A 41,971-nucleotide genomic window follows, 5' to 3' on the forward strand; every position below is an offset into this window, starting at 1 on the left:
GGGTTGACCGGGTCCCGGCCGGGCTTGCGCTCGATCCGGCCCCGGGTGTTGATCGCGGCGTACGCCTCCAGCACCGCCAGCCCGGCCAGCGTCACCACCGGCAGCCAGGGCAGCCGGGGGATGCCGCTGTAGTAGAGGGAGCTGATCAGCAGCCAGGCCACCGCCGCCGCGGCCAGGGCGGCCACGACCAGGGTCGAGATCCGGGTGGGGCCCATCCGGGACCGGTCCGGGTCGGACCCGCCCGGTGGTGGGGACTTCGCCTGCGTCATGCCGGCCGACTCCGCTCGGTCATGACGTCGACTCTAACGCCAACTCCGGCCGGGGACGCAGTTCCAGCGCGTCGGCGGCCGCGGGGCCGGTGGTGAGCAGGTCGGTCAACCAGCCGTGACCGGGCAGCCGACCGTACGGCTGGATGTCAATCCACGGCCGCAGCACGAAGGCGCGCAGGTGCGCCCGGGGGTGCGGCAGGGTCAGCTCCTCGTCGTCGCTGAGCACCGGCTCGTCGTCGTCGCCCCAGACCGCGATCACGTCCACGTCGAGGGTGCGCGGCCCGAACCGTCGCCGCGGGTCACGCACCCGGCCGGCCGCGCGCTCCGCGCCGCGAGCCCGCTCCAGCCAGTCGCGCGGGGTCGCGCTCGCGTCCTGGGCGAGCAGCACCGCGTTGAGGTACGCGGGCTGGTCGGCGTCGCCCCACGGTGGAGTCTCGTACACCCCGGAGAGCACGAGTACGGCGTCGCCGAACGAGGTGACCGCCGTGCGCAGGTGGCCCAACCGGTCGCCCAGGTTGCTGCCGAGCGACAGCACCGCCCTGGTCACTGGGCCCGCGTCCGGGTCATGGTGACGGCCACGTCGGTGAAGGTGTGCGGCACCGGGGCCTCCGGCTTGTGCACGGTGATCGTGGCGGTGCCCACCCGCTCGTCGGCCAGGCAGACCGCGAGGAGTCGATCGGCCAGGGTCTCGATGAGGTTCACCGGCTCGCCGGTCACCACCGCGACCAGGCGTTCGGCCAACTCGCCGTAGTGGACGGTGTCGGAGACGTCGTCGCTGGCCGCCGCCGGAGCCAGGTCCATTTCGAGGACGGCGTCGACGACGAAGTCCTGTCCCTGGGCCCGCTCGAAGTCGTACACCCCGTGTCGGCCGTGGGCCCGCAGGCCGGTCAGGTGGATCCGGTCGGTCGTCATCGCCGTACCTCCTGCTCGTGATCGTGTCGTGCCCGCTCCTTGTCGTGCGACGGCACGGCCAGGCGCGGGCTGCCGGTCGCGACCCAGACCGCGAGGGCGTCGGCGGTGGCCCGCACGTCGTGCACGCGGACGCCCCAGGCTCCCGCGGCGACCGCCAGCACGCTGGTGGCCACCGTGGCCGCCTCCCGCTGGGCGGTCGGTCGGGGGGTGCCGTCCGGGGCCGCGAGCAAACCGCCGAGGTACGACTTGCGGCTGGCCCCGAAGAGCAGCGGACAGCCGAGTTCCAGCAGCTCCGGCAGACGGGCGCTGAGTTCCCAGTTGTGCGCGGCGGTCTTGGCGAAACCCAGCCCCGGGTCGACGATGATCCGATCAGCGGCCACCCCGGCGGCCAGCGCCGCGTCGATCCGTTGGGCCAGCTCGGCCCGGACGTCGGCCACCACGTCGGTGTAGTGGGCCAGCTCGCGCATCGCGCGGGAGTGGCCCCGCCAGTGCATCAACACCCAGGGACAGTGCGCGTCGCGAACCACGCGGGCCATGTCCGGATCGGCCAACCCACCGGAGACGTCGTTGACCACCGCCGCCCCGGCGGACAGGGCGGCCTCCGCCACCCGTGCGCGGCTGGTGTCGATGCTGACCACCACCCCGGCGGCGGTCAGCTCGCGGATGACCGGCAACACCCGGGCCACCTCGGTCGCGGCGTCGATCCGCTCGGCACCCGGCCGGGTCGACTCACCGCCGATGTCGACCAGGTGTGCACCGGCGTCGCGCAGACGGACGCCGTGTCCGACGGCCGATTCGAGGTCGGCGTACCGTCCGCCGTCGGAGAAGGAGTCCGGTGTGACGTTGAGGACGCCCATCACCACCGGGCCCGAGGCCCGCACCAGATCGGTCACGACTAGACGGTACCGGTCGCGGCGGCGGCGCCACTCGACCCGGGTCGGCTCCCCCGACCAACCCTGACGTGCGCATTAGAACAGGTGTACGATCGGTCATCCGGGCAGCATCGGGCAGCCTCTTCGCGGCTTGTCGCAATCCGGGGCGGCCCGTACGCTTTGGAATCGGCCAGCATCGAGATGGCGAAGCTTGGAGGGAGGGCCGAAGCGGGGAAAATCCGCCCAAACCTCGCCACGCTACGTGGTGAGTAACGAACGCAGGGTCAAGAACGCTGCGCCCTGTGGAGCAGATTTCCGCCAGGCTCACCTTTTGCACCGCCGCGGCACCGCCGGCCGCGCTATGGGGAGGTTCCAGTGATCGCCTTCGAGCTCATGGAGACGGCGTCGTCCGGCGTCGCCCACGCGCTCTCCACCCTGGCGTCGACTCCGCTCGCCGAGCCGGCACCGAAGGGGATCGACACCAACAGTGTGGTCACCTTCTTCGCCAGCAAGATCGCGCCGATCCTGCTGGCCGTCCTGGGCGTCATCTTCATCGGCCGGGCCAGTCGGGGTGAGATCTCCAAGGTGCTGACCAGCTCCGCGATCGCGATCGTCGGGCTCGCCTTCATCGCCGGCGCGGCAACACTCTTCTTCGTCGGCGATTACCTGATCGACCTGATCTTCGAATAGGCGCGTTCACCAGATGCGGCTGCGCACCGACGACGACATCTACCGGGCCCGCCTGGTCTACCTCGGGCCGCCCGGTTACACCCTTCCGGTCCACCTGCCCTACGCCCAGTACGGGCTCTTCATGCTGCTGGTTCCCCTCTACATGTTCATCCACTGGCTGTTCACGTTGACGGTCGAGCTCTTCCCGGCCTGGGAGATCGCGCTCGCCATCGTGACCACGTCGTTCATCTTCCGGCACGTCGACCCCGACCGGCCGGCGCGGGTGGTCATCCGCACCGCGCTGACCGACTGGCGACGCACTCGGGAGCCGGCGATCGAGCAGCGCGACCCGCGCCTGGTCGGCAGCCGGATCAGGATCCGGGAGGAGCTGGCATGACCGGGCGTACACCGATCGGTCCGTGGCGCGACGCGGGCAGGGCCTGTTTGATAAGGGCGGTCGAGCCGAGGCGGAGTCCGGGCGGCGATCCGGCACGGCGCGGTTTCGTCCGGATACCGGTGTTGCATCCGGACGAAACCGCAACGCCGCCGGTCGTCGTCCGGGCCCGCCGCAGGCCGGCCAGTCCTGATGACACAGGCCCCAGGAGCCTTCCGCCAGGTTCGAGGGCTGTCGCATGAGTCGCTCGTCCACGCCGGGTCCCCCGGCCGGCCACTCGGCCGTTCCGGCCGGTCACCGTGCGCAATCCTTCGACTACGCCGAAGACGAGGACGAGGTGGCGCTCGACCCCGCGCTGGTGACGTCGCCCGGCCACGGTGCGGTGGGGGTGTTCCAGGCACCCCGGCCGGTCCCCCGCCGGACACCACCCGCCGAGCCCAGTGCGGTCTCGGCCGGCGAGAACGCCGACATCGACTCCCCCTTCCTGGACCTGTTCGGCGGGGCACGGCCCAACGCCGCGCGAGCCCTGCCGGCCGGCCCGAGCACCCGGGAGCAGCAGGCGATCCCAGCCCAGCCGCCGACGGCCAGCCCGGCACCGGCCCGCCCGGTTCCCGAGCTCGAACCACCGTGGACGCCCGACGACCAGCCCCGCAGCGGCCGCCGGTCCGTCGAGCCACGACACGGCGGCGGTCACCCGGCCAGTGAGTCCCGGGTGCCGCATCAGGCCGGCGATCGGCTGCCGATGCTCCGGCCATCGGATGAGCCCGACCCCGCCACCACCACGCCACCGGCAACCACCGGACCGGTCAGACCACCGGCAGCCACCGGTCCGGTCAGCGGCCCGGCGAGCACCACGCCGGGCAGCCGTTCCACGGCCGCGCCACTCAGCCGGCCAGCACCCCAGTCCGGCCGACCGGCAGCTCAACCGGCCCCGGCCGAGCAGCCGCCCAGCATCGGTCGCACGGACCGGCCGGCGCTGGAGGGCACGGGACGCCGCGCCACCGAATCGGACCGACCCGGGGGCTCCGGCACCGAGCCGAGCGGGCGGGAGATCGCCCCGCCCCGGCAGCGGGCCGCCAGCCGACCGGACCGACCGACCAAGCCAACCCGGGTCCGCGCCCCGAAGATCAAATTCGGGGATCGGGACCCGTCGGTCGAGCTGGCCATCACCGAGATCGCCGGCCACCTGACCTTCACCCCCAACACCGTCACCGCCTGGTATTGGCTGCCCGAGGTCCGCTGGGCATTCCGGCCGGACGCCGAGCGGGAGGCGCTGCTGTCGGCCATCTCCGAGCAGTACGCCGGCCTGGCGGGCTTCCGGCTGCACCTGCGCCGCACCACCCGGCCGTTCCCCGCCGACGAGTGGGCGCGCACCATCGACGCACACACCCGCGCACCCCTCGCCGACGTGCCCGGCACCACCAGCTGGGCCGATCACCTGGTCGCCGCTCAGCGGCACCTGATGGCTGTCAACCACGCCGAGGGACAGACCTACCTGGGCGTCACCTTCGCCCGGCGGTCCCTCGGCGACTCGCTCACCGAACGCCTGCTACGCACCTTCGGCCGGGGCACCGCCGAGGGCGAACGCCGCAAGCTGGGTCGCACCGTGGAGCAGTTCGACGAGGTGCTCGGCGCGTTCGGCATGCGCGGCCGGCGGGTCACCGCCCAGGAGTTGGAGTGGCTGCTCTACCGCTCGGTGGCGCTGTGCATGGCACCGCCCGGCACGCTCTCCCCGGTCACCGACGGGCGCTGGGAGCGCGGTGACCTGCTCGCCCTCACCGAACAGGTCGAGCGCTACCGCACCCCGTACGGCTCGACGGTGAAACTCGTCAACCGGATGACCGGCGAGGAACGGCACGTCGCCGTGCTCGCCGTGGGCCGGATGGAGCCACTGGAGATCCCCGAGCGGCACGAGCCCTGGCTGCACTTCCACGAGCGGCTGCCCTGGCCGATGGAGATCTCCACCCGCGTCGACATCCTCGGCTCCGGCGACTCCTTCCGCAATCTGGAGCACCGGCTGCGGATGATCCGCTCGCAGCAACTCGACTACGCCGAGCACGGCATCGACGCACCCCCGGAGCTGGAGCGGCTGGCCAAGCGCGCGCTGGTGATCGGCGACGAGATGACCACCGGCCTGCCGGTGGACTCGGCCCGTGCACACGGCTGGCACCGGATCGCCGTCGGCGGCCGGACCAGGGAAGAGTGTCTGGAGCGCGCCCGCCGGCTCATCCAGCTCTACTCCCGGGAGCTGCGCATCTCCCTACAGCACCCGAAAAACCAGGACTGGCTGGCCCGCGAGTTCATCCCCGGCGAGCCGATCGCCAACACCGGCTACGTCCGCCGCATGCCGGTGCCGTTGCTCGCCGCCGCGCTTCCCCAGGCCGCCTCGAACGTGGGCGACCGGCGGGGCGACCTGATCGGCCGGACCGCCGGCACCTGCCGCCGCCCGGTCTTCCTCGACCTGCACTTCCCCATGGAGGTGCGGGAACGCTCTGGGCTCGCGGTCTTCGTCGCCGAACCGGGCGGTGGCAAGTCGACCCTGCTCGGCGCATTGGGCTACCTGGCCGCCCGCAGAGGTGTCCAGGTGACCCTGCTCGACCCGTCCGGGCCGCTGGCCCGACTCTGCGCGATGCCCGAGCTGCGACCGTACTCCCGGGTGTTGAACCTGACCGGCTCGGAGCACGGCACCCTGGCGCCCTACTCACTCATTCCCACACCACTGCGCAGCGAGTTCGCCGCCGGCGCGGCCGGTGACCGGGAGTTCGAGATCGCGGTCTCCAACGCCCGAGCCGAGCGTCGGATGCTGGTCCAGGACATCTGCATGATGCTCGTTCCGCCGCAGGTGGCCCGGGAGGCGTCGACCGCCACCCTGTTCCGGCACGCGGTCCGCCAGGTCCCCGCCGAGGAGACGTCCACCCTGGACGACGTGGTGAGCTGCCTCGGCCGTCTCGACGACGACGCCGGCAAGGAGTTGGCCAACCTCCTGCTGGACACCGCCGAGATGCCCCTGGCGATGCTGTTCTTCGGCCGGCCACCGGAGGGGCTGCTCGGCGCCGACGCCGCACTCACCGTGATCACCATGGCCGGCCTGCGGTTGCCCGACCTGAAGATCGAACGGGAGTACTGGTCGGCCGAGGAGGCGCTGGCGCTGCCGATGCTGCACACCGCGCACCGGCTCGCCGTCCGCCGCTGCTACGGCGGGTCGATGTCGTCGCGCAAACTCGTCGGCCTGGACGAGGCCCACTTCATGGAAGGCTGGCGATCCGGGCGCTCCTTCCTGGTCCGGCTCGCCCGCGACTCCCGCAAATGGAACCTCGCCGCGCTGGTCGCCTCGCAGAACCCCAAAGACATCCTCGGCCTCGACGTGCAAAACCTGGTCTCCACAGTCTTCGTCGGCCGGATCGCCGAGGACGCCGAGATCGCCTCCGAAGCGCTGCGGCTGCTGCGGGTGCCGGTCAACGACGGGTACGAAGCCACCCTCGCCGCACTCTCCGCCGCCGACACCAGCTCGTCCAGCCGGCTCGGCTTCCGCGAGTTCGTGATGCGTGACGTCGACGGGCGAGTGCAGAAGGTCCGCGTCGACGTCTCGTACGTCGAAGGGCTGCTGGACCACCTCGACACGACGCCCGCCGCGATCGCCGCAGCGGCCGGAGTGCTGCCGAGCATTCCCCTGCCAGACCTGGAGGCGTGACATGGCGAGGGCTTGGGCAAGGATCGGGTCGTTCCTGCTCGCCCTCGGCGTACTGGCCGGGGCCACCGTCACCTGGCCGCTGCTCGGCGCGGAGGTCGCAGTCGCCGCACCGCCCGTCGCCCAGGCCCGCGCCGACCTCTGCACGACCGCCGAATGGCAGGCCGACTTCCGCGCCTGCGTGGGCAAGTTGCAGGCGGTCAGCGAGGACGAGGTCAAGTGCCGCAACGCGCCGACCCCGGGTACGCCGGACTCCGGACTCGCCGGCTGGTTCGCCGCCGCGCCACCAACAGAGGCGGGGAACGGAGTAGCTGGTCGGTACAGCCTCTATGGCTACGCGGGCTACAGCTACAACACCTACGACATCGAGGGTGGATGCGCGTCGAGCGTGCTTCATCCGGACTACAAGTTCACCACCACGATCGCGAACGGCGAGTTCATGGCCGCTACGGCCATCATCGGCGCGTCCAACGCACTCAGAGAGCGTGCCTGGGATCCCGGTTCGATGTGGGGTTGGGCCGACCCGCTGGTGGAGCAAGCAACCAAGGCCGTATACGAGAAGGTATTCAGCGTCTTCGGGATCGTCACTCTTTGCGTAGTGGGGCTGTACCTCCTCTGGCGCTCCCGCCAGTCGGACATGAGCAACGCGATGACCACTGCGGGATGGGCTCTGCTGGTTATGGTCGCGGTCACGGCGCTGGCCGCCTGGCCGGTCAAGTCAGCAAATGTCGCCGACGGTGCACTCGTCACCAGTCTCGGGGTGGTGCACGACGCCGTCGGCCCGCAGGCAAAGGAACCGGCACCCGGGCGATGCATCGACCCTAACCGGTGCCAGGATCTCAGGACCCCTGCCGTCCGAGCCAGCGATACCGCGACCGAGACCATGCTCTATCGGAACTGGATACGGGGAGTACTCGGCTCGGCCGACAGCGAAACCGCTCGCAAGTATGGGCCGGCACTCTACGACGCCAAGGCGCTGTCCTGGGACGAGGTCGAAAAGCTGCGCGCCAACCCAGCCACCCGGGAACCCACGATCAAGGCGAAGCAACAGCAGTGGGCGCGGGTGGCCCAGCAGATCCAGACCGAGGACCCGGAGGCCTATGAATACCTCCAGGGAGTACGGGACATGGAACGGGTCGGCGCGGGGTTCATCGCCGTGCTGGCCTCGGTGCTCTTCGCCATGTTCGACCTGACCGCGTCGCTGCTGGTCCTGCTGGGTTTCCTGATCTTCCGGTGGGCCGTCATCGCGGCACCCATCCTGGGCACGGTCGGCCTGCTCCGGCCGGCCAGCGCCGGGCTGCGGCGCTTGGCGAACGCCGTGGTCGCCGCGGTCTTCAACATCGCCATCTTCGGCACCGGGGCCGCGATCTACCTGTTTGCGGTCGATCTGATCATGAGCACGCCCACCCTGCCCGGCTGGCTTCAGGTGGTGCTGGTCTGGCTCTGTGGGGTGGTCGGCTGGCTGTTGCTGCGGCCGTACCGGCGGATCACCCAGCTCGGCGGCAAGGACAGCAGCGAGGCGGTCAGCTCGGCCGGCTCCTGGCACCGTCGTTTCTTCCGGGACATGCGTGTCGCGGCGCGGCTCGACGTGGTCGAGCCCGGCGGCACGGCCGAGCCGGCGGGTGGGCGCCGTCGGTCGCTGGACGCCGAGCAGACCCGGCTGCGCCCGGAGGCACGCAGGGAGGACCACGTGTCGACGCCAACCGCACCGCTGGAGGCCCAGCCTCCGGGCAACGCACGCCCGGACGGTCGGGAACGCGCCGATGACGCCACCAGCGAGGAGACCGGCGCCAGGAGAAGTCAAGTCCCGCCCCAGCCTCGGCGTCGGCAGCCGGCGGCCTGGACCGAACCCGAGGTGCCGGCCGAGAACCCGTCGTTCGTGGTCTACCGGCCAGGCTCCACGGAGCGTGCGCCAGACCGCACCGGACCGCGGGTGCGCTCAGAGGCCCGGTGACGGCGATGCGACGGGCCCTGGAGTTCCTCTTCACCCGGGCGCTACGGTCCCGACTGGGGGTGGCGCTGGTGATCGCAGTGCTCATCTTCGGTGTGATCGGGGCTGCCCGCCTGGTCTCGGGTCCGCCCGATCCGGCGGACGGGCTGAGTAACCGGCCGGAGCGGCCGATCACCACCGTGGACCCGACGGCCGGTGACGACGGGGTGACGTCCACCGAGGCTCCGCCGTCGCCGATCACACCGGCGGGCGCCCGCACACCCGAGCAGACCGCCGACCGGTTCGCCACGGCCTGGATCGGCCGGCCCGGCGTGGCCGTCGATCAGTGGCAGGCTGGCCTGCGGCCGCTGTCGACGCCAGCGCTGACCGAAAAGCTGGCCGGCGCCGACCCGGGCGGGGTTCCGGCCGAGAAGGTCACCGGACCACCGGACGTGCGGGCACGCACCGAGACGTTCGTCGAGGTGTTGCTGCCGCTGGACAGCGGTCGGCTTCGGCTGGAATTGGTCGCCACGAAGGACGGCTGGTTGGTCGACGTGGTGGATTGGGAGCGGCTATGAGCGTCGCCGGGAGCGCGGCTCCCCTTCGTCGGCCATTGCGCATCGGAGTGATCGCCACGATGGTCACCGGGGTGCTGCTCCTGCTCTGCTGCACCGGCGGCACCGCGGCGTTCTTCCTCAGTGGGCTAGGTGGCGACGCGGAGAACGGTGACACCCTTGCCGGTTGGGGGTGTGGCCCGGTCCGCCCGGTGGACATCGCCGGCGAGTTGCCGAGGTTCAGCGAGTACGGCGACGCACAGGTCCGCAATGCCGCGATCATCATCAAGGTGGGCCAGGATCTGGGGGTGCCCTCGCGAGGGTGGGTGATCGCCCTGGCCACCGCGATGCAGGAGTCCGCCCTGCGCAACCTGGCGAACAGCGACGTTCCGGCCTCGCTGGCCCTGCCGCACGAGGGCGTCGGGGCCGACCACGACTCGCTCGGCCTTTTTCAGCAGCGGCCGGGGTGGGGTTCCATCGCGGAGCGGATGACGCCCGCGTACACGGCTCGCAAGTTCTACGAGAAGCTCGTCAAGGTGCGGAGCTGGCAACGCCGGCCGCTGACCGTGGTGGCGCAGCAGGTTCAGGTCAGCGCCTATCCGGACGCGTACGCCAAGCACGAGGAGTTGGCCAGCAAGCTCGTCGACGCCCTGGCCGGCGGAGCAGCCCGCACCGTCGAGATCAACGGCAAGGCGGTGTGCAACGCGGCCGAGCGCGGCGAGATTGCCGCCTCCGGCTGGACCGCACCGATCCCCGGCGATGTCGGTTCCGGATTCCGGACCGCCGACCGCCCCAGCCACAACGGGGTCGACATCGGGGCGGCCAAGGGCATCGAGATCCGAGCCGCAGCAGCCGGGCGGGTGCTGGTGGCCCATTGCGATCCGGACAAGGGTGGACGGCGGACCTGCGACGTGGACGGATACCCCGGCAAGGGTGGCTGCGGGTGGTTCGTCGACCTGCTGCACGCTGGTGGCATCATCACCCGGTACTGCCACATGGTGGTCCGCCCCCGGGTCGCACCGGACCAGATCGTGCCGGCCGGCGAGGTCATCGGGCAGGTCGGTAGCAGCGGAAACTCGTCGGGCCCACACCTGCACTTCGAGGTGCACCTGCGCGGCGACCGGTCCAGCCGCGGCGCGATCGATCCGATCCCGTTCATGCGCGAGCGGGGTGCCCCGCTGCGCGCCGCCGAGTGAGGCCAGCGCGGGCATGACCGGACCGCTGCCGGACCCGTTCGCCGACCAGCCCGACTGGGCGCCCCGGCCACCCCGCCCGCTGGCTGTCGTGCCCGCCACCGAACGGGTGGAGCTACGAGGGCGACGGGTGCTTGTCGGTCTGCCGGGGTTGGGCTGGCGGGGAGACCTCCGCGCGGACGACCGGGTCGTGCAGAGCGCCCGGACCTACGTGCCCGTGATCCCCGAGCACGAGTGGTACCGAGCCGAGGCCGACCAGATCGAGGTGTTCGCGCCGCTGGTGCCGGTGGAACGGGTCTGGGTGGAGACTGTTGGCAGCCGGCCAGAGTCCGAGGCTCCCCGCGAAACGGGCATGCGATTGGTCTCGCTGGACGGCCCCGCACACCGAACCCCGACACCCGTCTTCGAGGCCGACGCCCTCACCGGCCGTCGGGTGGTGCATGTCGAGGGCGGTCTGGAGCATCGCGACCTGCGAGCAGTCACCGAAACCTACTCCGGTGCCGAGGGGGACATCTGCGTGCGGATCACGCCGGAGGTGGAGTGGTACCGCTGGGCCTGGCGCGGCCAGTCACCCACCACGTTGGAGGTTCCAGTCCACCTGCTGTGGATTGAATAACGTCAACCTATTTTGACGCCCCCACAGACCCGCCAGTCTTCCTGTTTCCTCACGTCGAACTGCCAAGTGTCGGTCAAGCTCTGCTGAATACCGTCGACGGTGGCGCTGCGGCGGATTACTGTCGCGACGGAGGCCGTATCACCTTCGTCCTTGACGTCAAGGCTGCCCCAGCTGACCAGAATTGTGACGTCAAGTTCCTGCTCACGGGTAAGCAGGTCGGCTCGTAGCGAGCGAAGCGGCTCCAGGTTGGCGCCGCCCTCGCAGGTGAATAGGTTTGCTCGCGCATCGTTACGGTCGACGAGGAATGCACGCAGATAGTTGTCCACCACCACGTCTGGCGCGCTGCGGTCCGGGGCGGACGCGCGGTGGTACAGAACGAGGCCCGTGACGAGCCCGCCGAGGCAGAGCAGCGCGAGCACCCCGGCGACGACTGTGAGCACCGTGCGCATTCGGCGGCGCGGCGGCTGCGACTCCGGCGGCCCCGGGGCGGGCGGCAGTTGCTCGGGTGGTGTCCGCTGGGCCGGTACGCGGGAGACCTGGGAACCGGCGGGGGGCTGCACTGATTCCACCTCCTGACGTTATCGGCTGGACGGCCCGGAGCCAATGCCTCAGATCCAGCGGATCGTGACGGACCCCTACCCATCGGTGAGATCCACGACATCACCGGCGCAGCGCCGTGGCACCTCCCGGAGGAGCAGCCTTGACTGGGATACCGTCTCTGCTCGGGAGGGGTTGCCAACCTCGGGCAGAGGGGGTGGACGCGGTGGCCGGTCCGAAGTCACGCACGAACCGCGCCGCGGCTCTGCATCGCCGGGCGGCGGCTGTCGCGACCGCTGCCGCCGGGATTCTGGACGAGACGCGGCCGGCCCCTGCCGACCAGCGCCGCCAGTACGAGCTGGCCGATCGCCTTCGGGCGGTCGCCGCGCGGTTGGCCCCGGGTTGGTCGGGCGCTGCGTTGGATTCCCTCACCGTGGACTCGCCGGCGGGTGACGGCCCTCCGCCGTTCGTCCGGGTCGGCACGGCGGCACCGTTGGACGACGCCCGCTTTCCGGCGTTGGTGCCACTTGTCGGCACGGGTCACCTGAGCGTGGACGCCGACGCTCGGGAGCCACGGGTGGCCGGGTTGCTCCGGGCCGTACTCCTGCGGTTGGTGGCCGCGACTCCGGCGGGCGCGCTGTTGGTTCGCGCGGTGGATGCCACGGGTGCCGCGCTGGCACCGTTCGGAGCGCTCGCTGATGCTGGTCTGCTGCCGCCTCCGGCGGTGGACGTGGCGGGTCTGCGTGCGGTGCTGACGGAGGCGGAGCAGTGGGTCACTCCGGGGGCGAGTGGGCGGCGCCGCCACGACCGCACGCTGTTGCTCGTGTTCGCCGCTCTGCCGGAGTCGACCGGCCCGACCGATCTGGCGCGGATCGAGGCGCTGGCCGAGCAGGGGCCTGCCGCCGGCCTGCACCTGATGGTGGCCGGGTGGCATCCGGCCGGTCCGCACGCGGTTCGGGCACCGCTGCCGCGCAGCACACCGCTGGCGCTGCGTAACTCGTACGCGCTGCTCGGTGACCCACCGTCGTCGTCCTTTGCCGGTCCGGGGGCGGATCCGCCGGGCGGGTTGAACTCACCGGTCTTCGTGGAGTCGGACCCGCCGGCTGACCTGGTCGACGCGGTCTGTCGGCGGCTTGCCGCGCAGGTGGAGGCTGGCTCGCGGTTGGGGTTGGCGGCTCTGCTGCCGCCAATGGGTGACCGGCTGTGGGAGTCGGATCCCACGGACGGGTTGACCACCACGGTTGGCGATGCCGGCGGGCGGTCGGTGCCGCTGGGCTTCACCGAGCTGACCCCGCACTGGCTGGTCAGTGGGCGGTCCGCGGCGGGTCGCGCGGCGTTCCTGACCACCGCGATGCTGGGCCTCGCCGCCCGTTACGGCCCGGACGAGCTGATGCTCTACCTGGTGGATCTCGGCGACGGTGAGTCGTTCGTGGAGTTTCTGCAGACCGAGCGGGACCGGTCGTGGATTCCGCAGGTGCGTGCGGCGGCGATGGCCGCCGATCGGGAGTACGTGCGGGACCTGCTCGACGAGTTGGCGGCCGAGGTGCAGCGTAGGGCGGAGGCTGGGGCGCGGGCTGGCGGCCAACGTTTCGCCGAGCTGCGTCAGCATCAGCCGCTGCCCCGGATCGTGTGCGTGTTGGATAACGTGCCGCTGCTCTTCGCCGAGCGGGACCGGCTGGCCACCGAGGTGGCCGCCCAGTTGGACGGGCTGGCTCGGGCCGGGCGGGCGTACGGCGTGCACCTGGTGTTGGCCGGTGCGGGCGAGTTGGGGTTGAGTGCCCGCGCGGAGAAGGGGCATCGGGATTCGGTGCTCGGGCAGTTTCCGGTACGGGTGGCGCTGCCGGGCGGCAGTCCGGTGCTGGAGCCGACGAACGACTCGGCCGCGGGCCTGCCGGTGGGCAGTGCGGTGGTGAACACTGCCGGCGGGCTCGGTGGCCCCCGGGGCGCGATCCGAGGTCACGAACGACTGATCCGGCACCCCGATCCGCAGGACCACCCGCAGGTGGTGGAGGGGCTTCGGCGCGAGCTGTGGGAGGCCCGTCCGGCCGGGTCGGTGCCGCCGGTCGTGTTCGCCGGGTACGCCCGCCCTCTGCTCGGCAACGATCCGCGGCACCGGGCGGCGTTGGCGGGGCAGTCGCACGGGCCGGCCGCCCTGCTGGGCCGCGCCGTGGATGTGGCCCGTTCGACGGTCGCCGTACCGCTGGGGCCGGCTGCGGGCCGCAACCTCGCGGTGCTCGGATCGGATGCGGCGGCGGGCGGGCTGTTGGCGACGGCAGCTCGCAGCACAGCAGACCATCATGCGCCGGGCACCGCCCGCTTCCTGGTGGCGGCACCGGACCCGGGCGCCCGGGCGCTGGCGGAGGCGTTGACCGCGGAGCTGGCGACCCGGCATTCGGCCGAGCTGGTGGATGTGCCGACGCTGCTCGCGGATCCGGCCGACGACCTGCCGACGTATCTGGTGGTCTTCGGTCTGGACCGGCCGGGCCCACGGGAGTTGCCGGTGGACCGGCTTCGTGCGCTGCTGCGGGACGGGCCGCCGGCGGGCCGGCACCTGCTGGGCTGGTGGCGTGCGGTGCCGCCGTTCGCCGCACTGCTCGAACCAGCCGGCGAGATCGACAAGCTGGCCGCCGTGGTCGTGCTGGACGTGCCGGTCGCGCAGCTCACCGCGGTCTTCGGGCGGCCGGTGGAGTGGCGGGGTCGGCACGACCGGGCGGTGCTCTGGGACGGTCCGGACGAGCGGGGCACGGTCCTGGTGCCGTTCGCCGACGAGGCCGGGTGATCCGGTGGCGCGGGCAGGGGGTGTCGAGATGGGTCCGAAGGCGACGGTGACCGGGCCGGGGCGGCAGCGGGTCCCCACGGCGAGCGAGGACGCCACGCAGACGACGGTCGAGCCCAGCTCGGCCTGGGCGGAATACCTGGCCGCGGCCCGCCAACTGGACGGGGTACGCCGCAGTGCGGCTGCCGCCGCCGGTGAGCAGGCCCGGTCGGCCCAGACCGCCCGGGAGGAGTTGACGGTGGTCCGTACCGGGCTGGCGAGCCAACAGGAACGGCTGCGCGAGCTGGGCGTACCAGCGATTTCCCTGGTGCCGTCGCCACCGGAGCTGAGCGAGGCGTCCCGGTCGATGGCGGGCGGCCCGGCGGCCGTGCTGGCGGCGCTGCGGGTCGCGCGGGGCCGGGCCGAGGCGGCGGACGCGACACTGGCCGCGCGGCGCCGGTTCCGACCGGGGGCCTGGCCCGCGCGGATGCGCAACCTGCTGGTGTACGGACCGTTCGCGCTGGTGGTGCCGCTGATCCAGGTTGCGGTGTACGCGGCGACAGGAGTGGGAGCGGCAAGTGTGGCCGCGTTGATCTGTGGGTTGCCGATGCCGGCTGTCGCGTTCGTCGCCGGCTGGGTGGGCATCGGGCGGTTGTTCCGCGTGAGCCCCGCCGAGCGACTGGACCGGACGGTGCGCTTCGGCGCGCTGGTGTGCCTGGTGCCGGCGGTGCTGGTAACGGCCGGCCTGCTGCTGGTCCTGCTCGCCGGCTGATCCGCCGGTCCGCCGGAGACGTGCCGGGACGAACCGCCCGGCTCGTCGGGGACGGCAGGGGGGACGCATCTGGCGGGGACGGGCCGGAACGCAGTGGCCGGCCGCCCCGGAAAGGGTCGGCCGGCCGTCGTGCATCGGAACGTCAGCGGGGGATGATCAACGCCATCGCCTCGGCACGGGACTTGGAGTCCGTCTGCAGGATGCCGCGCACCGCCGACGTGATGGTCTGGGCACCGGATTTCTGGATCCCGCGCATCGCCATGCACATGTGTTCGCATTGCAGCACGACGACGACGCCACGTGGTGCGAGTTTGCTCATCAGCAGGTCGGCGACCTGCGAGGTGAGCCGCTCCTGAACCTGGGGTCGGCGAGCGAAGACCTCGACGAGTCGGGCCAACTTGGACAGGCCGGTGATCCGCCCATCGGGGCCGGGGATGTAGCCGATGTGCGCGCTACCGCGGAACGGCAGCAGGTGGTGCTCACAAAGGCTCATCACGTCGATGTCCCGGACGATCACCAGCTCTTCGTGGTTGGCCTCGAAGGTGGTGCTGAGCACCTGAGCCGGGTCGACGCGCAGGCCGGCGAAGAGTTCGGCGTACGCGCGGGCGACCCGGGCCGGGGTCTGCTGGAGACCGTCCCGGTCGGGATCCTCGCCGACCGCGATCAGGATCTCGCGGACGGCCTTCTCGATCCGGCCGAGGTCGACGGCGTCCTCCACCGGGCGACCGGTCAGCTTGCCACTGATCAGCCGCGCGGCCACGTAGTCCAACTCGTCGTCGCCGTCGGGTTCGGTCGCGGAGACGGCCAGCTCCCGGTGAGGGGAGCTGGCCGTCGGGTCGTTACTCAGTGCGTACCGTCCGAGTTGTTGGACGGTGCCCCACCGCCGACCGACGCCTGCGCGCCGTCGGCCTGGGCCTGCGCCTTGAGCTTGTCCTTCTCCGAAGGGGTGAGCACGGGCGGCTCGGTGGAGGGCTGACGCTTGCCGAAGCCGTTGTACGGCGCCAGCGGCGGGCGCTTGACCACCCGGGAGCAGATCCGCGCCATGTCGGCCGTGGAGAGGGTTTCCTTCTCCATCAGCTCGAGCACGATGTTGTCCAGGACGTCCCGGTATTCCACCAGGATCTCCCAGGCCTCGTCGTGCGCCAGCTCGACAAGTGCCCGCATCTCGCCGTCGATCTCGGCGGCCACCGAGTCCGAGTAGTCCCGCTCGTGGCCCATGTTGCGGCCGAGGAACGGCTCGTCCCCGCTGGTGCCGTACTTGATCGCGCCGAGCTTGGAGCTCATGCCGTACTGGGTGATCATCGCGCGGGCCAGTTGGGTGGCCTTCTCGATGTCGTTGCCGGCACCGGTGGTGGGCTCGTGGAAGACCAGCTCCTCGGCCGCCCGGCCGCCCAGCGCGTACGCCAGGGTGTCGATCATCTCGGCGCGGGTCTGGGTGTACTTGTCTTCGGTGGGGAGCACCAGGGTGTGGCCCAGCGAGCGACCACGGGACAGGATCGTCACCTTGTGCACCGGTGCGGCGTGCGGCAGCGCCCAGGCGACAAGCGCGTGCCCACCCTCGTGGTACGCGGTGATCTTCTTTTCCTGGTCGCTCATGACGCGGGTCCGACGCTGCGGACCGGCGACCACCCGGTCGATCGACTCTTCGAGCGAGTCGTTGCTGATCGCCCGCTGGTCCTTGCGAGCGGTGAGCAGTGCGGACTCGTTGATCACGTTGGCCAGGTCGGCGCCGCTGAAGCCCGGGGTGCGCCGTGCCACCGCGTCGAGGTCGACGTCGGGGGTGAACGGCTTGCCCTTGGCGTGCACCCGCAGGACGGCCTTGCGGCCCTCCATGTCGGGGGCGTCCACCGGGATCTGCCGGTCGAACCGACCGGGGCGCAGCAGCGCGGGGTCGAGGATGTCCGGCCGGTTGGTGGCCGCGATCAGGATGACCCCGCCCTTGGTGTCGAAGCCGTCCATCTCGACGAGCAACTGGTTGAGCGTCTGCTCGCGCTCGTCGTGACCGCCACCCATGCCGGCGCCACGGTGCCGGCCGACGGCGTCGATCTCGTCGACGAAGACGATCGCCGGGGCGTTGGTCTTGGCCTGCTCGAAGAGGTCGCGGACCCGGCTGGCGCCGACACCGACGAACATCTCCACGAAGTCGGAGCCGGAGATCGAGTAGAACGGCACCCCGGCCTCGCCGGCGACCGCGCGGGCCAGCAGCGTCTTGCCGGTGCCGGGCGGGCCGAACAGCAGCACACCCTTCGGGATCTTGGCGCCCAGAGCCTGGTACTTCGCGGGGTTCTGGAGGAAGTCCTTGATCTCGTGCAGCTCCTCGACGGCCTCATCGGCACCCGCGACGTCCGCGAAGGTCGTCTTCGGAGTGTCCTTGGTGATCATCTTCGCCTTGGACTTGCCGAAGTTGAGCACCCGGGAGCCGCCGCCCTGCATCTGCGACATGAAGAACAGCAGCAGGAGGACGAGCAACGCGATCGGCAGCAGGTTGACCAGCAGGCTCACCCAGATGCTGTCCGAGGAGACCTTGGCGTCGGCCGGACCGGTGACGCGGTTGGCCGCCTTGGCGTCCAGCACCTCGTTCCAGATCTCGTCGCCGACCTGGTACGGGAATTGAGCCTCGATCTTGTTGGTCTCGGTCTTGCCGAACTTGGTCTTCTGGGCCAGGTCCAGTTGGAGCGTCTGCTCCTTGTCCTGGAAGACCACCTTGTTGATCTTGGCGGTGTGGAGCTGATCGAGCGCAACGGAAGTGTCCACGCGGTGGTAGCTGGGACCAGCGGTGAACAGCTGACTGAGCACAACTGCGCCGAGGATGACCAGGATGATCCAGACCACCGGTCGGCGGAAGAAACGCGTACGTTCCATACTGTTGTCGAGCGCCGGAGCGCCCGCATCCTCCTGATCGACGTCCTGACCATCTGATTGGTGTCGCCGCGGTGAGCGGCGGCCGGAGCTGCCATGCGGGGCGGCCTCGACCCCCGAGGCGCCAAAACTGCCGCGCCGCGGTCATTCGACGGTACACCGTGTACGCGAGGAGCGAGCTCGCGAGCCCCGCACTCGGCGCACCTTTGATATCGATGGCACGCACCGTGGGCAGGCCCACCAGCCCCGCGACCCGCGTACGGCGGGTCCGGCTGGAACCGGCGTGGCGGGGAGTCCGGCCCGGCCACCTGGCGGCCCGGTCGAGCGGCCGAGAGGGGTCGGGCGCGGAGTAACCTCCGGGCCACCGGGTCCACGGTAGTCGCAACAGCTGAGAGCGCGCTGAACGTCGGCTTGATGGGTGCCGATGCGAGTCGACCTCACGCTCCTCCGGGCCCGCCCGGAGGGTCGCGGCGGGCGTCAGGAGCGGGCGTAGACCTCGGGCTTGAGCACCCCGACGTAGGGCAGCTCCCGGTAGCGCTCACCGAAGTCCAGGCCGTAGCCGACGACGAACTCGGTGGGGATGTCGAAGCCGACGTACTTGACCGGGACCGGCACCTTGACCGCGTCCGGCTTGCGGAACAGCGCGACGACCTCGACGCTCGCCGCGGAGCGGGACTCCAGGTAGCGCAGCAGCCAGGAGAGCGTGAGCCCGGAGTCGACGATGTCCTCGACGACCACCACGTGCCGACCGGCGATGTCCCGGTCCAGGTCCTTCAGGATGCGGACCACCCCGGACGAGGTGGTGCCCTGGCCGTACGAGGAGATGGCCATGAAGTCGAGCTCGGCCGGGGGGCCGTTGCGGCCCAGCGCCCGGGCGAAGTCGGCCATGAACATCACCGCGCCCTTGAGTACGCACACCAGCAGCAGGCCGTCAGTCACGTGGGAGTAGTCGGCGGAGACCTGCTTGGCCAGCTCCGCCGTCTTCTCGCGAATCTGCGCCTCCGAGATGATTACGTGGTCGATGTCGGCGTCGTACCAGGAGCCGTCAGCCATGACTCCTAGCCTGCCGTACGTCGGATGGCCTCCGTCGGCGGGGCCGCACCTTTCGGCGCGGTCCCGCCCGGGATTTTCTGGGCAAATGATGCTAATCGCATCAGTTGGTGCGTGACCGCCAGCGGCGACCGCCGTCGCTGGGCTTCCAGTCGGCCGAATCGTGACTGTCGGCGGTGAGGCCGGCCGCCGAGGCGGCGACGAGCAGGACAAGGAACAGGAGGAAGAACAGGAACTCCATGGCGGCGCTCACTTTCGCATGATTGCTGTCGGTTTCGCCGCCGGTGCGCACCGGACTGACACCAGTCTCCGACCACTCACCCCGATCAGACAGTGGCAGTGATGCCACTGAGCATCGATTTACTGCCACCACTGGGGTTACCCTCGTCACATGCTCCGGTCCGTTGCCGTTCTCGCCCTCGACCAGGTCGCCCCCTTCGAGCTCGGCGTGCTCGCCGAGGTGTTCGGCACCGACCGAACCGCCGACGGTTTTCCCGGCTACCGCTTCCAGGTGTGCAGCCCGGACGGCGCTCCGGTGCGTACCTCGTCCGGCTTCCACCTCACCCCGCACGCCGACCTCGGCCCGGTCGACGAGGCCGACCTGGTGGCCATTCCCGCGCACAGCCAGGGCACCAGCGTCCCCAGCCCGGTGCTCGACGCGCTACGGCGGGCCGACGCCCGCGGAGCGCACCTGTTCAGCGTCTGCTCCGGGGCCTTCCTGCTCGGCGAGGCCGGGCTGCTCGACGACCGGGAGTGCACGACCCACTGGCGGTACGTGGACGAGCTGCAACGCCGGCACCCACGCGCCCGGGTGCGCTGCAACTCGCTCTACGTCCAGGACGGCCGGCTGCTCACCAGCGCCGGCACGGCCGCCGGCATCGACGCCTGCCTGCACCTGATCCGCCAGGAACACGGCTCGGCCACCGCGACCCGGCTGGCCCGGCGGATGGTGGTCCCGCCGCACCGCGACGGCGGCCAGTCCCAGTACGTCGAGGCACCCATCCCGAAGGCGCCCGAGGCGCCCACCCTGGAGCCGGTGCTGGAGTGGCTGATGGGGCACCTGGACCGAACGACCACCGTGGAGGAGTTGGCCGCCCGCGCCGGTATGGCACCACGCACGTTCGCCCGCCGGTTCCGCGCCGAGACCGGCACCACCCCACACGACTGGCTCACCAACCAACGGGTGCTGCTCGCCCGACGGCTGCTCGAAGAGACCCCGTTGAGCGTGGAGGCCGTCGCCGACCAGTCCGGCTTCGGCGACGCCGCGGCGCTACGCCACCACTTCACCCGCCGGGTCGGCGCCACCCCACACAGCTACCGGACCACCTTCCGGGACCGGGCGCACAGCGGCTGAGGCTGCTCGGCACCGGCTCGTAGCGCCGGATGACCCGGGCCGGCGGCCGACCGATGCACCCCTTTGCTCTGCACCCGCCCGTGCACCGCGCACGGTCCGTAACTGGCGCATGGGCGGGTGCAGAGCAAAGGGCCCGCAGGGGTGGTGGGCAGGGGTGGTGGCCGGGTGGTGGGGCGGGTCCCCGGCGGGGTGCGTTAGAGGTGTCGATCGGCGACGGATCAGCCGGGACTCAGCGGCGACAGTCGGCCGCCGCGGCGGAGCACCCCGACACCCCCGGGCAGATCGGTCGGGCCCTGGCCGTGCCAGTCGGTGACCAGGGCGTCCAGGGCGGCGACGTGCCGGTGCGACAGCGCTCCCGGCGAGGCACCCAGCTCACGCGCCCAGGAGTGCAGCACCCGGCCACGCACCGCGGGAGCCAGACCGGCCAGCGCGGGCACGGAGAGCCCTCCGTCGGGGCACCGTGCCGCAGCCAGCGCCGCCGCCGCCACCTCGTCGAGCGCGGCGTTGTCCGCCGCCACCAACCCGGCGGTACGCGCGAGGTTGTCCACCACGCCGGGCCCGAGCGCCCGCACCAGCGCCGGCAGCAGGTCGGCCCGCACCCGGGAGCGGGCGTACGACGGGTCGGTGTTGTGCGGGTCCTGCCACGGGCTCAGCCCGAGCACGGCACACGCGGCGCGAGTCTGCTCCCGACCGATCTCCAACAGCGGGCGCAGCAGCGGCACCCCGCCCAGGTCCCGCCGGGCGGGCATCCCGGCCAGCCCTCGGGGGCCGGCACCCCGGGCGAGCGCCAGCAGCACCGTCTCCGCCTGGTCGTCGCGGGTGTGACCGGTGAGCACCGCGACGGCGTGCTGCTGCCGGGCCACCTCGGTCAGCGCCTCATAACGCGCCTCCCTAGCTGCCGCCTCCGGCCCGCCCGGACGCCCGGCCACCTCCACCCGCACCACTGTCGCCGACGCGAAACCGACATCGGCGGCCCAGGCGGCCACCGCCTCGGCACGCTCCGCGGAGCCGACCTGCAGGTCGTGGTCGACAGTGACGAGCAGTGCGGCGCGGCCCAGCCGAGGCGCCACGAACGCGGTGGCCGCCGCGAGGGCGAGCGAGTCGGCTCCGCCGGAGCAGGCGACAAGCACCGGCCCGCCGGACGGCAGGCCGGTCAGGGCGCGACGGACCGCCACCCGGATCGCGGCCACTGGCGGGGCGAGCGCGGCCACCGCTGGAAAATCAGCCAGCGGCCGGGACGGTGCCGGCCGGGCCGTGCACCCGGGCCACCCAGGCATCCGGGTCACCCAACTCGGACAGCCGGGGCAGCGTGAGCGGCGAGTTGAAGATCGAGTTGAACCCGTCCATGCCGACCCGCTCCACCACGCCGTGCACGAACTTGCGTCCCTCGGCGTACTGGCGCATCTTGACGTCCACCCCGAGCAGCCGGCGGATGGCCTTCTCCAGCGGGTTACCCGCCTCCCGGCGTCGGTTGAACGACGCCCGGATCTGCCCCACGCTCGGGATCACCTGCGGGCCGACACCGTCCATGACGAACTCGGCGTGCCCCTCCAGCAGGGTCATCAACGCGGTGAGCCGGTCCAGCACGGCCCGCTGCGCCGGGGTCTGCACGATGTCCAGCACGCTGGTGCGGCTCTCCGGGTCACGGACCGCCTCGGACAGCGTGGCCACCCCCCGCCGCAGCCGCTCCACCAGGTGTTCGCTCCCGCTGGACGAAGCGTCCACGAACGCCTGCACCTCGCCCAGGAAGTAGCCCCGCATCCACGGGACGGCGGTGAACTGGGTCCGGTGGGTGACCTCGTGCAGGCACACCCAGAGCCGGAAGTCCCGTGGGTCGGCACCGAGCTTGCGTTCCACCTCGACGATGTTCGGGGCGACCAGCAGCAGTTGACCCGGGTCGGCCGAGAAGACCTCGTACTGCCCGAGCACCCGGCCGGAGAGGTAGGCCAGCACCGTGCCGGCCTGCACCCCGGTCAGCCGGGACCCGACCGCCTCGGTCAACGCGCCCGGCTGCTTGTCGCCGGACAGCCGGCTAACCAGCGGAGTGATCACCTCGCGGAGACCCGCGATGTTCGTCGCGGCCCAGTCACGCCTGTCGACCACCCGGACCGGCGGATGCGCCACCTGCGCCCGCAGCCCCGTGTAGTCGGCCACGTGCCCGGCCGCCTCCTCGGTCAGCCGGCGCAGGTCGCCGACCACGTCGGTAGCCTCGGCATACGACACCCGGGGGCCCGACTTGCTCAACGCCCCCGCGGTGGCGGCGGCCAGATCCCAGTCCACGAACTGCGCCATGGACCCACCGTACCCGCGCCGCGACACCCCGGCCCGGGCTCGCGCCCCCGATCGACAGCGCTGGCGGCCCCGACGGGGACCGGAGGCCCGAAGCGGTGCCGGTCAGCGGCAGCCGCAGCTCGCCAGTGCGGCGGCGATCCGGTCCAGCGCCGGTTGGGCGGTTTCCTTCTCGCCCGGCACCTTGTCGGTGAGCACCGCGAAGGTGAGTAGCCGACCATCGGCGGTGGTGACCAGGCCCGCGATGGAGTGCACGGCAGTCAGTGTGCCGGTCTTCGCCCGGACGCTCCCCGCCCCGCCGGCGGTGCCGGCGGTGTTGCGGTAGCGCTCACCCAGAGTCCCGGACCAGCCGCCCACCGGAAGACCGCCGAAGACACCTGCCAACTCCGGATGGTCCGGGCTCGCCGCCAGTCGGATCAGGTCGGTCAGCAACGACGGGCTGATCCGGTTGTTGCGGGACAAACCGCTGCCGTCGGAAAGCGCGATCTCGTCGGCGGGGAGGCCCAGCTCGGCCACCTCCGCGTCCATCGCGGCAGCGCCGCCGTCGTACGAGGCCGGCTGGTTGCGGGCCAACGCGACCTGACGGGCCAGTGCCTCGGCCACCAGGTTGTCACTCTCGCTGATCATGATGTCGACCAGCCGGATCATCGGCGGCGACAGCACCACCCCCAGCTCGGTGCCCGCCGCCGGGGTGCCACCGGCCGCGGCGGGCGCCGGGGCCGTGCCACGCTTCACGGCGTCCGAAGGCACACCGAGCAGCCGGGCGAACGACCTACCGGCGGCCAGGTCCGGCTCGGCGAACCGCTCCGCGGCGCCGTGTGCGACGCCCGGGTCCCGGCGAGCGCCGTCGGTCATCAACGCCGTCACCGCGCCGCCGGACCCGCCGGTGGGGATGTCGTCGTCCCAGCCCGGGCCGTAGACCGGGCCGGAGTAGACCGAGCCGTCGACTGTGACACTGGTCGGGGCGGTGCCGCCGAGCGCCGTACGCACCTGGGCGGCCAGATCGTCGAGCCGCGCCGCGCCCGGGTAGTAACCCTTCTTGTTGATCGCAAGGGTGGGATCGCCGCCACCGATGATCACCACCTCGCCGGCCTTCGCGCCGGCCACCGCGCGGGTGGGGATCCGGTAACCCGGTCCTCGGGCGGCCAGCGCCGTCACCGCCGTCGCCAGTTTGGTCACCGAGGCGGGCACGGTGCCGTCGTCCGCCCCCTTGGCGAACAGCGTCTGGCCGGAGACGACATCGGCCACCGAGACGTTCACCCGAGGGCCCAGGGCGGCGACCCCGACCAGCGGGTCGAGCGCGGCACGAACCCCGTCCGGGGTGGGCAGCGCGGCGTTCGGGTCCGGGCCGGGCAGCACGTCGGCCGGGTCCGGCTCCGGGGTCACGCCTGCCGCGTTCGGCGGCGACCCGGCGTCGTCGCCCAACCATCCGGCGACCGGACCAGGTCGGACGACGACGACGCCGACGCCGGCGAGCACCAACAGCAGCACGACGGCCAACACCACCGGCAGTCGCCGTCGACGAGCCGGGGCGACGGGCGCTGGTGCCGGCGCGGCACCGGCGGGCGCGGGCAACGCGGAGATCGGCGGACCCAGCGGTGGGACATCGGCACCACCGGCGGTCGGGCCAGGCCACGCGCCGGGCGGAGCCGGGCCCACCGGCACCGACGCGCTGCCACGCGACGGACCACCCGAGGTCGCGCGGGGCGGAGCCGGGCTCACCGGCACGGACGCGCTGCCACGCGGCGGGCCGCTCGTCGGCCGGTCACCGCCGACCACCGGAAGGCGGCCGTTGTTCGGGGTGGGCGGGGGCGAGCCGGCCGGCGGGCGCCAGGGCAGCGGCGGGGTCGGCTCGGCGGCCGGGGTCGTTGGCTCGGGAGCCCGTGGAAGGTGGGCCTCCGGCACCGGAACCCGCCCCGTGGCACCACCGGATCCGGATCGTCCGGTACCGTGCCCGGAGCCCCCGTCCGGGCGGTAGTGTGAATCTTCCCTCCCCACGACCCCCTCCTCCCCCAGCGAAAATCGGCTTGGGTGACACTACTTCGGTCCGAAGACTATGCGGCGGCCGGAGTCGGCGGGTGGGCATTCACCTGTCCGGAGGGGCCGCCAGTGGTTCCGTTAGCCAGCGTGGGCAGACGAGGGAGCGTGCAGATGGATTTCGACGTGACGGTTGAGATCCCCAAGGGTCACCGGAACAAGTACGAGGTGGACCACAAGACCGGCCGGATCCGGCTGGACCGCACCCTCTTCACCTCCACTCAATACCCGGCCGACTACGGGTTCATCGAGGGCACTCTGGGCGAGGACGGCGATCCGCTGGACGCGCTGGTGCTCGTCCCCGAGCCGACCTTCCCGGGCTGCCTGATCCGCTGCCGCACCATCGGCATGTTCCGGATGACCGACGAGAAGGGCGGGGACGACAAGGTCCTCTGCGTGCCCTACGAGGACCCTCGCCAGGAGCACCTGCGCGACATCCACCACCTCGGCGAGTTCGACCGGCTGGAGATCCAGCACTTCTTCGAGGTGTACAAGGACCTGGAGCCCGGCAAGTCGGTGGAGGGCGCGACCTGGGTCGGCCGCACCGAGGCCGAGGCCGAGATCCACGCCTCCTACCAGCGGGCCCGCGACGCCGAGGCGCGCGGCGAATCCGCCCACTGACGACCGCTGACGCACCGGGCCCGGGGGCCGCTCAACCGAGCAGCCCCCGGGCCCGGTCGTACAGGTCGAGCACCGCGCACGCGATCGGCACCACGGCGACCACCAGGGCCGTGTCGGTGAGATCCGCGACCCTCCCGAGGTACGGCGAGACCGGCCGGCGGGCGTATCCGGTGCCGCCGGCGGCGGCCACCAGGGCCAGCACCGCACCGCCCAGGACCAGCGCCAGTCGCCCGGCGTCGTCGGCCCGGTCGACGAGCACCGCGCCCAGCACGGCGTAGCCGGCCAGCCCGGCGAGCACAGTCGGCACCCGGTGCCGCAGTGCCACGAACAGCCGCGACCGCAGCAGCAGCACGGCCGAGGTGACCGCCAGCAGCACCCGGCCGGCCGTCGCGCCGGCGACACCGAGTACGACCGCCGCGACCACCGCCAGCAGCGCGTGCCCGATCAGCATCCCGGTGAGCACCTCCTCGGTGCGGGTCACCGCGGCATGTACCCGGCTCCGGTCCGGCAGGTCCCGGGCCCGTTCCGGCCCTTCGGTGGGGGTCGCGGTCGGCAGGGTGATCGGCGGCAGGGGCAGCTTGCCCAGCCGGATGGCCAGCAGCGGTATCACGCCGATGGCGAAGACGAGGGCACTGAGCAGCACCGCCGCCGTGCCGGCCGGGGTCAGCAGCAGCCCACCGAGCGCCGCCCCGGCGCCGAGCAGGCCGACCGTGACGCCGGCCACGAAGACCCGCAGTCGGCTGGCCACCCCGAGCAGGCCGATCAGCGCCACCAGCAGCAGCGCCACCGCACCGGCCAGCAGCTCGGGTGCGCCCAGCCAGCGGGCCGGCCCGAAGGGCCCGACCGGGTCGCCGGAGCCGACCGCGAGGGCGCCGGCCATGAACGCGTACGGCAGCGCGTAGCCACCGAGCGTTGCCCCGGCGGTGCCGTCGCCGTTGGCGCGGGAGGCCACCGTGCCGGCGACGGTGAGCAGCAGCGCCACCGCGGCGGCCACCAGCCAGCCGGCCCGGTGCGCGGGGCCGCCGACGAGCAGGGCGAGCAGCCCGACGGAGAGCGGGACGGCGGCACCGGCCAGACCGGCGGCCCGGGTGGCGGTGGGCGACCAGGCACCGCCACGGCGGCGGGCACCGTCGGCGATCGCCTCGACCACGTCGTCGTACTCCAGCTCGGGCCAGTGCGCGCGGGCCGGCACGAGGTGCAGCACCTCGCCGTCGCGGACGCCCTGGGGCAGTAGCGCCTGTGCGGTCGTGAGCAGCGCGCCGTCGGTGCGGCGGAGGACCCACCCGCCGTGCTGTTCACCGTCGTCGGCGAGCCCGACACCGGCGTGTCGGAGCACGTCGGGCAGCAACTCGGCCAGGGGCACCTGCTCCGGCAGGGCGACGTCCACCCGTCGTTGCGGCGCGCTGATGGTGACGCGGGCCAGCCCGGTAGTCATCGACTGGTCTCCATATCGAGGGGGATCGGAGGCTGCGCGGACGACAGGACTTTACCTACCATGAGTCCGGTTCGGGTTACCCAGCGCTGTCAGGAGGTCGGTTGTCCACCGTCGTCATCAAGCGCCCGCCGCGTCGACCGGCGCCGGAGATCCCCGCTGGCGAACTGCCGGTCGAGGCGCCGCCGGAGATCCCCGTGGTTGCCGGCGGGCGGTGGCAGCAGATGCTCATGCTGCTGCCGATGCTCGGGGGCACGGTGGCGATGGCGATGATGTTCGGCCGGGGCGGCGGCGCCTACTCGTACGTGGTGGGTGGGATGTTCGGGCTCTCCTCGCTGGCGATGCTGGTGACCTCCTGGGGCAGCGCCTCCGGCACACCGAAGAAGTCCGAGATGATGGCCGCCCGCAGGGAGTACCTGCGCCACCTGGCCACGCTGCGGCGACGGGTCCGCCGCACCGCGGGACAGCAGCGGGCCGGGCTCTACTACCGGCACCCGGACCCGGCCGGGCTCTGGTCGACGGTGGACAGTCACCGGGTCTGGGAGCGGCGGCCCGCCGACCCGGACTTCGCGGTGGTGCGGGTCGCCGTCGGGCCGCAGACCCTGGCCACCCCGCTCGTCCCACCGGTCACCCGGCCGCTGGAGGAGTTGGAGCCGATGACCGCCGGCGCGCTGCGCCGCTTCCTGGACGCGTACTCCGTGGTGCCGGACCTGCCGGTGGCCCTGTCGTTGCGCAGCTTCGCCCGGGTGCACGTGCGAACCGCCGGCCGGAGCGGGGGTGGCACCCCGACCACCGGCGGGCCACCCACCGGCGACCCGGCGGCGCAGTCGCTGGTCCGGGCCGTGCTGACCCAGCTCGCGGTCTTCCACGCCCCCGACGAGCTGCTCGTCGCGGTCTGCGCCGGGCCCGAACGCCGGGCCTGCTGGGAGTGGGTGAAATGGCTTCCGCACGCGCACCATCCGAGCCGCACCGACGCGCTCGGCCCGGTACGCCTGGTCACCAGCTCCGCCGCCGGGTTGGAGCGGCTGCTGGCCGACGTGCTGGCCAGTCGGTCGCGGTTCAGCCCGGCCGGTCCGGCCACCGACGGCCCGCACGTGGTGGTGGTCCTCGACGGCGGCGACCTGACCGGCGCCAGTGACCTGACCGGTGACGGCGGCATCGACGCGGTCACCGTGCTGGACCTGGACACCCCGCCGCCTCGGCTGCTCGACAGGTACGCGCTGTTGCTGGAGTTGCACGGCCGACGGCTGCACTCGTGGTCGTCCGACGGGCACGCCGAGGTGGGCACCGCCGACCAGCTCGACCTCGCCGACGCCGAGGCGATCGCCCGGCGGCTGGCGCCGCTGCGGCTCGCCGGCGCGGCACGCGGACCGGACGCCCCGCTCCAGGCCGATTTGGGTCTTCCCGAACTACTCGGGCTCGGTGACCCGGAGAGCTTCACCGCCGAGCAGGGCTGGCTGCCGCGCTCGGCACGGGACCGGCTGCGGGTGCCGATCGGGGTGGGCGCGGACGGCGGCGCCATCGAGCTGGACCTCAAGGAGTCCGCCCAGGACGGGATGGGCCCGCACGGCCTGCTCATCGGGGCGACCGGCTCCGGCAAGTCCGAGTTGCTGCGCACGCTGGTGCTGGGGCTGGCCGCCACGCACAGCTCGGAACAGCTCAACTTCGTGCTCGTCGACTTCAAGGGTGGCGCCACCTTCGCCTCGTTCGACCGGCTGCCGCACACCGCGGCCGTGATCACGAACCTGGCCGACGCGCTGCCCCTGGTCGACCGGATGGTCGACGCGATCAACGGGGAGCTGGTCCGCCGCCAGGAGCTGCTGCGCCGCGCCGGCAACTTCGCCAGCGTGCGCGACTACGAGCGGGCCCGGGCGGCCGGCAGTCCACTGGCTCCGCTGCCGTCGCTGCTGCTGATCTGCGACGAGTTCTCCGAACTGCTCTCCGCCAAGCCCGACTTCATCGACCTGTTCGTGCAGATCGGCCGGCTGGGCCGGTCGCTCGGTGTGCACCTGCTGCTCGCCAGTCAGCGGCTGGAGGAGGGACGGCTGCGCGGGCTGGACACCCACCTCTCCTACCGGATCGGTCTGCGTACCTTCTCCGCGTTGGAGTCGCGCACCGTGCTCGGGGTGCCGGACGCGCACGAGCTGCCCCGCTCGCCGGGTCACGGCTACCTGCGCGCCGGCACCGACCCGCTGGCCCGGTTCAAGGCCGCGTACGTCTCCGGTGCCGTCCGCCGGCGGTCCGCGACGGCCGGTGTCACCGCCGAGGGGGGCGCCCGGCTGCTCACCTTCACCACCCACGTTGTGCCGGTGCCCGAGCCGGCGACCCCGGTCGTGCCCGTCGTGGCGGAGGAGGAGGACCGGGAGACCCTGCTCGACCTGCTGGTGGACCGGCTCGTCGGGCAGGGCCCGCCGGCGCACCAGGTCTGGCTCCCGCCGCTCGGTCAACCGCCGGCCCTGGACGAGCTGCTCGGCCCGGTCGAGGTGGACCCGAAGCGTGGGCTCACCGTGGGCAACCCGGAGCTGCACGGCTCGCTCGGAGTGCCGCTCGCCGTCGTCGACAAGCCGTTGGAGCAGCGCCGGGACCTGCTCTGGCTGGCGTTGGACGGCGCCGCCGGGCACGTCGCGGTGGTCGGTGCGCCGCAGAGCGGCAAGTCCACAGCCCTGCGCACGCTGATCTGCGCGTTGGCGCTCACCCACACCCCGGCCGAGGTGCAGGTCTACTGCCTCGACTTCGGAGGCGGCGGTCTGGCCGCGCTGCGCGACCTCCCGCACGTGGGTGGGGTGACCGGCCGGGCCGACCCGACCGCCGTACGACGCACCGTCGGCGAGATGACCACGCTGCTGGCCGATCGGGAACGCCGCTTCGCGGAGCTGGGCGTGGAGTCGATGGCGGTGTACCGGCAGCGCCGGGCCGCGGCGGGGACGACAGGCCAGCCCGGGGCCGATCCCTTCGGCGACGTGTTCCTGGTAATCGACGGTTGGAGTACGGTCCGCGGCGAGTACGACGACCTGGAACCGCTGGTCACCGACCTGGCCACCCGGGGCCTGTCGTACGGGCTGCACGTGGTCGCCACCGCGCTGCGCTGGCTGGACTTCCGTCCGGCGATCCGGGACCTGTTCGGCTCGCGGCTGGAGCTGCGCCTCGGTGACCCGTCCGACTCGCTGGTGGCCCGGCGTGCCGCCGCCAACGTACCGGAGCGCTCGGGGCGGGGGGTGACAGCGGAGGGCCTGCACTTCCTCACCGCGCTGCCCCAACTGACCGGCATCGGGGACACCCCCGATCTGGTCAAGCGGGTCGCCGGCAGTTGGGACGGGCCGCCGGCGCCCCGGGTCCGGCTGCTCCCGCCGGTGCTGCCGTACGCCGATCTGGACCTCGCCGCGACGAGCGGGCTGCGGTTGCCGATCGGGATCGCGGAGGCGGACCTGCGTCCGGTGGTGCTCGACTTCGCCACCGAGCCACACTTCGTGGTCTTCGGGGACTCGGAGTGCGGCAAGTCGTCGTTCCTGCGGGCGCTGGCCACGTCGATCATTACCCGGTTCACTCCCGAGCAGGCCCGGGTGATCCTTGTCGACTACCGGCGCAGCCTGCTCGGTGCCATCGAGACGCCGCACCTGATCGGGTACGGCACCGCCGCGGCGCACACCGCCGACCTGGTCGAGTCGGCCGCCGGTTACCTGGAGCGGCGGGCTCCGGGGCCGGAGGTCACCCCGCAGCAGTTGCGCGACCGATCCTGGTGGTCCGGGCCGGAGCTGTTCGTGCTGGTGGACGACTACGACCTGGTGGCCGCCGGGCCGGCCAACCCGTTGCGCGCGTTGGAGGAGCACCTGCCGCACGCGCGGGACGTCGGGCTGCACCTGGTGCTGGCTCGCCGGTCCGGTGGTGCGGGCCGCGCCCAGTACGAGCCGATCGTGCAGCGACTGCGGGAACTCTCCACCGCCGGTCTGGTGATGGCGGGCAGCCCGGAGGAGGGTGCACTCGTCGGCCCGGTGCGGCCGGGGCCGCTGCCGCCGGGGCGTGGTCGGCTGGTCACCCGACGGGAGGGCGTACGCCTTGTTCAGCTCGCGCAACTGCCGCCGCAATGACCTGACTCGCCGGTTCTTCCCGTGACGGGTGGGGAAACCGGTAATCTCCGATCGTCATGGTTCCGTCGGGATGAATGGCTGGGGATGTGACAGGGGTGCGGCACAGCGGTCCGTCGGCGGCCCGACGGGCGACCGTCCGGGCGTTGCTCGGTGTGGCCGCGGCGCTCACCGTCGTGGCGCCGACCGCGGCGGCCGTGCCCGTCACCGCGCCCAGCCGTGGCGGGCAGCTTGCCGGCGCGCCGCTGGCGTTCGCCCCCGGCGACACCGTCGCCCGCACCGACCAGGTCCGCGACGAGCAGTGGCAGCTCGACGAGTTGCAGGCCGAGACCGCCTGGCGCAGCTCGACCGGGCGGGGCGTGACAGTCGCCGTGGTCGACTCCGGGGTGGACGGTAGTCATCCCGACCTGGTCGGTCAGGTGCTGCCCGGTCAGGATCTGGTCGGCCCCGCCGGGGGTCCGGGCCCGGATCCGGTGGGGCACGGCACGACTGTCGCCGGCCTGATCGCCGGCCGCAAGGACGACAAGCGGGGCGTGGTCGGCCTCGCACCGGACGCGCGGATCCTGCCGGTCCGGGTGCTCGACGAGGACAATCGCTACGACGACGCGCTGATCGTCGCCCAGGGGGTTCGCTGGGCGGTCGACCACGGCGCCCGCGTGATCAACCTGTCGTTGGGCGGCAGTGGCGACAGCCCGGCCCTGGCGGCGGCCCTGGACTACGCGTTCGTCCGGGACGTGGTCGTCATCGCCTGCACCGGCAACCTGGCCACCTCCACAAGCACCAAGGTGTGGTATCCGGCCCGTGAGCCGGGCGTCGTCGCGGTCACCGGCCTGGAGCGCAACAGCGAGAACCTGTGGTCCGGCTCAATCACCGGCCGGCCGACGGTGCTCAGCGCTCCCGCCACCGGGCTGGTCGGCGCCAAATCCCCGAGCGGGTACTGGCGGGTGCAGGGCACCAGCTTCGCCGCACCGCTGGTGGCGGCGACCGCCGCGCTGGTCCGGTCCCGCTATCCGCAGATGCCCGCGGGTGAGGTGGTCAACCGCTTGCTGGCCACCGCCCGGGATCTTGGTCCGACCGGTCGGGACGACCGCTTCGGGTACGGGATGGTCGACCCGGTTGCCGCGTTGACCGCCCAGGTGCCGCCGGTGACCGCCAACCCGCTGGACGACCAGACGTCGCCGGGTGTGACCGGCTTCGGTGCGGCTCCCGGCTCGGCCGACGCCTCGGTGTCCGGCGCCGGCAGCGATCCGCTCGGTCTCGCCGCTCCCCATCAGCAGACCCGGTGGAGGGCCCGGGCGGCAGGTGGCCAGGACACGTCGGCACCGGAGCAACTGTGGACCGGGCTCGTGCTCCTCGTCGCGCTGACCGGTGGCGCCACCCTGCTGGTGCGCCGACTCCGTCAGCGGTCCCGTTGACCGAGGGCTGACCGGCCGTTCGGTGGGGTAGAACGGTTCCCATGAACGCGCCCGGCCCACGTACTCTCGGCACCGCCCGGCACCCGTCCTGGCGGCACCGCCGACTCGACCCGGACCATCCGCTGGGGCTGCGGCTGACCCTGGCCGCGACGGCGGCCTTCCTGGTGCTTGTGCCCTTCACGCTGCTCGCGCTGCTGGTCCTCGGCACCTGGGCGCCGCTGCACCGGCTGGACACGGCGGTCACCGACGGGCTGCACGGCTATGCGCTCGAGCACCCGGCCTGGGTCGTGCTGATGCGGATCTGGAGCGAGGTGTTCGCGCCGATGCCGCTGCGGGCCGTCACCCTGCTCCTGGTGATCTGGCTGCTGCGCCGGGGAGCCCGCCAGCTGGCCCTCTGGGTGACCACCACCATGGTGGTGGGTGGGTTGTTCGGCCCGTTGCTGAAGCTGCTCGTCGGGCGGGACCGCCCGGAGCTGTTGGACCCGGTGGCGCGGGCCGCCGGCTACTCGTTCCCCTCCGGTCACGCGCTGAACGCCACCCTGACCGCCGGGGTGCTGCTGCTGGTGTTCCTGCCGTACGTCGGCCGGGGAGTGGCACGGGCCGCGCTCTGGGTCGCCGCACTGCTGCTCACCGTGGTGACCGGGTTGAGCAGGGTGGCGCTCGGTGTGCACTTCACCAGCGACGTGCTGGGCGGTTGGCTGCTCGGTGTGGCGGTGGTCGCGGCCACCACCGCCGCGTTCACCAGTTGGCGTGCGCACACCGGCCTTCGGCCGGTCCAGCCGACCCGCGACGGCGTCGCTCCCGAGGTCGAACGGCACCCCGGGGCGGTCTGAGGCCCGCGCCCGCCCCCAGCTGACCCCGTTCGGCGGTCAGGTGCACTCGCCGGTGCCGACCTGCCGGTTGCGTTCGGCACCGGCCAGCGCCACCGGGCGGGCCTCGGCCGCGGTCACCGCGAAGCCGGTGTTCGGATCGTCGGCCACCGCCGCGAAGATCACGCCGAGGACCAGGCCGTTGGCGGACAGCAACGGCCCCCCGGAGTTACCGCTGCGGACCAACGCCCGGATCGTGTAGACCTCCCGGGTCACGTCCTTCGCGGAGTAGATGTCCGGTCCGGTGATCTGGTCGACGTCGCGGACCCGCGCCGACTGGGCGTTGTAGGGGCCGTCGAGCGGAAACCCGAGCACGATGGCGTCCGAGCCGCTGCCCGCGTTGCCGGCGGCGAACCGCAGGGACGGGCCGGGCAACCCGGGCACGAGCAGCACGGCCAGGTCCCGGTCCGGGTCGTAGACCACCACCTTGCCGTCGTACCGTTCGCCGCCCAACTCCACGGCGACCGAGCGGGTGCCGGCGACGACGTGCGCGTTGGTCATCACCCGGTCGTCGGCGTACACGAAACCGGAGCCCTCGATGCGACGTGAGCAACTGGGCGCGGAGCCGAGCACCTTGACGACCGACCGTTGACCGTTGACCACCACCTGCGAACCGGCCAGCGCCGGGTCGGGCGGGTCGACCTGCCGGGCCCGGGTGGGCGCGAGGTCACCGAAGACGTCCGGGAAACCGTCGGTGTCGAGCGTGTCCTGCAACGCCGTGGTGAGGTCGTGGGCCTCGTTCGGCAGGACCCGGTTGACCACCGTGATCAGCGCGCTGTTGCGCACCGCCGCGGCGATCCAGGGCACCGCGGACGAGCCGAACGGCACGGCGATCAGCCAGGCGAACAGGAGCACCGCGAGCAGTGAGACGACCGCCCCGCCGATGTCGTCGGCCCGCCTGCCCACGTCACTGGTGATCGTCTTACGCAGGCGTGAGCCGAGCCAGCCGGCCAGCGCCTGCCCGATCACGGCCAACCCGAAGATCACCACCAGCGAGATCAGCACCCGGGCGACCGGATCCACGAACTGCCTGGCGAACAGCGGCCCGAGCTGGAGACCCAGCAGGAGACCCAGGAAGAACCCGGCGAGCGACAGGATGCCGATGGCGAAGCCCTGGCGGTATCCGCTGATCGCGAACAGAAGCATGAGCAGGAGCAGGAGCAGATCCACGACGGACACGGGTCAAGCGTACGGGCAGTGCGCCCGCCGGATGACCATCGCTTGCGGAAAGTGAGGTTGCGGTCAGCGCAGGGCCGTCTCGTCGGCCTCGTCGGTGCCCGCCGACGGCGCCGGCGTGGCACCGCTGGGCGGCAGCTCCACCACCCGACCGCGCGGCCACGGACGGGCCCAGCCGCCCATCTCCAGGAGGGTGGCCAGCACCCCGGCGGTGAAGCCCCAGACGAGCATCCCGCGCGCCGAGAACGCCGGGCCGATCCAGCCGCTCGGGTGGCGGACCCGCAGCCGATTGGCCGGGTCGACCAGCTCGCTCACCGGCAGGCGGGCCACGTGCGCCACCTCGGCCGGCTCCCGAGGGTGCACCGGGTGCGGGTCGTGCCACCAGGCCAGCACCGGCGTGACCACGAAGTCGCTGACCGGGATCCACAGTTTCGGCAGCTCGGCCAGCACGGTCACGCTTGTCGGGTCGAGGCCGACCTCCTCGTTCGCCTCGCGCAGGGCGGTGGCGCGGACGTCGGCGTCCTCCGGGTCGGCCGCACCCCCGGGAAAGGCCGGCTGGCCGGCGTGGGTACGCAGGGTGGCGGCTCGTTGCAGGATCAGCACGTCGGGCCCGGCACCGGGCTGCTCACCGAGCAGCACCAGCACGGCGCTCTCCCGACCGCCCTCGGCCGGGGTGGTCAGCCGGGTGAAGTCCTCGGCACGGGCGGTGCCGAGCCGGGTCAACAGGGGCTCGATCCACTCGGGCGGTCGACGGGTCACGCCGGCACCACCAGACCGAGGTGCTGGCGGACCAGCTTGGCGAGCTGGGCGTCGTCGAGCGCCCCGGTGGCGTCCACGTGCCGGATCCGGCCCTGCGCGTCGACGAACAGGGTCAGCGGGAAGGCGTTGCGCCTCAACTCCCGTTGCACCGCGTCGCCCTGGTCGACCAGGATCGGGAACCGTACGCCGAAGTCCTCGCCGATGGACCGCGCGCCGTCCCGGCTGTCCCGGGTGTTGACCCCGACCACCTGGAGTCGGCCGGCGGCCCGCTCGCTGAGCCGCTGGAAGGCGGGCAGCTCCGTGCGGCACGGCCCGCACCAGGAAGCCCACACGTTGATCACCGCAGGCCCGGCCACGTCCCGCAGGGCGACGGGGGCACCGCCGGTGAAGCAGGGCAGCGTCAGCTCCGGCAGCGCCTGCCCGCCACCGGCGGGGGCCGCCGCAGAGGAGATCGCCGCACCGGGCGCCGCCGCGCCGGAGGTCGCCGTGCCGGACGCGCCGGGGGATGCGGCGGCGGGTGCGGTGTTCAGTGTGGCGCAGTCCCGGAACGGCGAGGGTCGTTCGGCGGCGGCCGGGCCGGGGGCCGGATCGTCGTCGGCCGTGCCGCCGGTGCACCCGGTGACGGTCAGCAGCAGCGGCAGGATCACCAGGGCGAGACGCCGGCTCGTCGCACCCGCGCCGTGGCGGCGGCTCACGGCACCTCCGCCGTGACCGCCTGGGCGGGCACCAGCTCCGGATCGACCCCGGCGGCCACCGCCAGGTCGCGCGCCCGGGGGCCCTTGAGCAGCTTCGCGGCGGCGGCCGGCTCGGTCGGGCCGGTGCCGTACGAGGGGCAGAGCTTCGCGAGTGTGCAGGCGCCGCAGGCCGGTTTACGGGCGTGGCAGACCCGTCGCCCGTGGAAGATGATCCGGTGCGACAGCATGGTCCAGTCGCGCTTGTCGTACAACGCGCCGACCGCGTGCTCGATCTTGACCGGGTCGGTCTCGCCGGTCAGCCGCCACCTGTGGACCAGCCGCTGGAAGTGCGTGTCGACGGTGATGCCGGGAACGTCGAAGGCGTTGCCGAGGATCACGTTGGCGGTCTTGCGGCCGATCCCGGGCAGCGTCACCAGGTCGGCGAGCCGGCCGGGGACGCTGCCGTCGTACCTGTCGAGAAGCGCCTGGCCGAGCTTGATCAGCGAGTCGGTCTTGTTTCGGTAGAAGCCGGTCGGCCGGATCAGCTCCTCCATCTCGCCGCGGTCGGCTCCGGCGTACGCGGCGGCGCTCGGGTAGCGGGCGAAGAGCTTCGGGGTGACCTCGTTGACCTTCTTGTCCGTGCACTGCGCGGAGAGGATCGTGGCGACGGACAACTCCAGGGCGCTGGAGTGGTCCAACTCGCAGTGCGCGTCGGGATGCGTCTCGGCCAGCACCCGGCCGATCTTGCGGGCACGGCGTTTGCGCCCGAGGTCGGTCTCGCTGGCACCGGGGGGACTACTGGTCACGACGGTCAGCCTACGTCGCGCCCCGGACGTTCCTCCTCGGGTCAACCGCCGGCTGGCGGGGAGATCTTTCCCTGCCCGTCGAACCGGGCGCCGCTCTTCGGGAAGTCGCTGCGGCTCAGGTCGCCGATCAGGCCCAGACCACGGTCGTTCGAGTCCATCGTCGGCTTACCGGCGTCGTTCATGTACGTCGAGGTGAACGAGCCACCGGCCCAGCTGCCGTCCGGTTTCAGCGACACCTTCAGCACCCCGCCCCAGCCGAGCCGGCCGTCGTTGCTCAGCGAGTTGCCACCGCCGGCGAAGTTGCCGAGGCTGTAGGCGATCAGCCGGCCCCGGTAGAACTCCATGCCGCGCAGCACGTGCGGCCCGTGCCCGACGATCAGGTCCGCACCGGCGTCGATCATGGCATGCGAGAACCTGACCGGGTCGCCCCGGTTCTCGCCCAGGAACATCTCCGTGCCCGGCTTCACCCGGGTCTTCTCCGCGCCCTCGCCACCCATGTGCACCTGCACCACGACCAGGTCGGCCATGGTGGCGGCCCTGGCGACCACAGTCTTCGCGCCGGCGATGTCGACAAGGCTGTTGGACCAGGCGTACGACGAGAAACCGGCCACCGCGACCCTGACACCCTTGACGTCGACCACGGTGATCTGGCCCGGCGCGCCGGTGTGCTCCAGGTCGTACTTCTCCAACGCCCGCTGGGTGTTCTCGTAGCCCTTCGGCCCGTAGTCGTTGCCGTGGTTGTTGGCCTGGTTGAGCACGTCGAAGCCGGCGTCGCGCAGGTGGGCGGCGTACTCCGGTGGGGCCCGGAACTGGAAACAGCGTGTGGAGTTGGCACCGCACTTGCCGGTGCCGGTGTCCACGGTCAGCGGCTCCTCCAGGTTGCCCATCACCAGGTCGGCCTTGAGCGCCTCGGTGACCGAGGCGAAGAAGCCCTTGCCGCCGGCGGCGGGCAGCCGGCTCGGCGCGTTGCCCATGATGATGTCGCCGGTGGCGGAGAGCGAGATGGCGCCACCGTCAGTGGAGGGGGTCGGCCCCTCCGGATCGGCGGTGGCCACCGGTGCGCCGGTGCCACCGCCGCCGGCACCGGGCTGCCAGACGGATGCCTCGCCGCCGGAGTCACCACAGCCGGCGACGAGCAGGGTGGCCAGCAGCGCGGCGAGGCCGAGGGCGACGCGGCGCCGCAGGCGGGACGCGACGGAGGCGGGAGCATACATCGCTCGCGACCCTACCGGGCTCCAAACTCGCCGACGAGAGCCGATCGGTCGGAATTTCAGCCGGACACCTGCTCTGACCAGGGCACGACCGCCCGGACACCCCCGGCGCGCACCGCGGCGTGCACCGCTCGGGCGAGCGGGGCACCCCAGGTGGAACGCGGCCCGCCGTACGCGGCCTCCGGCCCGTCGACCGGGCAGAGCACGGTGACCGCGTCGGTCGGCGTGCCGGTCCCCGGCAGCCCCAGCTCGGTGATCGCCTGGGCCTTCGCCTCGGTCGCCGTGGCCACCGCGTTGACAAGTGCCGAGTCGGCGAGCCGGGCCGGTACGTACACCACGATGTTGATCGTGCCGACGCGCTCGGCGAGCGCGGGCGGAGCGGGCGCTGCCGCGAGCACCGGCGTGCCGAGCCCGACCGTCGCCCAGGCCCGCACCCCGGTGTCGGTCCGCGCCACCACCTCGGCCACGTCCACGCCGGTCAGCAGACCGACGCCCGGCCCGTCGAGCGCGAGGCCGGCGGCGAGCGCGGCCAGGTGGGTGGCCGGGTCGTCCCGGTCGTACGACATCGGGACCGTCGCGTTCAGCACCCAGTGCCGAACGGCGATCCCCCCGCCGAGCGGGGCACTGCTGACCGCCCGCAGGGGCCCGTCGGCGCGCCAGACGAGCAGGGGCGTGTCCCGCCCGTCCTCGACACGACTGGTCAGAGTTGGCTCGCTTAGCACGTCGGGCAGGTTACGCCCAACGATCAAGATTCCAGGGGCGACCTCGGATTCAAGCTCACGTGCGCCTAGACTTGGCGGCGCGCGAGGGGATCAGCGGACGGCGGCCCCGGCCGACGGACGGCACGCGCAACCGGAGGTGCGCGATGGACGAGGTACTGGCCCGCAGCGGGATCTTCCAGGGTGTCGACCCGGAAGCTGCCGAAGCGCTTGCCAAGGAGATGGAGACGATCGAGGTCCGCAAGGGCGAGATCGTCTTCAATGAGGGCGAGCCCGGTGACAGCCTCTATATCCTGCTGTCCGGGAAGATCAAGGTTGGTCGCCGCGCAGCGGACGGCCGACAGAACCTGATCGCGGTGATGGGGCCGTCGGACATGGTCGGTGAGCTGTCGCTCTTCGACCCGGGTCCGCGTACGGCGACCGCCACCGCGGTGACGGACACCCGGCTCGTACGACTGCGCAAGCAGGCGCTGCGGCCGTGGCTGGCCAACCGCCCGGAGATCGCCGAGCAACTGCTCCGCGTGCTCGCCCGGCGGCTGCGACGGACGAACGACTCGCTCGCCGACCTGATCTTCACGGACGTGCCGGGTCGGGTCGCCAAGAACCTGCTCCAGATGGCTGGTCGGTTCGGCACCCGCGACGGCGGCGTCCTGCGGGTGACCCACGACCTCACCCAGGAGGAGATCGCCCAACTCGTCGGTGCCTCCCGGGAGACTGTCAACAAGGCGCTCGCCGACTTCGCCTCGCGCGGCTGGCTGCGACTGGACGGCAAGAGCATCATCATCCTGGACCCGGAGCGCCTGGCCCGGCGCGCCCGAGTCTGACCCGGCGCGCCGGGCCACCGCCCGGCGGCCGTGACGTTCCGGCCCGGTCCGCGGCACGCGGACCGGGCCGGATTTCACCGTCTGCCCGTAGCGGAATCGCTGGACTCGGCGCAGCGCCAGCACCCAGGGTGGGCGGATGCCGAACCGGGTCGCTGTCCTCTCCGACATCCACGCGGTGCTGCCCGCGCTGGAGGCCGTGCTGGCCGAGCCGGACGTCGCCGCCGCCGATCTGATCGTGCTCACCGGGGACATCGCGGCCGGTCCACAACCGGTCGAGGTGCTGGACCTGCTCGCTGATCTCGGCGACCGGGCCTGCTGGGTGGGCGGCAACGCCGACCGCGAACTCGTCGAGGCCCGCGCCGGCCGCCCCGCCTCCATCGAGGTGTCGAACTGGGCCGCCGAACAGCTTCGCGACGACCAGTTGGATCGGCTGGCCGCACTCCCGCTGACGGTGACCCTGGAGATCGACGGCCTGGGCCCGGTGCTCTTCTGCCACGCCACCCCCCGCGACGACGAGGAGGTCGTTCTCGTCGACACCCGGATGGGACGCTGGGCGGAGGTGTTCGCCGCGGTGCCGGCCGAGGTGACCACCGTGGTCTGCGGCCACACCCACATGCCCTTCACCCGGCTGGTCGACCGACGTCTGGTCGTCAACCCGGGCAGCATCGGCATGCCGTACGGCGGCGCGGGGGCGTACTGGGCGCTGCTCGGACCCGGCGTGCAGCTCCGCCGTACCCGCTTCGACGTCGACGCCGCCTGCGCCCGGGTGGCCGCCGACTCGACCTTCCCGGACGCCGCCGAGTGGGCCGACGAATACCTGCGGTCCCGGCACGGTGACGCCGAGGCGCTCGCCGTCTTCGCTCCCCGCGACGGCCGCTGAGGCCGGGTCCGACCCGGTCGCCTCCCCACCCGTCCCTGGCCCGCGCCGGACCCCGTCCAGGGCTGTCCGGGACAGTCCCGACCTGCGGCTGTTCTTCCCGGACGTGGTGGGGACGGCTGTCATGGAACGAATGGGCGCCGGCCGCGTTGTCGGCGCCCACCGGCCCGGTCGTGATCCGGGCCGGCCGCCCTGGGCGGCGGGTGACCGTGGCAGGCGAAGGTTTGGAGGGCAGTGATGGGTACCAGGCGTGCGGGATGCCGTTCCACGCGGACCGGCTGGCTGTTGGCGCGGTGGGCGGTGGTGGTGCGCGGTTGGCTGGTGCCGCTTGTCGCGGTGGTCGCCGTCGCGGCGAGCCTCATGCTTGTCGCCCCGGCCCCGGCGGCGTCGGCTGCGCCCGGAGAACCGGACGAGCGCCCGGCTGCGGCCAGCCCGACGCCGGACCCGGCCGAATCCCGCAACGCGATGTCGCGAGCCCGGCGGATGCTCGCGCAACTCGGTTACGACATCTCGGCCCTGGGCTCACCGACCCCGGACGACCCGAACTACCTGAAGAAGATCATCGCGGACCAGGTCATCACCAGGGTCCAGGGGTGGGTGGCGGAGGGCAAGACCGGCTTCAGTCTGAAGGACCTCCACCCCCTGGTCCAGGACGGCGAGGCGATCTACCGCAAGTCGCAGAAGCGCCTTACGGCCCAGCGGAAGAAGCTTGAGAGAAGCGAACGAAAGCTGACGAGGCTGACGGAGATCGCGAGGGACACCACCCGGTCGCCGGAGCAACGGGCCAAGGCGGCGGCCAAGTTGCCGAAGATGCGGACGGACGTGGCCAACAACCGTCGCAACCTCCGCGATGCGACGCCCACCAAGCCCGACTACGACGGGAACGTCAAACGGCTGCGGAACACGCTCAAGGATCTGGACCGTGAAATCGCCAAGGCCGAGCGGAGGGGTGCTCTGCCGGGCGCCAAGAAGGAGCTGGCGAAGAAGCGCGACGCCGTCCAGAAGAAACTGGCCGAGGCCGAGGCGGAGAAGGCCGACTATGACCGCCGCAGAGGCGACGACGGCGACACCTCCGGCACCACCGCCCGTAGCCCCAAGGAACCGAAGGGGCCGAAGAAGCCACCGACCGGCGCGACCAGGACCGCGCCGAAGGGACCCCAGTCCGCCGGCCCGAAGGTGACGCGTCCATGGTCCTCGGTGCTCGGGCGGCGCGGCCCGCGGGTCGACAGCGGGGCCAGCGAACTGATCGGCCAGGGCATCGCCGACGAGATCCGCAAGCACGGCCAGGTGAAGGACGAGAAGCTGCTGCACCGTGCCATGGAGGATCCGGCGCTGCGCCAGCGCATCATCGCCGACTACCGCGAGTACCCGGAGCGCAGCCCGTGGGAGAAGACCAGGCGTGACTTCGACGGCTCGAAGGGCTTCCGGCAGACCGAGGCACTGCGGCTCGGGCCGGCGCTGGTCAAGTACGAGGAGGCCGAGAACATCGCGAAGCGGTCCAGGAACGACCGCAACTACCTCCAGGCCCACCGGGATTGCGGCGGCTACGACACCTGCGTCACCGAACGCACCCGCAAGCTCCGCGAGCTGAACACCAAGCTCAAGAAGCAGGCCGACCGATCCAACAACGACCCCGCGTACCTCCAGGCCCGCAAGGAATGCGGCGGCTACGACACCTGCGTCACCGAACGCACCCGCAAGCTCCGCGAGCTGAACACCAAGCTCAAGAAGCAGGCCGACCGATCCAACAACGACC

The 41,971-nt window shown here is 72.3% G+C and carries 36 protein-coding genes (1 of these 36 cut by a window edge); 17 read left to right on the forward strand and 19 right to left on the reverse strand.

Features of this window, described 5'->3' with window-relative positions:
• The 4 genes in view from ACGFIQ_RS17005 to folP are tightly spaced (at most 19 nt apart) and all read right to left on the reverse strand, a layout consistent with a single transcriptional unit that may run on beyond the window.
• On the reverse strand, positions 1-269 hold the start of the coding sequence (locus tag ACGFIQ_RS17005; RefSeq protein WP_393244495.1) for a DUF3180 domain-containing protein. The gene continues 271 nt to the left of window position 1, outside the view; 269 of the gene's 540 nt are visible here — the first part of the coding sequence; it begins with the start codon at positions 267-269; the stop codon falls past the left edge of the window.
• Positions 270-288: 19 nt separating this feature from the next.
• Entirely contained in the window at positions 289-816 is a 528-nt protein-coding gene (folK, locus tag ACGFIQ_RS17010) for a 2-amino-4-hydroxy-6-hydroxymethyldihydropteridine diphosphokinase (protein WP_393244497.1), read from the reverse strand.
• Complete coding sequence (folB, locus tag ACGFIQ_RS17015) at positions 813-1,181, reverse strand: dihydroneopterin aldolase (protein ID WP_393244499.1); 369 nt, start codon at positions 1,179-1,181, stop codon at positions 813-815. The genes folK and folB overlap by 4 nt, the downstream gene beginning before the upstream one ends.
• Positions 1,178-2,074 carry a dihydropteroate synthase gene (gene folP, locus ACGFIQ_RS17020; RefSeq protein ID WP_393244501.1) on the reverse strand — a complete coding sequence of 299 codons (897 nt, stop codon included), beginning with the start codon at positions 2,072-2,074 and terminating at the stop codon, positions 1,178-1,180. The genes folB and folP overlap by 4 nt, the downstream gene beginning before the upstream one ends.
• A 354-nt stretch (positions 2,075-2,428) precedes the next feature.
• Here folP and ACGFIQ_RS17025 point away from each other — a divergent pair, with 354 nt between their 5' ends.
• From ACGFIQ_RS17025 to ACGFIQ_RS17055, 7 genes are all read left to right on the forward strand, one after another.
• Positions 2,429-2,743 carry a hypothetical protein gene (locus ACGFIQ_RS17025; RefSeq protein ID WP_074315118.1) on the forward strand — a complete coding sequence of 105 codons (315 nt, stop codon included), beginning with the start codon at positions 2,429-2,431 and terminating at the stop codon, positions 2,741-2,743.
• A gap of 13 nt (positions 2,744-2,756) precedes the next feature.
• Positions 2,757-3,119 (forward strand): hypothetical protein, encoded by a 363-nt coding sequence (locus ACGFIQ_RS17030; RefSeq protein ID WP_007466101.1) that lies wholly within the window; start codon positions 2,757-2,759, stop codon positions 3,117-3,119.
• Between the two features lie 235 nt (positions 3,120-3,354).
• Entirely contained in the window at positions 3,355-6,807 is a 3,453-nt protein-coding gene (locus ACGFIQ_RS17035) for an ATP-binding protein (protein ID WP_393244503.1), read from the forward strand.
• A 1-nt stretch (position 6,808) separates the two neighbouring features.
• Entirely contained in the window at positions 6,809-8,758 is a 1,950-nt protein-coding gene (locus ACGFIQ_RS17040) for an MFS transporter (RefSeq protein ID WP_393244505.1), read from the forward strand.
• Entirely contained in the window at positions 8,755-9,312 is a 558-nt protein-coding gene (locus tag ACGFIQ_RS17045; RefSeq protein WP_393244507.1) for a hypothetical protein, read from the forward strand. The genes ACGFIQ_RS17040 and ACGFIQ_RS17045 overlap by 4 nt, the downstream gene beginning before the upstream one ends.
• Positions 9,309-10,484 carry a M23 family metallopeptidase gene (locus ACGFIQ_RS17050; RefSeq protein WP_393244509.1) on the forward strand — a complete coding sequence of 392 codons (1,176 nt, stop codon included), beginning with the start codon at positions 9,309-9,311 and terminating at the stop codon, positions 10,482-10,484. Before ACGFIQ_RS17045 ends, ACGFIQ_RS17050 begins: the two co-directional genes overlap by 4 nt.
• Positions 10,485-10,497: 13 nt before the next feature.
• Entirely contained in the window at positions 10,498-11,097 is a 600-nt protein-coding gene (locus ACGFIQ_RS17055) for a hypothetical protein (RefSeq protein ID WP_393244511.1), read from the forward strand.
• A gap of 2 nt (positions 11,098-11,099) precedes the next feature.
• On the opposite strand, the gene ACGFIQ_RS17060 is transcribed toward ACGFIQ_RS17055, so the two are convergent.
• Positions 11,100-11,657 (reverse strand): hypothetical protein, encoded by a 558-nt coding sequence (locus ACGFIQ_RS17060; RefSeq protein WP_393244724.1) that lies wholly within the window; start codon positions 11,655-11,657, stop codon positions 11,100-11,102.
• Between the two features lie 194 nt (positions 11,658-11,851).
• Here ACGFIQ_RS17060 and ACGFIQ_RS17065 point away from each other — a divergent pair, with 194 nt between their 5' ends.
• Both ACGFIQ_RS17065 and ACGFIQ_RS17070 read left to right on the forward strand, forming a co-directional pair.
• Positions 11,852-14,413 (forward strand): FtsK/SpoIIIE domain-containing protein, encoded by a 2,562-nt coding sequence (locus ACGFIQ_RS17065; RefSeq protein WP_393244513.1) that lies wholly within the window; start codon positions 11,852-11,854, stop codon positions 14,411-14,413.
• 28 nt (positions 14,414-14,441) lie between these two features.
• Positions 14,442-15,161, forward strand: coding sequence for a hypothetical protein (locus ACGFIQ_RS17070; protein ID WP_393244515.1), 720 nt, complete (start codon positions 14,442-14,444; stop codon positions 15,159-15,161).
• A gap of 142 nt (positions 15,162-15,303) precedes the next feature.
• On the opposite strand, the gene folE is transcribed toward ACGFIQ_RS17070, so the two are convergent.
• The 4 genes from folE to ACGFIQ_RS17090 form a co-directional block, all read right to left on the reverse strand.
• On the reverse strand, positions 15,304-15,969 hold the full coding sequence (gene folE / locus ACGFIQ_RS17075; RefSeq protein WP_393244726.1) for a GTP cyclohydrolase I FolE: 666 nt from the start codon (positions 15,967-15,969) through the stop codon (positions 15,304-15,306).
• A gap of 35 nt (positions 15,970-16,004) precedes the next feature.
• Positions 16,005-18,023: an ATP-dependent zinc metalloprotease FtsH gene (gene ftsH, locus ACGFIQ_RS17080; protein ID WP_393244517.1), complete on the reverse strand. Its 2,019-nt coding sequence runs from the start codon at positions 18,021-18,023 to the stop codon at positions 16,005-16,007.
• Positions 18,024-18,497: 474 nt separating this feature from the next.
• Positions 18,498-19,073, reverse strand: coding sequence for a hypoxanthine phosphoribosyltransferase (gene hpt / locus ACGFIQ_RS17085; RefSeq protein WP_179781302.1), 576 nt, complete (start codon positions 19,071-19,073; stop codon positions 18,498-18,500).
• Positions 19,074-19,173: 100 nt separating this feature from the next.
• Positions 19,174-19,323: a hypothetical protein gene (locus tag ACGFIQ_RS17090; RefSeq protein WP_393244741.1), complete on the reverse strand. Its 150-nt coding sequence runs from the start codon at positions 19,321-19,323 to the stop codon at positions 19,174-19,176.
• Between the two features lie 138 nt (positions 19,324-19,461).
• Between ACGFIQ_RS17090 and ACGFIQ_RS17095 the strand changes: the two genes are divergently transcribed.
• The gene (locus ACGFIQ_RS17095; RefSeq protein WP_393244519.1) at positions 19,462-20,424 is read left to right on the forward strand and encodes a GlxA family transcriptional regulator; all 963 of its coding nucleotides are present in this window, start codon (positions 19,462-19,464) and stop codon (positions 20,422-20,424) included.
• Between the two features lie 218 nt (positions 20,425-20,642).
• Here the strand turns inward: ACGFIQ_RS17095 and tilS are convergent, their stop codons facing one another.
• The 3 genes from tilS to dacB all read right to left on the reverse strand — a co-directional run bounded on the left by tilS (position 20,643) and on the right by dacB (position 24,441).
• On the reverse strand, positions 20,643-21,635 hold the full coding sequence (gene tilS / locus ACGFIQ_RS17100) for a tRNA lysidine(34) synthetase TilS (protein ID WP_393244521.1): 993 nt from the start codon (positions 21,633-21,635) through the stop codon (positions 20,643-20,645).
• A 10-nt stretch (positions 21,636-21,645) separates the two neighbouring features.
• Positions 21,646-22,716, reverse strand: a complete 1,071-nt coding sequence (locus ACGFIQ_RS17105) for a zinc-dependent metalloprotease (protein ID WP_357554603.1) — start codon at positions 22,714-22,716, stop codon at positions 21,646-21,648.
• 102 nt (positions 22,717-22,818) lie between these two features.
• A complete protein-coding gene (gene dacB / locus ACGFIQ_RS17110; RefSeq protein WP_393244728.1) occupies positions 22,819-24,441 on the reverse strand; it encodes a D-alanyl-D-alanine carboxypeptidase/D-alanyl-D-alanine-endopeptidase in 1,623 nt (540 codons plus the stop codon).
• Between the two features lie 423 nt (positions 24,442-24,864).
• Between dacB and ACGFIQ_RS17115 the strand changes: the two genes are divergently transcribed.
• Entirely contained in the window at positions 24,865-25,371 is a 507-nt protein-coding gene (locus ACGFIQ_RS17115) for an inorganic diphosphatase (protein WP_109816465.1), read from the forward strand.
• A 31-nt stretch (positions 25,372-25,402) separates the two neighbouring features.
• Here ACGFIQ_RS17115 and eccD read toward each other — a convergent pair whose 3' ends face one another.
• Positions 25,403-26,806: a type VII secretion integral membrane protein EccD gene (gene eccD / locus ACGFIQ_RS17120; protein WP_393244524.1), complete on the reverse strand. Its 1,404-nt coding sequence runs from the start codon at positions 26,804-26,806 to the stop codon at positions 25,403-25,405.
• Positions 26,807-26,907: 101 nt separating this feature from the next.
• Here eccD and eccCa point away from each other — a divergent pair, with 101 nt between their 5' ends.
• From eccCa to ACGFIQ_RS17135, 3 genes are all read left to right on the forward strand, one after another.
• Positions 26,908-30,888 (forward strand): type VII secretion protein EccCa, encoded by a 3,981-nt coding sequence (eccCa, locus tag ACGFIQ_RS17125; protein WP_393244526.1) that lies wholly within the window; start codon positions 26,908-26,910, stop codon positions 30,886-30,888.
• Positions 30,889-30,962: 74 nt separating this feature from the next.
• Positions 30,963-32,300 carry a type VII secretion-associated serine protease mycosin gene (gene mycP, locus ACGFIQ_RS17130; protein ID WP_393244528.1) on the forward strand — a complete coding sequence of 446 codons (1,338 nt, stop codon included), beginning with the start codon at positions 30,963-30,965 and terminating at the stop codon, positions 32,298-32,300.
• A gap of 41 nt (positions 32,301-32,341) precedes the next feature.
• Positions 32,342-33,133, forward strand: coding sequence for a phosphatase PAP2 family protein (locus ACGFIQ_RS17135; RefSeq protein ID WP_393244529.1), 792 nt, complete (start codon positions 32,342-32,344; stop codon positions 33,131-33,133).
• A 36-nt stretch (positions 33,134-33,169) separates the two neighbouring features.
• On the opposite strand, the gene ACGFIQ_RS17140 is transcribed toward ACGFIQ_RS17135, so the two are convergent.
• From ACGFIQ_RS17140 to ACGFIQ_RS17165, 6 genes are all read right to left on the reverse strand, one after another.
• Positions 33,170-34,348 carry a MarP family serine protease gene (locus ACGFIQ_RS17140; RefSeq protein WP_357075551.1) on the reverse strand — a complete coding sequence of 393 codons (1,179 nt, stop codon included), beginning with the start codon at positions 34,346-34,348 and terminating at the stop codon, positions 33,170-33,172.
• A 63-nt stretch (positions 34,349-34,411) separates the two neighbouring features.
• Complete coding sequence (locus tag ACGFIQ_RS17145) at positions 34,412-35,104, reverse strand: NUDIX hydrolase (RefSeq protein WP_393244532.1); 693 nt, start codon at positions 35,102-35,104, stop codon at positions 34,412-34,414.
• Entirely contained in the window at positions 35,101-35,799 is a 699-nt protein-coding gene (locus ACGFIQ_RS17150; RefSeq protein WP_393244533.1) for a TlpA family protein disulfide reductase, read from the reverse strand. Before ACGFIQ_RS17150 ends, ACGFIQ_RS17145 begins: the two co-directional genes overlap by 4 nt.
• Positions 35,796-36,584 (reverse strand): endonuclease III, encoded by a 789-nt coding sequence (gene nth / locus ACGFIQ_RS17155; protein WP_393244535.1) that lies wholly within the window; start codon positions 36,582-36,584, stop codon positions 35,796-35,798. Before nth ends, ACGFIQ_RS17150 begins: the two co-directional genes overlap by 4 nt.
• A gap of 41 nt (positions 36,585-36,625) precedes the next feature.
• Complete coding sequence (locus ACGFIQ_RS17160; protein WP_393244537.1) at positions 36,626-37,798, reverse strand: CapA family protein; 1,173 nt, start codon at positions 37,796-37,798, stop codon at positions 36,626-36,628.
• A gap of 56 nt (positions 37,799-37,854) precedes the next feature.
• A complete protein-coding gene (locus ACGFIQ_RS17165; protein ID WP_393244539.1) occupies positions 37,855-38,517 on the reverse strand; it encodes an adenosylcobinamide amidohydrolase in 663 nt (220 codons plus the stop codon).
• Positions 38,518-38,660: 143 nt separating this feature from the next.
• Between ACGFIQ_RS17165 and ACGFIQ_RS17170 the strand changes: the two genes are divergently transcribed.
• The 3 genes from ACGFIQ_RS17170 to ACGFIQ_RS17180 all read left to right on the forward strand — a co-directional run.
• Positions 38,661-39,338: a Crp/Fnr family transcriptional regulator gene (locus ACGFIQ_RS17170; RefSeq protein ID WP_110563686.1), complete on the forward strand. Its 678-nt coding sequence runs from the start codon at positions 38,661-38,663 to the stop codon at positions 39,336-39,338.
• 136 nt (positions 39,339-39,474) lie between these two features.
• Positions 39,475-40,218 (forward strand): metallophosphoesterase family protein, encoded by a 744-nt coding sequence (locus tag ACGFIQ_RS17175; protein ID WP_393244541.1) that lies wholly within the window; start codon positions 39,475-39,477, stop codon positions 40,216-40,218.
• Between the two features lie 234 nt (positions 40,219-40,452).
• On the forward strand, positions 40,453-41,971 hold a 1,519-nt coding region (locus ACGFIQ_RS17180), incomplete at its 3' end, for a hypothetical protein (RefSeq protein ID WP_393244543.1).

The organism is Micromonospora sp. NPDC048898, assembly GCF_043198035.1.
Lineage (GTDB): Bacteria > Actinomycetota > Actinomycetes > Mycobacteriales > Micromonosporaceae > Micromonospora.

What these genes read in the sequence shown, in the direction of transcription:
- ACGFIQ_RS17035 (WP_393244503.1), top strand. Translation starts at nt 3,355, where the DNA reads ATGAGTCGCTCGTCCACGCCGGGTCCCCCGGCCGGCCACTCGGCCGTT.
- ACGFIQ_RS17135 (WP_393244529.1), top strand. Translation starts at nt 32,342, where the DNA reads ATGAACGCGCCCGGCCCACGTACTCTCGGCACCGCCCGGCACCCGTCC.
- ACGFIQ_RS17055 (WP_393244511.1), top strand. Translation starts at nt 10,498, where the DNA reads ATGACCGGACCGCTGCCGGACCCGTTCGCCGACCAGCCCGACTGGGCG.
- ftsH (WP_393244517.1), bottom strand. Translation starts at nt 18,023, where the DNA reads ATGGAACGTACGCGTTTCTTCCGCCGACCGGTGGTCTGGATCATCCTG.
- eccD (WP_393244524.1), bottom strand. Translation starts at nt 26,806, where the DNA reads ATGACTACCGGGCTGGCCCGCGTCACCATCAGCGCGCCGCAACGACGG.
- folB (WP_393244499.1), bottom strand. Translation starts at nt 1,181, where the DNA reads ATGACGACCGACCGGATCCACCTGACCGGCCTGCGGGCCCACGGCCGA.
- ACGFIQ_RS17030 (WP_007466101.1), top strand. Translation starts at nt 2,757, where the DNA reads ATGCGGCTGCGCACCGACGACGACATCTACCGGGCCCGCCTGGTCTAC.
- ACGFIQ_RS17175 (WP_393244541.1), top strand. Translation starts at nt 39,475, where the DNA reads ATGCCGAACCGGGTCGCTGTCCTCTCCGACATCCACGCGGTGCTGCCC.
- ACGFIQ_RS17170 (WP_110563686.1), top strand. Translation starts at nt 38,661, where the DNA reads ATGGACGAGGTACTGGCCCGCAGCGGGATCTTCCAGGGTGTCGACCCG.
- hpt (WP_179781302.1), bottom strand. Translation starts at nt 19,073, where the DNA reads ATGGCTGACGGCTCCTGGTACGACGCCGACATCGACCACGTAATCATC.
- ACGFIQ_RS17160 (WP_393244537.1), bottom strand. Translation starts at nt 37,798, where the DNA reads ATGTATGCTCCCGCCTCCGTCGCGTCCCGCCTGCGGCGCCGCGTCGCC.
- ACGFIQ_RS17050 (WP_393244509.1), top strand. Translation starts at nt 9,309, where the DNA reads ATGAGCGTCGCCGGGAGCGCGGCTCCCCTTCGTCGGCCATTGCGCATC.
- mycP (WP_393244528.1), top strand. Translation starts at nt 30,963, where the DNA reads ATGGCTGGGGATGTGACAGGGGTGCGGCACAGCGGTCCGTCGGCGGCC.
- ACGFIQ_RS17095 (WP_393244519.1), top strand. Translation starts at nt 19,462, where the DNA reads ATGCTCCGGTCCGTTGCCGTTCTCGCCCTCGACCAGGTCGCCCCCTTC.
- ACGFIQ_RS17115 (WP_109816465.1), top strand. Translation starts at nt 24,865, where the DNA reads ATGGATTTCGACGTGACGGTTGAGATCCCCAAGGGTCACCGGAACAAG.
- ACGFIQ_RS17070 (WP_393244515.1), top strand. Translation starts at nt 14,442, where the DNA reads ATGGGTCCGAAGGCGACGGTGACCGGGCCGGGGCGGCAGCGGGTCCCC.
- ACGFIQ_RS17040 (WP_393244505.1), top strand. Translation starts at nt 6,809, where the DNA reads ATGGCGAGGGCTTGGGCAAGGATCGGGTCGTTCCTGCTCGCCCTCGGC.
- ACGFIQ_RS17105 (WP_357554603.1), bottom strand. Translation starts at nt 22,716, where the DNA reads ATGGCGCAGTTCGTGGACTGGGATCTGGCCGCCGCCACCGCGGGGGCG.